General features: G+C 55.1%; 39 protein-coding genes and 1 riboswitch. Of the genes, 17 read left to right on the top strand and 22 right to left on the bottom strand.

What is annotated here, in order from left to right; genetic code table 11:
• Window positions 1-123: 123 nt before the first annotated feature.
• The 4 genes from G461_RS0112840 to G461_RS0112825 all read right to left on the bottom strand — a co-directional run bounded on the left by G461_RS0112840 (window position 124) and on the right by G461_RS0112825 (window position 3,826).
• Window positions 124-1,617: a sensor histidine kinase gene (locus tag G461_RS0112840; protein ID WP_026972151.1), complete on the bottom strand. Its 1,494-nt coding sequence runs from the start codon at window positions 1,615-1,617 to the stop codon at window positions 124-126.
• On the bottom strand, window positions 1,604-2,302 hold the full coding sequence (locus G461_RS0112835; protein WP_026958682.1) for a response regulator transcription factor: 699 nt from the start codon (window positions 2,300-2,302) through the stop codon (window positions 1,604-1,606). The genes G461_RS0112840 and G461_RS0112835 overlap by 14 nt, the downstream gene beginning before the upstream one ends.
• Window positions 2,303-2,431: 129 nt before the next feature.
• Window positions 2,432-3,124: a spondin domain-containing protein gene (locus tag G461_RS0112830; protein ID WP_026972150.1), complete on the bottom strand. Its 693-nt coding sequence runs from the start codon at window positions 3,122-3,124 to the stop codon at window positions 2,432-2,434.
• A gap of 9 nt (window positions 3,125-3,133) precedes the next feature.
• Window positions 3,134-3,826 carry a spondin domain-containing protein gene (locus tag G461_RS0112825; protein WP_026958681.1) on the bottom strand — a complete coding sequence of 231 codons (693 nt, stop codon included), beginning with the start codon at window positions 3,824-3,826 and terminating at the stop codon, window positions 3,134-3,136.
• Window positions 3,827-4,115: 289 nt separating this feature from the next.
• Between G461_RS0112825 and G461_RS24215 the strand changes: the two genes are divergently transcribed.
• Window positions 4,116-7,169, top strand: a complete 3,054-nt coding sequence (locus tag G461_RS24215) for an ExeM/NucH family extracellular endonuclease (protein WP_051333557.1) — start codon at window positions 4,116-4,118, stop codon at window positions 7,167-7,169.
• 47 nt (window positions 7,170-7,216) lie between these two features.
• Here the strand turns inward: G461_RS24215 and G461_RS26535 are convergent, their stop codons facing one another.
• Window positions 7,217-7,747, bottom strand: coding sequence for a type II secretion system protein (locus G461_RS26535; RefSeq protein WP_051333556.1), 531 nt, complete (start codon window positions 7,745-7,747; stop codon window positions 7,217-7,219).
• A 325-nt stretch (window positions 7,748-8,072) separates the two neighbouring features.
• On the opposite strand from G461_RS26535, the gene G461_RS0112810 reads away from it, so the two are divergent.
• The 4 genes from G461_RS0112810 to G461_RS0112795 all read left to right on the top strand — a co-directional run bounded on the left by G461_RS0112810 (window position 8,073) and on the right by G461_RS0112795 (window position 12,495).
• Window positions 8,073-8,999 carry an alpha/beta fold hydrolase gene (locus tag G461_RS0112810; protein ID WP_084429225.1) on the top strand — a complete coding sequence of 309 codons (927 nt, stop codon included), beginning with the start codon at window positions 8,073-8,075 and terminating at the stop codon, window positions 8,997-8,999.
• A gap of 131 nt (window positions 9,000-9,130) precedes the next feature.
• A complete protein-coding gene (locus G461_RS26530) occupies window positions 9,131-9,760 on the top strand; it encodes a sugar O-acetyltransferase (protein ID WP_157360311.1) in 630 nt (209 codons plus the stop codon).
• Window positions 9,761-9,817: 57 nt separating this feature from the next.
• Window positions 9,818-9,984, top strand: a riboswitch (FMN riboswitch).
• A gap of 160 nt (window positions 9,985-10,144) precedes the next feature.
• Window positions 10,145-10,801, top strand: a complete 657-nt coding sequence (gene ribB, locus G461_RS0112800) for a 3,4-dihydroxy-2-butanone-4-phosphate synthase (protein ID WP_026972148.1) — start codon at window positions 10,145-10,147, stop codon at window positions 10,799-10,801.
• A 320-nt stretch (window positions 10,802-11,121) separates the two neighbouring features.
• The gene (locus G461_RS0112795; protein ID WP_026972147.1) at window positions 11,122-12,495 is read left to right on the top strand and encodes a glycosyl hydrolase family 8; all 1,374 of its coding nucleotides are present in this window, start codon (window positions 11,122-11,124) and stop codon (window positions 12,493-12,495) included.
• Window positions 12,496-12,602: 107 nt separating this feature from the next.
• Here the strand turns inward: G461_RS0112795 and G461_RS0112790 are convergent, their stop codons facing one another.
• Window positions 12,603-13,469 (bottom strand): MurR/RpiR family transcriptional regulator, encoded by an 867-nt coding sequence (locus G461_RS0112790; protein ID WP_026972146.1) that lies wholly within the window; start codon window positions 13,467-13,469, stop codon window positions 12,603-12,605.
• 182 nt (window positions 13,470-13,651) lie between these two features.
• On the opposite strand from G461_RS0112790, the gene dcuC reads away from it, so the two are divergent.
• Together dcuC and G461_RS0112780 are read left to right on the top strand one after the other, a co-directional pair.
• Window positions 13,652-15,016 (top strand): C4-dicarboxylate transporter DcuC, encoded by a 1,365-nt coding sequence (dcuC, locus tag G461_RS0112785; RefSeq protein WP_026972145.1) that lies wholly within the window; start codon window positions 13,652-13,654, stop codon window positions 15,014-15,016.
• A 137-nt stretch (window positions 15,017-15,153) separates the two neighbouring features.
• Complete coding sequence (locus G461_RS0112780; RefSeq protein ID WP_026972144.1) at window positions 15,154-16,530, top strand: class-II fumarase/aspartase family protein; 1,377 nt, start codon at window positions 15,154-15,156, stop codon at window positions 16,528-16,530.
• 53 nt (window positions 16,531-16,583) lie between these two features.
• Here the strand turns inward: G461_RS0112780 and G461_RS0112775 are convergent, their stop codons facing one another.
• From G461_RS0112775 to cysS, 4 genes are all read right to left on the bottom strand, one after another.
• A complete protein-coding gene (locus tag G461_RS0112775) occupies window positions 16,584-18,911 on the bottom strand; it encodes a starch-binding protein (RefSeq protein ID WP_026972143.1) in 2,328 nt (775 codons plus the stop codon).
• 344 nt (window positions 18,912-19,255) lie between these two features.
• A complete protein-coding gene (locus G461_RS0112770) occupies window positions 19,256-20,617 on the bottom strand; it encodes a GTPase/DUF3482 domain-containing protein (protein ID WP_026972142.1) in 1,362 nt (453 codons plus the stop codon).
• On the bottom strand, window positions 20,610-21,899 hold the full coding sequence (locus G461_RS0112765) for a DUF2868 domain-containing protein (RefSeq protein WP_026972141.1): 1,290 nt from the start codon (window positions 21,897-21,899) through the stop codon (window positions 20,610-20,612). Before G461_RS0112765 ends, G461_RS0112770 begins: the two co-directional genes overlap by 8 nt.
• A gap of 153 nt (window positions 21,900-22,052) precedes the next feature.
• The gene (gene cysS, locus G461_RS0112760) at window positions 22,053-23,435 is read right to left on the bottom strand and encodes a cysteine--tRNA ligase (protein WP_026972140.1); all 1,383 of its coding nucleotides are present in this window, start codon (window positions 23,433-23,435) and stop codon (window positions 22,053-22,055) included.
• Between the two features lie 141 nt (window positions 23,436-23,576).
• On the opposite strand from cysS, the gene G461_RS0112755 reads away from it, so the two are divergent.
• The 3 genes from G461_RS0112755 to G461_RS0112745 all read left to right on the top strand — a co-directional run bounded on the left by G461_RS0112755 (window position 23,577) and on the right by G461_RS0112745 (window position 25,613).
• The gene (locus G461_RS0112755; RefSeq protein ID WP_026958667.1) at window positions 23,577-24,074 is read left to right on the top strand and encodes a peptidylprolyl isomerase; all 498 of its coding nucleotides are present in this window, start codon (window positions 23,577-23,579) and stop codon (window positions 24,072-24,074) included.
• A gap of 3 nt (window positions 24,075-24,077) precedes the next feature.
• Window positions 24,078-24,821, top strand: a complete 744-nt coding sequence (lpxH, locus tag G461_RS0112750; protein WP_026972139.1) for a UDP-2,3-diacylglucosamine diphosphatase — start codon at window positions 24,078-24,080, stop codon at window positions 24,819-24,821.
• Window positions 24,822-25,016: 195 nt separating this feature from the next.
• Window positions 25,017-25,613, top strand: a complete 597-nt coding sequence (locus G461_RS0112745) for a Yip1 family protein (RefSeq protein ID WP_026958665.1) — start codon at window positions 25,017-25,019, stop codon at window positions 25,611-25,613.
• A gap of 93 nt (window positions 25,614-25,706) precedes the next feature.
• On the opposite strand, the gene G461_RS0112740 is transcribed toward G461_RS0112745, so the two are convergent.
• The 4 genes from G461_RS0112740 to G461_RS0112725 are packed head-to-tail and all read right to left on the bottom strand — an operon-like array spanning window position 25,707 to window position 30,203.
• Window positions 25,707-26,609, bottom strand: a complete 903-nt coding sequence (locus tag G461_RS0112740) for an EamA family transporter (protein WP_026972138.1) — start codon at window positions 26,607-26,609, stop codon at window positions 25,707-25,709.
• A 46-nt stretch (window positions 26,610-26,655) separates the two neighbouring features.
• On the bottom strand, window positions 26,656-27,363 hold the full coding sequence (phnR, locus tag G461_RS0112735; RefSeq protein WP_026972137.1) for a phosphonate utilization transcriptional regulator PhnR: 708 nt from the start codon (window positions 27,361-27,363) through the stop codon (window positions 26,656-26,658).
• A gap of 14 nt (window positions 27,364-27,377) precedes the next feature.
• Window positions 27,378-29,102: a putative 2-aminoethylphosphonate ABC transporter permease subunit gene (locus G461_RS0112730; protein WP_035480262.1), complete on the bottom strand. Its 1,725-nt coding sequence runs from the start codon at window positions 29,100-29,102 to the stop codon at window positions 27,378-27,380.
• A gap of 9 nt (window positions 29,103-29,111) precedes the next feature.
• Window positions 29,112-30,203 (bottom strand): putative 2-aminoethylphosphonate ABC transporter ATP-binding protein, encoded by a 1,092-nt coding sequence (locus G461_RS0112725; protein ID WP_026972135.1) that lies wholly within the window; start codon window positions 30,201-30,203, stop codon window positions 29,112-29,114.
• Between the two features lie 307 nt (window positions 30,204-30,510).
• Here G461_RS0112725 and G461_RS24200 point away from each other — a divergent pair, with 307 nt between their 5' ends.
• Window positions 30,511-30,894: a c-type cytochrome gene (locus G461_RS24200; RefSeq protein WP_157360310.1), complete on the top strand. Its 384-nt coding sequence runs from the start codon at window positions 30,511-30,513 to the stop codon at window positions 30,892-30,894.
• Here the strand turns inward: G461_RS24200 and G461_RS0112715 are convergent.
• The 3 genes from G461_RS0112715 to G461_RS0112705 all read right to left on the bottom strand — a co-directional run bounded on the left by G461_RS0112715 (window position 30,891) and on the right by G461_RS0112705 (window position 34,917).
• Window positions 30,891-32,345: an alpha-amylase family glycosyl hydrolase gene (locus tag G461_RS0112715; RefSeq protein WP_026972134.1), complete on the bottom strand. Its 1,455-nt coding sequence runs from the start codon at window positions 32,343-32,345 to the stop codon at window positions 30,891-30,893. The two genes, G461_RS24200 and G461_RS0112715, sit on opposite strands and share 4 nt — an antisense overlap.
• An 87-nt stretch (window positions 32,346-32,432) precedes the next feature.
• Window positions 32,433-33,791, bottom strand: coding sequence for a (R)-1-hydroxy-2-aminoethylphosphonate ammonia-lyase (gene pbfA / locus G461_RS0112710; protein WP_026972133.1), 1,359 nt, complete (start codon window positions 33,789-33,791; stop codon window positions 32,433-32,435).
• A gap of 118 nt (window positions 33,792-33,909) precedes the next feature.
• Window positions 33,910-34,917 carry a putative 2-aminoethylphosphonate ABC transporter substrate-binding protein gene (locus G461_RS0112705; protein ID WP_035480259.1) on the bottom strand — a complete coding sequence of 336 codons (1,008 nt, stop codon included), beginning with the start codon at window positions 34,915-34,917 and terminating at the stop codon, window positions 33,910-33,912.
• A gap of 236 nt (window positions 34,918-35,153) precedes the next feature.
• Between G461_RS0112705 and phnW the strand changes: the two genes are divergently transcribed.
• Genes phnW through phnX form a run of 3 tightly spaced genes read left to right on the top strand, consistent with a single transcriptional unit; the run spans window position 35,154 to window position 38,481 of the window.
• Window positions 35,154-36,254, top strand: a complete 1,101-nt coding sequence (gene phnW, locus G461_RS0112700; RefSeq protein ID WP_026972131.1) for a 2-aminoethylphosphonate--pyruvate transaminase — start codon at window positions 35,154-35,156, stop codon at window positions 36,252-36,254.
• A gap of 2 nt (window positions 36,255-36,256) precedes the next feature.
• Window positions 36,257-37,666 carry an aspartate aminotransferase family protein gene (locus G461_RS0112695; RefSeq protein WP_051333555.1) on the top strand — a complete coding sequence of 470 codons (1,410 nt, stop codon included), beginning with the start codon at window positions 36,257-36,259 and terminating at the stop codon, window positions 37,664-37,666.
• The gene (phnX, locus tag G461_RS0112690; RefSeq protein WP_026972129.1) at window positions 37,663-38,481 is read left to right on the top strand and encodes a phosphonoacetaldehyde hydrolase; all 819 of its coding nucleotides are present in this window, start codon (window positions 37,663-37,665) and stop codon (window positions 38,479-38,481) included. The genes G461_RS0112695 and phnX overlap by 4 nt, the downstream gene beginning before the upstream one ends.
• Before the next feature lie 101 nt (window positions 38,482-38,582).
• Here phnX and G461_RS26115 read toward each other — a convergent pair whose 3' ends face one another.
• Window positions 38,583-39,329 (bottom strand): helix-turn-helix transcriptional regulator, encoded by a 747-nt coding sequence (locus G461_RS26115; protein ID WP_026972128.1) that lies wholly within the window; start codon window positions 39,327-39,329, stop codon window positions 38,583-38,585.
• 371 nt (window positions 39,330-39,700) lie between these two features.
• On the opposite strand from G461_RS26115, the gene G461_RS0112680 reads away from it, so the two are divergent.
• Window positions 39,701-42,211 carry a hypothetical protein gene (locus tag G461_RS0112680; protein ID WP_157360309.1) on the top strand — a complete coding sequence of 837 codons (2,511 nt, stop codon included), beginning with the start codon at window positions 39,701-39,703 and terminating at the stop codon, window positions 42,209-42,211.
• Window positions 42,212-42,298: 87 nt separating this feature from the next.
• Here the strand turns inward: G461_RS0112680 and G461_RS0112675 are convergent, their stop codons facing one another.
• Window positions 42,299-43,597 carry a serine hydrolase domain-containing protein gene (locus G461_RS0112675; RefSeq protein ID WP_026972126.1) on the bottom strand — a complete coding sequence of 433 codons (1,299 nt, stop codon included), beginning with the start codon at window positions 43,595-43,597 and terminating at the stop codon, window positions 42,299-42,301.
• Between the two features lie 73 nt (window positions 43,598-43,670).
• Between G461_RS0112675 and G461_RS0112670 the strand changes: the two genes are divergently transcribed.
• Complete coding sequence (locus tag G461_RS0112670; protein ID WP_169727256.1) at window positions 43,671-44,597, top strand: LysR family transcriptional regulator; 927 nt, start codon at window positions 43,671-43,673, stop codon at window positions 44,595-44,597.
• A 1-nt stretch (window position 44,598) separates the two neighbouring features.
• On the opposite strand, the gene G461_RS0112665 is transcribed toward G461_RS0112670, so the two are convergent.
• The 3 genes from G461_RS0112665 to G461_RS0112655 are packed head-to-tail and all read right to left on the bottom strand — an operon-like array spanning window position 44,599 to window position 46,696.
• Window positions 44,599-45,060 carry an acyltransferase gene (locus G461_RS0112665; protein WP_026972124.1) on the bottom strand — a complete coding sequence of 154 codons (462 nt, stop codon included), beginning with the start codon at window positions 45,058-45,060 and terminating at the stop codon, window positions 44,599-44,601.
• A gap of 13 nt (window positions 45,061-45,073) precedes the next feature.
• Window positions 45,074-45,997, bottom strand: coding sequence for an arginase family protein (locus G461_RS0112660; RefSeq protein WP_026972123.1), 924 nt, complete (start codon window positions 45,995-45,997; stop codon window positions 45,074-45,076).
• Between the two features lie 21 nt (window positions 45,998-46,018).
• Window positions 46,019-46,696, bottom strand: coding sequence for a protein kinase family protein (locus G461_RS0112655; RefSeq protein ID WP_051333554.1), 678 nt, complete (start codon window positions 46,694-46,696; stop codon window positions 46,019-46,021).
• A gap of 135 nt (window positions 46,697-46,831) precedes the next feature.
• Between G461_RS0112655 and G461_RS0112650 the strand changes: the two genes are divergently transcribed.
• Complete coding sequence (locus G461_RS0112650; RefSeq protein WP_026972121.1) at window positions 46,832-47,233, top strand: NUDIX hydrolase; 402 nt, start codon at window positions 46,832-46,834, stop codon at window positions 47,231-47,233.
• Window positions 47,234-47,539 lie beyond the last annotated feature (306 nt).

The following is a 47,539-nucleotide window of genomic DNA, read 5'->3' as shown; positions in this document are numbered from 1 at the left end:
CTTGGCGGTGCCCATAGTGCGACCTGATAGTAGGGTTTAACGATCAGATCGCAGATGAGCGAATAGGTTCAATTCTATTTAGGCAACAACGCCGCTGTTAGTCATAAACAGGAGGATGCGATTCTACGCAGCTTTCAGCTGAAACACGAACGCACTCCCCTCACCTAAGCGGGAGTGCACGGTGATTTCGCTATGATGCAGCTCTATCACCCGCTTAACGATGGCTAAGCCTAATCCGCCGTGGCTGCGCTGATCGCTGACTTGATTAGCCGCGCGATAATGTGGGTCGAAGATATGCGGCAGATCGCTGGCAGGAATCCCGCTGCCTTGATCCCTTACGCACACCTGTACCTTGTCGCTGTCTGTGCCGCCTGTCACCTCCAGCGTAATCACGCCGCCTTTAAAGCTATGGCGAATGGCGTTCTCTAGCAGGTTAGTAAACACTCGCTCCAAGCGCTGTATATCAGCGTTTACTAGGCGTTGCTGCGGCTCGGCCTTCACCGCCAAGCTCACGCCTGCTTCTTCGGCTTGTAGGGCGAGCTTTTGCACCACATCGAAGGCCAGCTCAGCAACGTTCATCGGCTCTAAATTCAAACTGGTATCGGCTGAGTCGAGATGGGCCAGCTCAAACAACTGTTCCACCAATCGGCTGGTGCGTTCGGCATTGGCCTGCGCTGTGCTGATAAGCTGGCAAGATTGCTGCTCGTCGAGCTGTTGGTGTTTGAGCTGCCAAGTCTCTAAGTAACCTTGCAAGGCGGCTAGTGGGGTTCTTAGGTCATGGGAGACGTAAGAGACTAGCTCGCGGCGCAGTTGGTCGGTGTCTTTCACCTTTTGATACTGCTCCTGCAAGCTGGCGGCCAGTTGATGAAAGGCATCGCCTAGCCCTTGGATCTCATCGCCCGATTCAGGTCGCCAGCGATTCTCGGGTAGCTCTGCCTGCTCTAGCCCCTGGCGTTGGAACTGCTGCATCTCGTCATAGAGCTTGCGCAGGGGCCGGGTGAGAAAGGCAAACACCAGACTTACCAGCAGCAAGCTAAAGCCCAGAATGCCGAGTAGTGCCAGCGAGCTTAATTTGAGGATATGGCTGCCTTGCAAAAGCTGGGCAACGTCATCGTAGATCTCGCCGCCGATAATCACATACAGATAAGCCACCAACTGTTGTTGGCTGTTGCGGATTTCGGCCACCGAGAAGATCTTTTGCTTGGTCAAGGATCGCGGGTCATCGCCCACTATCGGCATCGCCTGATCGCCACTTAGGAAGGTTTGGATTGGGGCTAGGTCTACCTGCTGGCGTTTTATCTTGTCGGCCTTGGCCGAGTAGGTCACCAGATCCCCCTGCGGGCTGAGGATGTAAAACTCAAAGCTGGGACCGAGGATCATCATGGTATGAAAGGCATGGGTAATAGCGGCGTGATTGAGTTCGCCATCGCGGTAGAGGTCGCTCTCTTTTACTAGATAGGCCGCCAAGTCCAGATGCAGCTTCTGCTCCACTTCGTTTTGGTAGTCCATCGAGACCTTGTGACCCAAGCCGAGCAGCAGCCCCCCCACCAGCGTGAAGCAGCCCAATACCGCCAGCACCAGCTTGCTATAAAACGGACGAAACTTAGTGAAGCTCATTAAACTTGTACCCCACGCCCCATACGGTCAGCACCCATTGCGGGTTTGACGGGTCATGCTCAAGCTTGGTGCGCAAACGATTGATATGGGAGTTCACAGTGTGCTCATAGCCGCTATGGCTGTAGCCCCAAACCTGATCGAGCAGTGCCGCCCGGCTAAACACCTGCCCCGGCTTGGATGCCAGATGAAACAGCAGGTCAAACTCAGTGGAGGTGAGCTCGACCGGGTCACTCTCCAAATGCACCTGACGCCGCTCCGGGTCAATCTGCAAGGCACCGAACTGCAAGCTAGGGCTGGCAGCCTCAGGTTGCTTAAGCATCTGAACCCGACGCAGCATCGCCTTTACCCTCGCCTGCAGCTCACGCACGCTAAAAGGCTTAGTCAGGTAGTCATCCGCACCCATCTCTAAACCGACGATGCGATCGGCCTCGGAGTCGCGTGCAGTGAGCATTAAGATAGGTGTGATAGAGCGTTCGGCGCGCAGTTGGCGACACACATCTAGCCCATCCATCAGCGGCAAGGTGAGATCGAGAATGATCAAATCAAAGCTGCTACCACAAGCCAGTTGAAACCCGCGCTGGCCATCGCGGCAGCTTTCAACCTGATACATCTGATCCTGCAGATTCATGGTAATCAGTTGATTGATATCGGCATCATCTTCTATCACCAGTATCCGTTGACTCATCATCCCTCCTAGATGGCTTAACGAAAGCTATACGTCCCCAATTAAACTGAACAGCGGGCACTGATACTGCTGGCCCGTTTTTTTGCTCAGTACAAGCTTCTCAATACAACCTGCTCAATAAAACATAGCTTAGTTGATACGCGTTACGACCACTGAGCCCGCTCGGTTGTTGATTCGATGTTGCGGCAACAGCACCGAGTCCGCATCATCGGCTTGGGATACCACGCCCGGGTGGCGGCTGACCGCATCGGCCACATCGTCGCGCGCGGCGTTGTAGCCCTCGCCTCCATCAGCAGGACCGGGGATACTGCCAGCCGCTTCCGAATTAAATTCGGTGCCCGCATCATAGATGGGTAGGTTTAGCTGCATGCTCTCGCCCACCTCCAGGCCGCTCACATCGATTTGCATCACGCCAGTAAAGGCGTCGTTGGTGTTCACCAGCATGGTGGCTACCGATAACAGCAAGCCCGACTTCAGCTCCGCTTGCAGGCTGAGTTCATTGCTGTTGCCCGGCATCAGCACCATTTCCGTACTGGCAACGGCGTATTGATCGGCCAGCGCTGTCATCAGTTGGCTGTTATCGCCCCCCTCCGCCATCACCTCTAGCGCCACAGAGGCTGGCTGACCAAGTTGCCAGAGCATCGCGCTATCGTTATGTAGCGCGGCGAGTACCGGAGAAAACGGCTGGGCAGCTGTATTGTTATGCACGGTTAGCATGTACTCGGCGGTGGTGACAACAGGGTCATCATCGTCGCCACAGGCGGCTAGCCCGAGCACCGCCGCACCGAGCACGGCGGCTTTGATTGCTGTGAGTTTATTCATCGTCGCCCCCTACTTAACCACAACCACAACTTTGGCGACCGGATTCAGCCAACGGTGTACCCGGCTGTTCACATCACTGATGCCGCCATCGGGGTCAGTATCGCCAACGTTACCGGGGTGAATGTGCACTCGGTCGTTCACTTCCGTTGCAATCACACCGGTAGCATTCTCGCCTCCCATACCACTTGGGTTAGCAGGAATACCCGGTACGCCACTGGCGCCGCCGCCGTTGATGATCTCATCGTTGGCCTCGGTACCGGCATCGTAGCCGTTGAGGTACAAGGTATAAGTGCCCGGGGTTTCTGGAATGCTCCACGAGTCCAGCCCAACAAAGCCATCGTTGGTAGGTAGTAACATTGCAACGATGGTCAGTTGCGTGTTCTCTCCGGTATCCCAATCACTGATCATGGTGCTGCCGTTGGCCATCAACAGGCCTTCAGCCGGATTTGCCACGCTGTAGGCGCCAATGCTATCGGCCAAGGTATTCAGCCCGCTGATATCGCCGCCTTCGGCCATCGCTTGCAACTCGGGAGATGCCGATTCGCCCAGACGGAACAGGTAGCTGTCACTGCTATGCGCAGTCACCAGCAAAGGGGTAAAGGTAATCGCCTGCGTCAGGTTACTAACGGTTACGTCGATGGTGGCTGCGTGAGTAAATCCGGCCACAGCGATCAGCGGTAGTGCGGCGAGTGTGCGTTTCATGGTTCTCTCCTTGAAGGGTGATGGTTTAATCACTCTCAAGGCTAGGTAGCGGATATCCCGACAGGTTCACGAAGTTATCACGTTTTTATCACGACCCGATTTGCTGTTGGGGTATACCAGCTAGCAGCCACATTGTCGGCCCCGCTATCTGGTCATCAAAGCTTCACTCTTTTGTCTTAAAAATCCTTGTTTTCTGTCACTTAGCGCATCCACACTGGATTGCCTCGGCAGTCTATTCACTGCCGTTTTTGCGTTTGCAACACCGCTACTTTCAACAAGGACGTTAACTATGATACTGATCCCCTGGCTATTGGCAGCAAGCGCTGCAAGTAGCCCACTTCACGCCGATGTACTATTTAGCGAGTACGTCGAAGGCAGCAGCTTTAACAAAGCGCTGGAGATTGCCAACTATGGCGACAGCAGCGTAGACCTAAGCGGCTACGAGGTAAGACTGTTCTCCAATGGCGCCAGCAGCGCCACCAATACCCAAGAGCTGAGCGGATCGCTGGCCGCCGGTGAAACCTTGGTACTGGTCAATAATCAAGGCGTGATCGGCAATCACGACAACGCGGTTATCCCCGCCGGTATTGGCAGTGCCTCCAGTGTGGTGAACTTTAACGGCGACGATGCCGTCGGCTTATTTTTCAATGGTGTTTTGGTCGACCGAATCGGTCAGATCGGCGTGCGTCAGGTCTGGACCGGCGGCGGTGGCAGCACCAAAGATATGACGCTGCGCCGCATCACCGGCAGCGATGCAGACAACGACAACGAGTCGGAATTCAACCTGGTAGCGCGCTGGTTTAACTTCGCTCAAAACACCGTCGATGGCCTCGGCTGTATCGGTGTGGATGCCTGCTCTGGCGATGGCTCTGGCGGTGATGGCTCTGGTGATGGCTCTGGTGATGGAAGCGGCGAACCCACCGACCCAGAGCTAGTACTCGGCCTGTGTGGCGAAGACAGCACCCCCATCCACGCGCTACGCGGCCAGCAAGGTGGTAGCTTGTCAAACGCGCAAGCCATGCTAGGCCAGCGCGTTGTAGTCGAAGCGGTTGTGGTTGGCGACTTCCAAGGGGTGGGCGACAACTATCAGCTATCGGGCTTCTTCTTACAGCATGCCGATGCCAACCAAGATAGTGACGATGCTACCTCTGAGGGCGTGTTCGTCTACCACTTCCGCGATGCAGTCAACCTAGGCGAACGCGTGCGTGTATTGGCAACCTTCGACAGCTACAGCGGCGGCTATCAACTGACCAGCGTAGAAGGGCTAAGCGTGTGTGGCGAAGAGCCACTACCGAGCGCCACGCCGATCACTCTGCCGTTAGCGGATACCGATCTGGGGCATTTGGAAGGTATGCGCGTCAGCCTGCCACAAACCCTGCACGCCACCCCACGCTACAACTTCAACCGCTACGGTGAGACGGTGCTGTCCTTGGGTAAACGCTATAAGTCTACCCAGCTTTATCCTGCGGGCACCCCGGAGGCCATCGCAGTGGCTGAGGCCAATATCCTCAACCGCTTGTTGCTAGACGATGGGGTAAGTGCCCAGAACCCACCAGAGATCAGCTACTTCCCTCAGCTATCTGCCGAGCTAAGCCTGCGTGCGGGCAGCGAGGTCAGCGGTGTTGAAGGCGTACTCAACTATGCCTTTGGCGACTACCGTGTCCAGTCCACCTCGCAGCCGAGCTTTATCGACGCCAACCCGCGCAGCACCGAGCCCCAGCTCGTTTATGAAGAGAACGGTCAAGGCACCCTGAAAGTAGCCAGCTTCAACGTGCTCAACTTCTTTACCGGCCTAGATTTGGGCGAAGACCTCTACCGCGGCGCCAATACCGCCGAAGAGTTTGAACGCCAGCGCGCCAAGCTGGTTGCCGCCTTGGTCGCCATGGACGCAGACATCGTCGGCCTGATGGAGATCCAAAACAACGGCTTTAGTGACGACAGCGCCATTGCCAACCTGGTTGATGCGGTGAACGCAGAACTGAGCGAGCAGCAACACTACGCGTTTGTCGCGCCAGCGGCAGGCCGAGTAGGCAACGATGCCATCGCCGTGGGCCTTATCTACCGCCCGGCAGTGGTAGAAACCGCCGGCGAAGCTGAGCTGCTGGAGGCCTACCCCTTCGATGCCGCTACCGCTAAGCACCGGGTACCGCTTATCCAGCGTTTTGAACTGCTAGCCAGCGGCGAGCAGCTTAGCGTTGCCGTTAACCACTTCAAATCGAAAGGCTCCAGCTGTGATGCACTGGGCGACCCGGATATGAACGACGGCCAAGGCAACTGTAACGGCCAGCGAGTGCTAGCAGCGCAAACCCTGAGCGGCTACTTCGATGAGCAAACTCAGGTGCTGCTGATGGGCGATTTCAACGCCTACGCCAAAGAAGACCCGATGTTGGCCTTTGAAGCTGCGGGCTTCACCAACGTGGTACCGCTGTTCGAGCAAGGCAACTACTCCTACTACTTCGACGAAGAAGCTGGCAGCCTCGATCACGCCTTAGCCGACTCAGCCTTGCTAAGCCGGGTAGTAGCCGCCACCGACTGGCATATCAATGCCGACGAGCCACGTGGCCTGGACTACAACACTGAGTACAAGACCGAGCAACAAATCGTCGACTACTACGGCCCGAGCGCCTATCGCGCCTCAGACCACGACCCAGTAGTACTGGCACTGGATATGCGCAGCGCAGGCCGCATCGAGGTAGCGCCCTCGCTGACCATTATCGAAGGCGAAACCGCAGAGCTGGTGTTCCAGCGCAGCGGCGGCGACTTTGGTGAAGTGGTGATCAGCTACCAAATCGTGGCCGACACTGCCGATGAGAGCGATCTGCCACTGCTGTCAGGCGAGCTGGTTTGGAGCGATGGAGACCAAAGCCCTTATACCCTGAGCATTGGCGCTTACAGCGACTCGCTTATCGAAGATCAAGAGCGTGCCGTGCTTGAGCTGAGTGTGGTATCAGGGAGTGCGAAACACGCTGAGCAGGAAGTCGAGCTGCTGATTGAAGACAACACCCCACTGGCGGTGAACTTCCCAGCCACAGAGTTTGTGTTCGACGAAGGTGCTCGCCGCATCCAGATCCCGGTCGAGCTCAATGGCCCAGCCAGCGAGCGCACTCGGGTGTGGGCTCTGATCCTGCCCGGCTCCGCCTCCTGGCGTGACTACCGCGCCGCGCCCATCCAACTACTAAGCTGGCGCGAAGGCGAATCGGGTACCCGTTATCTGAATGCGCGCATCCGCGATGATCGCCGGATAGAAGGTGAGGAAAGCTTCCATGTCTACCTGCTATGGTCGCGCGGCGCCGAGCTGGGCGCGCAAAGCTATGCCGAAGTGATTATTAGCGATAACGACTAGTCCCAAGCTATCACTATTACGCGCCGCTCAAGCCATTAGCGGCGCGTTCAGTTACACCCTTCCCCCAACCATTGCCCACAGGTTGTCACACTGCCATCAAGCGAGTTGTAGTAGATCCCTAAATCGGCCTGACCGCGCCCCGACTCATCGCCACCGGCTCGGTAGATATAGGTGCAGGCGCTGCGACCGGCCCGTCGATAACTCTGGTAATCGGCGCTCGCGTTGTTAATTGCACTGGGCGAATCGTTCATCAGGTAGTTCCACAGCAGGTAACAACCTGCGCCGCCACGGCCGATATTGTCATTACCGCTACCCTTATCGGTACCAATGGGCCAGCCGAAGCTATTCATATCTAGGGTGCCATCGAGGTCTTGGATCCGACCAGGCGCGCCTTCGATTTGCCACTTTAAATGCGCGCTGTCGAGCGCCGCTTCGAAGGCCTCGGCGGTGGCTTGATTGGCATTGATTTGGGCGTCGCGGGAGAACGAAAGAAAACGTGGCAGGGCAAACACGGCAATAACCCCAAGTATCACCACCACCACGGTCAGCTCGACCATGGTAAAGCCCTTACTAGGCATGTATCGCTCAGAGTGAGTGCGAACATTGCGAGCATGGGGTCTGGAGCTCATGTGCCACATTTAAGCTTGCCTGCTCAGATACCACAAAGGTTAAGTTTAGTAATAACTTAGGTGCAGAAGCAATTACTCATATTACTATCAATGCAAACTCTAGATCGTATTGCGTGCCAAAATGCGTTGTTTACCACAAGCCGCGATTGCCTGAGAGCGAACAGCGCATTACCAGATACTTTCTAAACTACACTTGAACAAAAATCGATTTCTCTTCGGTCTATAGCGGCATAGTGAATGTGGCCAACCGATCTCAGACGAAGTGACCTACTCCATGACTCTTGCACACACCCTTAAGTACGCCTTTCTTGTTACGTTACCGATGATGCTGCTAGGGCTCAGTGCCTGCCAGCCCCTCCCCGACTCACTGCAGCAGCAACGTGAGTTTGTCACCAGCCATTTGATGGATAACCCGGCCTACCAGCATCATCACCTGCACCATGGCCAGTTTGATCTGCATTACGTGACCAGAGGTACACCCAATCTCGGGGTGGTGGTATGGGTGCATGGCACCCCCGGCAGTTGGACCGATGCGGCTTATCTGATTGCCGATGAGTCACTCACCGCCGACTTTCTGTTTGTTAGCCTCGATCGCCCCGGCTGGGGCAACTCCCAGTATCAAGACCAGCCGCGCCCGGTCCCCAGCATGTTTGAGCAAGTCGAGCTGATTAGCCCGCTGCTGGCCCAGCTAAAACGTGAACACCCTGAGCTGCCGCTGATTCTGGTCGGTCACTCTTGGGGCGCCTCGCTTGCGCCGATGCTCTATGAAGCGCTTCCCGATGATATTGACGCGCTGATGCTATTGGCCGGGGTGCACAGCCAAAGTCTGGGTGCGCCACGCTGGTACAATCGCTTGGCCAGTTGGCAACTGAGCCGCTGGGTAATGAGCTACAGCAACATTGGGCGCGAGCTTAGCCACTCCAACCTGGAGATGTACGCCCTACAGCCTGGGCTAGCGGATAGCCCAGCGCGGCTAGCGCAAATCGATGTTCCTACCATTGTGATCCAAGGCGACACCGACAGCTTAGTGGACCCGCGCCAAGGGGAGTACGTGTATCAATATTTGCCCGAGGATAAGCGCCACTTCCTCTACCTACACAACCAAGGGCACCTGCTACAGATGGAGCGAGCCCCGCTTCTTATCCGCTGTATCGAGGCCTTGCAGCGCCAGCAGTTCTCGCTGTGTGAAGAACAGCAGTAGCAGCTCTGAAACTTAACGCAGCGAGCGCCAAAGAACCCTGCGACTTTCACATTCACAAACCCACTAACTGGCTGAGTGTTAACGATTTTGCTAGCGTGGAGACCTATTTACCCCAATAAGGCAACAGCAGTATGACCCCAGCCGAATTAGCCGCCCAAGCCGCACTGAAGAAGATGGTGTGCAGTGGTGAGATGTATAACGATTACAGTGAGGCCTGCCACTTGGCGCGGGTGGCAGCCGCGAAAAAGGTCAATGCCTATCACAGCGCGGCCAGCGAGCAAGAGAAGCAACAGGTGATGAACGAGCTGTTTGCCAAGGTAGGCAAAAACGTGGCGATCTCCTCGGGCTTTCGCTGCGAGTTTGGCTTTAATATCAGCCTCGGTGATAACGTGTTTATCAACTGGGACTGCATCATGCTCGATTGCAACGAGATCAGCATCGGCAGCAATGTGTTGTTCGGCCCACGGGTCGGCCTGTTTGGAGCAAACCATGCCATCGACGCCGCCGAGCGCAATATGGGCGGCTGCTATGCCCTACCGATCCGCATTGGCGACAACGTGTGGGTCGGTGGCAATGTGTCGATTAACCCCGGGGTGAGCATCGGCGATAACACCATCATCGGCGCTGGCAGTGTGGTCACCAAGGATATTCCCGCCAACGTAATTGCTGCAGGTGTGCCCTGTAAGGTGATCCGCCCTATTACCGAGGCCGACAAAACCGGTTACTTCGCCGACACCAAGCCACTTGGCACCTGGGAATAGTCTGCTGATGCTTCTGTTACCCCGCAAAAAGCGTTAATATAACCAAGCTTTTCAAAGCATTATTCTCAGGGCGGGGTGAAATTCCCCACCGGCGGTAAATTAAGCGCTGCCCCCGCAGCCGTTTATGAAGCCCGCGAGCGCCTGAGTCGCATAGCGATTCAGGGTCAGCAGATCTGGTGAGACTCCAGAGCCGACGGTCATAGTCCGGATGGGAGAGAGTGAACCAGCGAGCCCTCTCGCTGTTATCTATCGATTGATACCGCACCGATTGATGCGGCTTTGTCGTAGGGGTTTAACCCTGTCAAAGCATCGCTGAGCGCGTGCGTGTTGTTGATCGCTCTTACTTATGCCCTGATTCTGGTAACGATTATGTTGGAGTACACCATGAATCAGACTTCTCTATTAGCCGAATTCGGCCAACCTCTTGAACGTGTAGAGCTGGCGCTAGCCGCCTTAAAACAAGGCCAAGGCGTACTATTGCTCGACGATGAAGACCGCGAAAATGAAGGCGACATTATCTACGCCGCCGAGACCTTAACCGACCAGCAGATGGCACTAATGATCCGCGAGTGCAGTGGCATCGTGTGCCTGTGCCTGACCGAGCAACAAGCCAGCCAACTGGCACTGCCACCGATGGTGATCGATAACACCAGCGCCAACCAAACCGCCTTTACCGTGTCCATCGAAGCCAAGCATGGCGTGACCACTGGCGTATCTGCCGCTGATCGGGTTACCACCATCAAGACTGCGATTGCTAAAGATGCCAAGCCCAGCGACCTGGCTCGCCCCGGCCACGTATTCCCGCTGCGCGCGCGCTCCGGCGGCGTGTTAAGCCGTCGCGGCCACACCGAAGGCACCGTCGATCTGGTGCAAATGGCCGGTTTGTCCCCTGCAGGCGTACTTTGCGAGCTGACCAATGAAGACGGCACGATGGCAAAAACCCCCGAGATCGTCGCCTTTGCCAAGCAACACAAGATGCCGGTGCTGACCATCGAAGATATCGTTGCCTACCGCCAGCACCATCAATTGAAACTGGCTTAAGCCAGTCGTTAGCGCGGGTTCGCTAACACAAACTTGGGCCTGCTTTTGCTTACCTTAGTGCAGCAGGCTCAAGTGGCTTTTACTGACACCGAAAGGCGTTTTCTGCCACGCCAGCGCGATCACAGATTCGGCGCCCCGCTGAAAACCTCCGCATACAGTTTCCTGAGAACTTTCCAATCACTTAGCATTTACGTTTTTTCGTAAATTAAAACTCGCTTTTGTTAATTAGCAAAACACTAACCAACTGTCTTTGCTTAGCTTGCAGCTGAAGTTTTCAGCCGCATAAAGATTAAAAACATAATTTAAGCAAAGGAATGATAATGAATAATCTCACCCATCAGGGCATGCCCAGCCCTCTCAAGGTTGGCGCAGCACTGCTGCTTGGCCTAAGCCTGAGCGTTAACGCCGCCCCTACCCGTCAGAGCGCTCAGCAATCGGGCTATTGGGGCGGCATGCTAATGCCGAGCGCTCAAGCCATCAGCAACAGCGAACTGCAAAGCATCTATTCGCGATTTGTCGACAACTACATCGTCGATGCCGGTACCAATATGGCCCGGGTGAAATGGGGCTCCGGCGGCGCACTGCGCGATGAGAACGGTCAGGTATCGAAAGACGCCTACGCCACCGCTTCCGAGGGCATGGGCTACGGCATGCTGATTACCGCCTATGGCAACGATAAAACCCGCTTTGATAAGCTGTTCCGCTTCTATCAACAGGTGATGGCACAGAACAATAGTGCGCTGATGCCGTGGCTGGTGTGGAGCAACGGCTACCCGGTTACCAACGACATCTGCTATGGCATCGTCGGTCAAAGTCAAGTGTGCTTTGGCGCGGGCGGCGGAGGCCCGGCCACCGATGGCGACATCGATATCGCAATGGCGCTGTTTGTGGCAGCCGACAAGTGGCCCAACTCCAGCCTCGACTACCGCTCAGAGGCCATTCATATCGTCAACGAGCTGCACGACAACTGGCTATCTTGGTGCCCCAACAATGGCGGTACTTGGGTGGTTAAGCCCTATCAAAGCAGCAGCTTTAACCCCTGCAGCGATGAGTTTGACCCATCCTATTCGATCCCGGCATTCTTCCGCTACTTTGCTGAAGCCGCCGCCCAGAGCAACGAGATCCGCAATGAGAACCAGCGCTGGGATTCGGCCGCTCGCGACCTCTACCAAGATATTCTGGATAAGCAAAAAGCCGGCCCCAATAGCGACAAAACCTTTGTGCCGGACTGGATGAAACTCGATGGCTCGGCGGTAACCGGCCGCTCCACTAACTATGGCTCCGATGCATCGCGCATTCCTTGGCGAGTGACCATGGATTACGCCTGGTATGGCAGTGAGTCGGCCCGCGACTGGACCCGCCGCCTGATCAACGATCTGGTGAACAACTCGAACAATGGCGAGCTAAGCGGCATCCTCGCGGATATCGACCGAGCTAGCGGGAACAGCAGCGGTTACAACGGGCGCAGCTTCTCCGGCGGCTTTACCGTGGCCAGCATGTTGTACAACTGGTACCCAGACAATGTTGAAAACTACACCAAACACTGGATAGATGAGACCCTCAACGGCAGCTTGCCATGGAACATTGGCGCCAATGGCTATGAGAACGCCAACAACGACTACTACGGTATGGCGCTATCGGCACTCTATGCGCTAACGCTCACCGGCAATACCTATAAACCTGCATTGCCGTAGCCACTGTAAATCAAGGTAACTCAACGACTTCTGGGTAGTGGGTAGTCGCGAAGAGCGCATAGCAGAAGTCGTTGTATTCCACTGACAAGCTGGCATATCGCCATCGACTACGAGTGAAAGGTATCAAAGTCAGTCAGGATCTGCTCCAGGGACTCAAAACGCTCCGGCACACCAATCCGCTGAGTGAGTGCGTTCACTAAGGCCTCCACCAAGGCAAAACCGGTGATACGGCTTTGAAACACCCCGCTGCTGGTACTTTTTACCACCATCTGCACGTCGCTAAACGGCAAGTAAGGGTTGACGCTGTTGTTGGTGAGTACAATGACCTTGCCGCCGCGTTGATGGAACCACTCCACCAAGCGCACCGCTAAATCGGAGTAGCGATAGTAAGAGATCACAAACAGCACGTCGCCTTCACGCATGTCCAGCAGGTGGTGGGGCAGCAAGGACACATCCGGGGTTAGGTGATAGGTGTTCTTGCGGATATAGCGCGACAGCATCATGAAGTAGGTCACCAAGCCATTCGATGAAGCCGGGCCGAAGGCGTACAAGTTGCGCTGCTTGTCAGCCATTAGCTCGATGGCTTGGGCAAAGGCTTGTTCATCGAACACCTCGGAAAACAGTCTAAAGCTCTCCGCCAGCTCTTTGATAAAGCCCCGTCCACTAATCGCCTCTGATGTTGCCTCAGACAGGCGCGAGGCAATTCGCGCCGGGGTGATCAGCTGGGTTTCTTGAATATGCAGCACCACCGCCTGTTTAAAGCGGCTGTAGCCCTGAAAACCAATGTTTTGCAAAAACCGCCCCACCGAGGTTTTACTCGACTCACTGCGCTTAGCTAGCTCCTCAATCCCTAGGTAAGGGATCTGCTCAAAATGGCTCACCATAAAGTCGGCCACCCGCTGCTCAGCGTTGGGCAGTGGCGCGGCATTTTCAACGAGTTTAGCGAGGGTCTCTGGGGTTAGGGCTTGGCTCATGATGCAAAGTACCGATGTTGGTGGTGTCTGAGTGTGACGGAATGACAATTTGTGTATGTGCGTTGATTAAGTCTAGCGAAATATGATCTAAACCAAACTGTTAGCCGGGAAAAGCACTTTCCCATTCAAAATAACACCAAAGTAGTATTTTATGCCGCCGTAATTTGTTTACGGAGCTATATATGTTCTCTTTGATTGCAATTCCGATAGTTATCGCTACCGGCTACTTCATTGTGAAAAAGTATAACACCCAAGCGGCACTGTTCACCGCGGGTATCCTGATGCTAGCGCTGGGTGCGCTTAACGGCAACAGCGACTTCATCCCCGGCAACGCCTCTTCCAGTGGCGCGGTGGTGTTTGACTTTTTTGTGGTGATTAGTGCCCTCTCCTCTTCGACTCTGGCTAGCCTCGGCCTAATCATTATGTCGGTGGGCGGTTTCTCCAAATACATGAACCATATCGGCGCAGCCAACGCCATGGTGAATGTAGTGACCAAACCACTGTCGGTATTCAAAAACCCTTATGTGGTACTGGCGCTGACTTACATTATCGGTCAGCTGATCAACATCTTCATCCCAAGTGCTGTTGGCCTGGCGATGCTGCTGTTGGTTGCACTGTACCCGGTACTGGTGCGCATTGGTTGCACCCCTGCGGCAACCGCTGCGGTACTGGCGACCACCGCTTGTTTGGACTTGGGCCCGGGCTCGGGTAACTCAAACCGCGCAGCCGAGGTTATCGGTATCGATGCGGCCAACTACTTCCTGGCCAACCAGATGGTTGTGGCACCGGTGGTGATGATTGTTATCGCGGTACTGCACTACTTCTGTCAGCAATACTTCGATAAGCGCGATGCCGCCAACGGCGTTGAAGCTCAAGCACTGACCATCGACGAGCAAGCGCAAACTGATGCGCCGAAGTGGTTCGCTATCTTGCCTGTACTGCCATTGGCACTGCTGCTGGTATTCAGCGAGTTCCTGATTAGCTCAGTGAAGATCGACGTTATCTCTGCGATGTTCTTTAGCTTGGCAGTAGCCATGCTGGCCAACCTGGTACACAGCAAAGACCTCAAAGGCGTGGCCGACTCACTCAAGGTATTCCTGTCAGGTATGGGCACCACCTTCTCAGGCGTCGTGGCGCTGATCATTGCAGCCAACGTGTTTGTAGAAGGCCTAAAAGCGATGGGCTTTATCGACCTGCTGCTGGGCGCTGGCGCCAACCTAGGCCTGGGTTATGTCGGTATGCTGGTGGTAATGGTGACGATTATCGGCCTCACTGCGCTGCTGTCTGGCTCGGGTAACGCAGCCTTCTTCAGCTTCTCACCACTGGCTCCTGAAGTAGCCACCAGCGTGGGCGCATCAACCGCTTCACTGGCACTGCCAATGCAACTGGCTGCAGGTATCTTCCGCTCAGCCTCTCCAGTGGCAGGCGTGGTGATTGCCTGTGCAGGCGCGGCCAACGTATCTCCAGTGGCGGTGGTTCAGCGTACCTTGATTCCGATGATTGGCGGTATTGTGGCGCTGATTGCGATGAGTGCATTGTTCCTGTAGGTAAAGTGTTCCTATAAATGCAGTGTTCTTAGGAACGCAGCAGACTAGGCGTATTGCCTCACTACTCACATAATCGTTAAGGGCTGCTTTGCAGCCCTTTTTGTTAGCCTTTTAGCCCATTCACTAAAGGAGACGAGATGACTTCAGAGAATGTTTCGGTGTTTGACTCGACACTGTACTCGCCGCTATTCACCCAAGCACAGATGAAAACGATCTGGTCTGAGCAACACTTGCTGGCATGCTGGCTCCGCTTTGAAAGCGAAATCGCCGCCGTGCAGGCCGAGCTTGGGATTATCCCGCCCGAGGCAGCCACAGCTATCGCAGCAGCAGCTAAGCCCGAGGCCATCGACTGGCAGCGTCTGGCCGAGGACACCCGCCGGGTTGGGCTGGCGATTAAACCGATGGTGGATCAAATCAGCGAGGCGGCCGATCCCTTGGTGAAGCGCTACCTGCATTGGGGCTGTACCACCCAAGACCTGCTCGATACTGGGCAAGCGATGCGCTTGAAAGACGCCCTGACGCTGCTACGCAAACAGATGCTTGGCCTGATTGAGCGTTTGGCCGAGCTCAGCGATCAGCACCGCGACAGCGTGATGGTGGCGCGCACCAACTCGCAAGATGCCCTTCCCACCACCTGGGGCCTGCAGCTGGCCTCATACCTGAGTGAGATGTGCCGCAACTTACAGCGCCTTGACCAACTGACTCCGCGGGCCATCACCGGAATGTACGGCGGTGCGGTGGGTAATCTCTCTTCTATCGGCGAGCAAGGGCTGGCGCTGCGCAACCGCTTGATGGATAAGCTGGGGCTGAGTCAGCCGGTGGGGCTGTGGAATGCCAGTATGGATAACATTGTCGAGGCGATTCAGAGCTTTGCCATTGTTCATGGCACGCTGTGTCGGATTGCCAACGATATAGAGCTGATGGGCCGCGCTGCGCTTGCCGAAGCCCAAGAGGGCGAAGGCGGCGGCGGTTCTAGTACCATGCCCCACAAGTCCAACCCTCGCGCCAGCAACATGCTGCAAACCTTGTCGCGCATGGGCTGGATGTATGCCTCGTCGGCTCCCAACCTGATGGACCAGCAAGATGTGCGGGCCGCCTCGATGCGCATGCTCAACTGGTCGCTAGTGCCCGAGTCCTGCCTGGCACTGTCCACCGCATTGGAGCGCGCCCAAGGGCTGCTCGACAACTTGGTGGTCAATCGTCGAAACATGCGTCGCAACTTCGCTGCATCACGCAATCTGATCATGTCAGAAGCGGTGATGATGGCGGTGGCAGACAAACTAGGTCGTAGCCAAGGCTATGCGCTGGTTAAAGGGATTATCGATAAGGCAGCCAGCAGCGATATGCAGCTCGAACAGATGCTACTCGCCAGCCCCGAGCTCACCGCCCTGTTCAGAATCGAGGAGATCCGCGCGCTGTGTGAGCCCGCCAACTATCTGGGCTGCAACGATGCACTGATCGACGAGAGCTTGGAGTTCGCCAAGCAGCTTCTAGAGTCTGTTTCGCAGGCATAAAAAGGCCCGGCCTAAGCCGGGCAAAGATGGATGGAAGAGACAGATGGAATAGATTACTGGCGGGTTACGCCAATCGCTTTGCTTGCACTGTCAAAGGTGATGCGATAGGTCGCAAAATCACCCACTTGGTAGTCAGCTGCTGGGTAGGAATCACTCCAGCTGCCGTCATCGATCTTAAAGCGGGCTGGGCTCTCTTCGCCGTTGAAGCTTTGCACGGTGAAGTACACGCCTGAAGCCGCATCGTACTCCAACAAGGTAGTGCCCCAACCATTAGCGGTGCCGCGGAAGTACCAGCTCTCATCACCACCGCTGCCGCCGTTGCCACCATTGCCGCCACCGCTGATACAGTTGGTCAGCGCTACCCAACTGCCCAGCTTGTTGCACAGTGCTGCACCAGTCGTGCTGAGGTCAGCGGTTTGATTAGCACCCGCATCGGAGAAGATCACATTGAGCTTGGACAATGCGGTACCAAAGTCATGGCAGTAGTGACCATCTTGCTGGGTCATCGCTACACCAGGCCATTGAGCGTTAGCAACCGCGGTTTCTGCTTCCACCGCCCAGTAGTAAAGGGTTGGGCTGTTGAAGTTCGCTTGGTTGTCGTAACACACCTTGCTATCGCCAGTGGTGCCGCCATCGCCGTTAACCTCGAAGCCGCAATCGTGCAGGGTCTTCCAGCTACCGCCTTGATAACAGCCAGCGCCCGGGGCGCTCAGATCATCGGTCTGGCCATTACCGTTGTTGCTAAAGATAACGTTAATGCTGGTTAACTCGACACCAAGATCGTGGCAGTAGAAGCCACCATTTTGCTTCATTGCAACGCCCGGCCAAGTAGCATTGGCCAATGCACCGCTTGGCTGCGCCGCCCAGTAGTAAAGGGTTTGCAGCCCGGCACTACCATCAATACAGATTGAGTTCGCAGATACCGGAGAATCTGGCTCACTGCCGCCTCCGCCACCACCACAATCATTGCCACAGCCTGCACCCACTTTAGCGCCGACGTGGATCGCCGCTGCGCTATCACCGGCAACGCTGAAGTTGGCATAGCCACCGCTCACGGTAATCGTGGCAGGGCCGGTTGCACCTTCGCCCAGTACACAGGCACCGGTCGACTCATTAAAGTCAGCTTCGATGATGTTACAGTACTCGCCATCGGGCATTCCGGTGTTGAGGCTTTGGTTCAAATCGCTGCCCCAACGCTTGTTGATTACCACGAACCCTTTACCACCACGTCCAAAGGCGATTTGGTCGTTGCCGTTTTGCCACCAGTCCGACACATGCCAGGCATCGGCAGTATGGTTACGGAACGCCACCATGTTGCCAATCCCGCGCCAGCGGTGCTCACACACCCAGCTGCCGCCATCAAAGCCACAGGCATTGCCGGTGTGGATGCCCGAACTTGGCGGCCCCATGTCGAAGTCACCGTTAAAGTAATAGCCCGACATCACCTTCGGATAGCCATAGGGATAGGCCAGCATGAATACGTTGGCCAGGAAGTAGCCATTGCCCTGCACACCATGCCAGATAGGGCCGTTAGGGTTATGGCGCTCTTCGTCGTGGTTGGTAACAAACGGTACCGCGCTGGAGCTGGCCAGCTCCATTGAGGTGCCGATGTCTTTGAGCTGGGCAATATTGCTTTCACGGAAGGCGGGACCAAGCCAACGCGCATAGCCAAACTCGGTCACATCGCCGATATAGGTGTACTCGGTGGGACGAACCGGCTCACCACCGGCGCCAATCACCTCTTGGAAGATGTAAGGATTACCGTTGAGCTTGCCCTTAATAGCGGCGATGTCGCCTGCAGGGATATGCTTGGCGGCATCAATTCGGAAGCCCGCCACGCCCATGCTGATGGCATCGTTCATGTAATCAGCAATCTTCTGGCGCACGTAATCCGACTCGGTTTTTAGATCGTTCAGGCCAGAGAGGTCGCAGTTTTGGATCTGCCAACGGTCGCCATAGTTGATGTCGCTGGTACAGTTGTGGAAGTCGTTGGAGCCATAGGGCACCTCTGGGAAGTTGCGATCCCAGGCCGCCATATGGTTGATCACCGCATCGACATAGATATCGACGCCAGCCGCCTTACAGCGCTGCACCATGTTTTGGAACTGACCGCGGTTACCACTGCGGCTATCAAAGGAGTAGCCCACAGGCTGATAGCGGGTCCACCACTGGCCACCGTCGATGTGTTTGTTAGGGGGAGAAACCTGTACTGCAGCAAAGCCTTTTGGCCCAAGGTAGGTTTCACATTCGGTTGCCACGTCTTCCCAGCTCCACTCGAACAAGTGGACAAAGGCGGTACGCGGTACTGCACTGACACTGGAGGCATAGCCCAGCGCCAAGCCGGCCAGCAAGCTGGCGGCGGTTTTAGTTACTGTTGTCATTGTACTTTCCCGTATTTTTTATGTGTCTCTTCGGACTTACGGGCTGTGACCGGAGCTATAGTTTGCGTCTATGCGCGGGCTCCTGGTTTGGGGTCGCTCTGTATTAGCCAAACAGAGCAGATCACACCGATTACGGTCGCAGTTATTATGATTAAGCATCCCTGATAATCGGCAGGTACAATCCAGATTGGCAAACAATCAATCCTTGATCTACAGCCACGGCCATCATCCAATGAGGGGGAAGCAAACAACAAGCAATGTATTGTTAACCTGCTCAATAGATCACATTGTTAACACGCTATGTTTGAGCGATATCACAAACTGCCGTGCTTTGTAGCACGGAGTTAGCGATAAACAAGAAGAGTTTTTAGTATTTGCAGTGTTTTCTGCTGATTGCCCGGCACTTTTCGCCCTTGTAGCCAAAGACTTATCTGTAGCTTCTCCTTTTGTCCCAAGGCCTCCAGACGTGCTCGGGTCTGCTGTTGCGCCTGCGCAAGCTGCTCCAGATCGGGAATATCCCGACGGGCATGGTTGCGCCCCAACAGGCTGTCGATGAGATAAAGCTGACGAGCCAGCAACACCCAGCTGAATGCCAGATTCTTAACCGGACCAATGGTCAGCTGCTGCCGTTTGCTGTTGCTCGACACCTTGGCCAACTTGTCGCCCCACAGCCAAACACTGCCAGCCGAGGCCACCGATCCCACCACCGCGCCAAGCATAAAGGTGCCCGCGCTAAGACCCAAATCCACCATAGCGCCAGCCGCACCACCGGAGCCCGCCGCCAGCCAGGTAAGCTGCTTGCGTGGCAGCCCCCACAGTTGCCACTGCTTGGGGTCGAACAGTTCGCTGCTATCAAGCAGCATCTGCTCCTCGGGTTGCTGGTAGTGATAGTGGGACAGACTGGCTTGCAGCCGCTCACGCAGCGCGCGCTCGTGCTGCAGCAAGGCCTGCTTATAGTCGGTGAACAGTTTTTGCTTGGCTGCCTCATCCTGTTGCCCCACGGGACTGCTCAAGCGGAAGTTCAGCAGCTCCTCTAGACCAGATTGCAGCTGATTAAGCGCCGCTTCCACCTTGTCTTCACGTTGCTGCTGAAGCGCATCAATCGCGTGGGCCAATGGCTGTTGCCAGCTCTGTTTTAGGGTGGCGAAGTTACGCAATAGCGCCAACTGCTGCTCGAAACTGGCTAGCAAGGGGTCAAAGTCCACCACCAAGCTGAAGTACTGATCGAGGGCGCTACGCCATTGCTCGGCATAGCGATTACCGTTGATCGGATTGATAATGGCCAGCCGCGGTCGCCCGGTCCAGCGCAGGATCTCCATCTCCGCCTCGTAGTGGCTACGATAGGGCTTGGCGCCGTCCACCACGTAAATAAGTGCGGCGTCCTCATCCATTACCGGTGCCAGCAAGGCCCGCTCGTCTGGGAAGTCATCGCCGTTTTGGGCCAGCCAGCTAGTTATCGCCTCAGCGCGGCGAGCTGCGTCATCGGCTTGTTCGCGCAAGATGGCCAGCAGTGCTTCTGCCCGCTGAAATCCGGGGGTATCGACCAACTCATAGCAGAGTGTGCCAGAGGCTTGCATCGCGTAATGAGTGGCTTTTACCGTGGTGCCAGAGAGCGCCGAAATGCCGATTTGATCGTTTTGCGCCAGCGTTGCCACCAGGCTGGACTTTCCTTTATTGGGGTGACCGACCACTACAAACTTAGGCATGCTTCCCCTCCAACAGATACAACGCGCTTAGCTTCGCTTGGCCCTCAGCAAACAGCTGCCAGCTGTGAATATCGGCATCGCTGAGCGCCCCATCCAGCGGCAGTAACACCAAGCTAAGCTGTTCAACCACGGAGCTGGCCAAGCTATCCGCCAGTGCACCCAGGGGCGGCTCCCAGCCGGGGACCAGCAACATCGTCTCATCGCCACGGGCTTGACTGAGCGGCCGCCGCTCACCGTCATTCGGGCTAAGTACACTCAGCTCGTGCGGCTCCAGCCCCCAGTAAAGCAGCGGGCTTGGCAGCTCAGTCAGCACTTGGATGCTGTCGCTAGCCGCGCTTGAGTCAAGCGCAACATGGGCATCTTCCACCGCACTGCTGGTGTCGACTTGTTGGGCACGCCAGTGGGCCAGTAAAGCCGCAATCTGCGGATCGGCGGCAGGTAGCCCGTCTAACAACTTGGCGCAGCGCCAGTTGCCCACAGCAAACAACACCGCTCGCGGCAGCAGGCAGTAAAACAGAACAAAGGCCAACACAAACGGCCACCAGCGGCCATACAGGCTGGCGTTCACTAGTTGGTTAGCACCGCTCATACGGAAAAACTGGGTATCCGCCACCAGTTGCGGGTCAACACCAGCAGCAGGCCACCAAGCGCTCCATGGCGCAGACAGGCTTACCAGTAGCGCACTAAGCCCCTGTGCGCCCACCTCAATAGTGGTGGCCCAGACAAAGGCCAGATCTTGTACCAGCACCATCACCAACAAACACAGCGCAGCACCGATGGCAAAACACAGGCCAGTCCAATGGGAGAGGTAGAATAGCACCCAGCGCCTAACTTGCGAGGGCAAGCCCTCCACCGGCAGTTTGCGTAGCATCAGCTTCACCCAGGCGATGCCCTGCCCGCGTAAGCTCAGCAAGGAGAGCGCCATCATCAGCCACTGCAGTGGTCCAAACACCAGTAACAGATAAAGAAGGTTGATAGGCTGTTGGCCCGAGTAGGAAAGCAGACCAAACATGGTGGTAATGCCGAGCAGAGCGCCCAGCAGGCTAAACCAATGCAAAGAGACACTGTTTAGCAGTGGAGCGCCGCTTAGCAAAGAACTGTTCGCTTGAGCGCGCCAGCTGCGTAATACCTGCCAATCGCTCAGCCCTTGGCGCTCGGCGGCAGAAAGCGGATGGTCTGGAAAGCGGTTGTGCTGTTGCTCAGAACCATTGCGCTGTTGCTCAGGGCTGGTCAAAGCGCGTTTACATTGAACAAACTCGATGATGCCTTGGATAACCCGCAAATCTTCCCCTTACTAGACCACCACAACAATAATGAGCCCGAAGCCCGAAGCCCGAAGCCCGAAGCCCGAAGCTAACAGCTTAATTCATCTAGATAAACAAAAGCCACAACCGAGGTTGTGGCTTTTTCGATTACTTACAATAGCAGCGAGTGCCTAGGCTTTGCGCCAAGTGGTCCCCTGTGGGCCATCTTCCAGCACCACGTTCAGCGCGTTCAGAGCATCACGCGCGGCATCGGCCGCTGCCCAGTCTTTAGCTGCGCGAGCTTCGTTGCGGGCTTTAATCAGCGCTTCGATCTCGGCCGCTTCATCGCCACCTTGGTCGCCTTGCAAAAAGCTGGCAGGCTCTTGCTGACAGATACCCAGTACTGCAGTTAGCTCCAACAGTAGCTGTGCATACTCGCCAGCCTTGGCCGCATCTTCGCTCTTCAGGCGGTTAATCTCTTTGGCCAGCTCGAAGAATACCGGGAAGGCTTCTGGCGTGTTGAAGTCATCGTCCATCGCCTGCTTGAACTGCTCGCGGTAAGGCGCGGCCAGCTCATCGGATACCGGCTGAGGCGCTACATCACGCAAGGAAGTGTACAGGCGCTCCAAGGATGCACGGCTCTGCTTGAGATTGTCTTCTGAGTAGTTCAGCTGGCTACGGTAGTGGCCCGACAGCAGGAAGTAGCGCACGGTTTCCGCGTCGTACACTTCCAAGACATCGCGGATGGTGAAGAAGTTGTTCAAGGACTTGGACATCTTCTCTTTGTTCACCTGCACCATACCGGAGTGCATCCAGTAGTTCACGTAGTTGGTGTCGTGGGCACAGCAGCTCTGCGCCACTTCGTTCTCGTGGTGCGGGAAGGCCAGATCCGAGCCACCGCCGTGGATGTCGAACACATCGCCCAAGTGCTTCATGTTCATCGCTGAACACTCGATGTGCCAACCCGGGCGACCTTTGCCCCATGGGCTGTCCCACTCTGGCTCACCCGGCTTAGCTTGCTTCCACAACACAAAGTCCAGTGGATCGCGCTTGTCTTGCTCGACTTCGACACGGGCACCGGCTTGCAGCATCTCGAGGTTTTGCTGGCTCAGCTTGCCGTATTCGTCGTACTTGCTTACTTCAAATAACACGTCGCCGTTGTCTGCTTGGTAAGCGTAGCCCTTGTCCACCAGCTTCTGGATGATCTCGATGATTTCATCCATATGGGTGGTCACGGTAGGCTCGATGTCGGGGCGAATCATATTCAGCGCATCGAAATCTTGGTGCATCGCCTTGGTGAAGCGCTCGGTGAGTGCATCGCAGCTCTCGTTGTTTTCGGCAGCGCGTTTGATGATCTTGTCGTCAACATCGGTGATGTTGCGCACATAGGTCAAGTCGTAGCCAGACCAACGCAGGTAGCGGGCTACGGTATCAAATGAGACGAAGGTGCGGGCATGGCCGATGTGACAGTAATCGTAGATGGTGACACCACAGACATACATTCCCACCTTTCCTTCAACTAAAGGTTTAAACACTTCTTTCTTACGGGTGAGAGTGTTGTAGATTTGCAACATCGACAAGCTTCCTGATTACTGATTAGTACTGATATAAAGGCCCGTATTCTAGCACCGTGTATCGGAATAAACAGCTGATTTCCTCGGTGGATGCGTTTAGAATCGGGGCTCAACGACAAACAGACTGTTTAAGGAAACACGATGGTTACTCTACACACCAACATGGGCGACATCACCCTAAGCCTGGACGCTGAAAAAGCGCCAGAAACCGCGGCTAACTTTTTGACCTACGCGCGCGATGGTTTCTACAACGGCACCATCTTCCACCGCGTAATCGATGGCTTTATGGTTCAGGGCGGCGGCATGGCCTCTGGTATGGAAGAGAAAGAGACCCGCGCTCCGATTAAAAACGAAGCCAACAATGGCCTGTCTAACGAGACTGGCACCATCGCTATGGCGCGTACCATGGACCCGCATTCAGCGTCTGCCCAGTTCTTCATCAACGTGAACAACAACACCTTCCTGGATTTCAAAGCAGAAACCACCGAAGGCTGGGGCTACTGTGTATTCGGTAAAGTGACCGAAGGCATGGACGTTGTGAACAAGATCAAAGGCGTCGCCACCGGCAACTTTGGTTACGTTCACCAAGACGTACCACTGGAAGAGATCGTGATCGAATCAGTGACCGTTGCCGACTAAGCCGTGCACAGTTACTTTATTTCCGATCTCCATCTGAGTGAGGAACGCCCCGACATCGTCGGGGCATTTCTGGAATTTCTCAGCAAGGACGCCCCCGGCGCAGACGCCCTCTACATCCTCGGCGATCTGTTCGAATACTGGATTGGCGATGATGACACCTCCGCCCTCACCCGCGATGTGGCCGACAAGCTCAAAGCACTGAGCCAGCAAGGTGTAGATTGCTATTACATCCATGGCAACCGCGACTTTATGTTGGGCAAGCGCTACGCCAAGGCCTGTGGCATGGTGCTGCTCGAAGAAGAGCACCTGCTTAACTTATACGGCAAAAAGGTGCTGATCCTACACGGTGACACCCTCTGTACCGACGATGTGCAGTACCAAGAGTATCGCCGTAAAACCCAAAGCCCCTGGCTACGTCGGCTGTTTTTACTTATGCCGCTGTTTGTGCGCGAGAAGATCGCCGAGCGCATTCGCAGTAACAGCAAACGCTCCAAGAAGGGAAAAACCTTCGAAATCATGGATGTGAATGCCGACGAGGTGGAACAGCGCTTCTTCCGCATGAAGCTCGACTACATGATCCACGGCCACACCCATCGCCCGGCGTTCCACCCACGCGACAACGGTAAGCACGGCCAGCGCATCGTTCTGGGCGACTGGTACAGCCAAAGCAGCGTGCTTAAAGTCACCCCTGAGGCCATCGTGTTAACTGCTAATGGCGAGCAACTGGAGCTTGATCAAGCTCAATAAACTGTGTTGTGGCAGCGCCGCCGATTAGGCCCTGCCATTCACTTAATCGTTTGTTTATTAAGCGATTAACCGCCTCAGACAACAACCACGTGCCATAAAAAGTTCCGCTCTACAGGCTTGACTCCCCCGCATTCCTCGTTCATTACTAGATAAACGATGTTACACAGTTGTTAACTTTTGATTGAGGGATCAGCAATGCTTTTTAGTCATGTTTGGGGACTCGCTTCACATACAAAAGAAGAATGGAAGGACATCGATCAGCACCACGAGGGCATCGGTGCCAGTCTGTTACACCTGTTGCTGGTGGCACTTATTCCCGCCATCTGCAGCTACTTTTCTACCGTTCACATCGGCTGGCATGTCGGTGATAACCGCTTCTACTTAACCGCAGGCAGCGCACTGTATATGTCGGTTGCGATGTACGGCGCACTCACCATCGGCGTAATGAGTCTGGCCTATGCGGCGCTGTGGATGGCTAAAACCTTTAATGCCGATACCACCTATCAGCAAACTCTGGAGCTGTCCGCCTATGTGGCGACGCCGCTGTTTATGGTGGGCTTTGCCACTTTGTATCCGGAACCATGGTTTGTGATGTTGGCCGGTCTGGTGGGTGTGGCTTATGCGGTCTACCTGCTCTACACCGGAGTGCCGATTATTATGCACATCCCTGAGGAGCGCGGCTTTATCTATGCCAGCAGCTTGGTCACCGTGGGCTTGGTGATGCTGGTGTGCATTATGATTTCCACCGTGATCTTGTGGTCAACGGGCACAGGGCCAGTCTTCACCAATTAACGCTTTTCTCGCAACACATCCTAGTAATGTAAGTGCAATTCGCGCCAATCCTTGATTGGCGCTTTTTTGTGCCCAAACTCAAGCAACAGGTAATTAGCTGAGTGCCAGCACCAAGCCACCGATGATCAGCAGCACGCCGACACCACGGGTGTGATACCAGCGCTCGTTCAGCACCCAAACGCCTAGCACCAATCCAAACACAATACTGATCTGGCGCAGCGCCACCACATAGCTGACGTTCTCTACCATGGTCATGGCGTATAGCACGATGCCATAGGTGGCGGCCATCATCCATCCGGTCAATGCTGCGGCTCGGCGACAGCGCCAGGCAGCGACAAAACCGTTATCAGTACCCAAACATACCAACATTATCGCCAGCGGCAGAGCCATCGCCCCAAACTGGATGCCCACGTAGAACAGCGCATGCTGCCAATCAGCAAAGTGGCTGGCAGGCAGCCCACCGAGCACATCCAGCGCCAGCTTATCGGCCACTGAGTAGCCGACCGTCCCCAACGCGGCAACAATCGCCCAAAGCATGCCACCGTTCAGGTAGGCGGAGAGCCGGATCTGGCTAAAACGCTGCAGCGGTACCAGTACGCAGCCAACAGTAATCAGCCCAAAGCCCAACCACGCAACGCTGCCTAGATGCTGCCCCAGCAGTGCAGTAACCATGCCCACCAGCAGCACCGGCATGGCGCGCGCCACCGGATAGACCAAGCCAATGTCAGCCTGCTTGTAGGCCATGCCTAAACCGGCAATATAGATAGCCTGTGACAGGCCACTTACGCCGAGTAAGGCCCAAAAGGTCATCGGCACGGCAGTGATATCCAGCACCAATAGATACCACGCGATAAAGGGGCTCAATAAGGCAAAGCCGGCGAGAGCGGCTAACAGGGCGTAAGCGATCACCCCACCTTGATTGGATTTACCCAGCAGGTTCCATCCGGCATGCAATAACGCGGAGAACACCACTAAGGCAGCGGCAAAAAAAGACATAGCGGTACCACATGGGCCCGACTGGACCCATCAGAGAAAGAAAACCTTAAGCGCTTAACTCAGCAATGGAGTCGATGGTGATGGCATCGTGACGCCAGTATTCGATATCGCAATCGATCAGCTCGCCGGTCTGGCTGTAGTTGATACGCTCCACCACCATCGCCGGCGTGCCCGCGGTGGCCCGTAGCGCCTGTGCGATCTCGCCTTGTAAGGAGCTGGTGGTGATGCGATAGCGAATACGCTGGTATTCCACGCCATAGTGCTCGCGATAGATATCGGTCAGCGAGTTTCGTGAGCAATCGCGCTTTAGCAGATCCGGGAATAGCTCAGCGCGGATAAAGTTGGTCACGTACAGCACCGGCCGCTCTTCGAGGTAACGCACCCGGTCAACCCGGTATATGTCAGAGAACGGCGGTAGCTCGAGCTTCTTGGCTGCATGCTTGCTCGCCAATACCTGCTTGGCGGCTAGCAGCTCGGTGCGCGGCTGGCGCTGCTGCGCCAAGGCCATATTGGTGAAGTTGAGCGTTTGGGTTGGGTCGTAAGACATCGGCTCGGGTGATACAAACCAACCGCGACGGTCTTCCCGATAAACCCGCCCTTCGGCTTCGAGCATCGACAAGGCCTCACGCAGGGTGACCCGAGTGGTATCGAAGGCCTCCGCCAACTTACGTTCAGCGGGCAGTTTTTGGCGAGCGGTGAGCATGCCGTCTTCGATCTGCTCGACAATGGCATCTTTGATTTTTAGATATTGCAACTTGCTTTCCTGTGTTAACGCTTACGCCAGCCTTGGGTTTTGCCTTCCAGCAACTTCGCTATCAGCATATGCAGCAACTTCGCCGCAGCCGCCGAGAGCATAATCATCACCGCCATCGCGGCGGCAGCACCGGTTTGACCGGCATCGTCCATGTTCAACACCGACACTGAAGCAGGAATAGTATCGGTTGCATACAAAAACACAACTGCTGAGGTGGTTGTCAGTGCATTGACAAACATGTAGGCGGCAATGTCCAAAATCGCCGGCAGGCACACCGGTACCGTCACCTTGAAAAACAGCTTGTACTGGGGCAGCTTCACCGACGCGGCAGTGGCCTCAATTTCTGCTGGTAGCTGCTTCAGCGCCGCCAGCGCGGTCATATGCCCCACGGTGTAGTAGTGCACCACCGTATTGACCACCAAGAACGCCATAGTGCCATACATCACATTGAGCGGATTTGCCGGGTCGTTAAAGAAGAAGATATAGCCCAAGCCCAGCACCATCCCCGGCACCGCCATCGGCACCACCGAGAACATCTGCAGCGCCTGACGCATCGGCGCGTAAGAGCGGCCTTTTTCAATCGCATAGGCACCGATAAAGATGATGATGGTGCCAAACAGCGCGGTCCAGCCACCTAAGCGTAGCGAGTTAAAATACGGCGACCAGCCGTAGGTGCTCATCTCAGCGAAGTTGTAGTTATTCAGGGTTAGCGTCTTGTTCCACGGCCAGAAGGTGACCAAGGAGCCATACACCGCCATGCCCAGCACCACTAATACCGCTAGCGAGATGACGCCACAGTAGAGCAAGCACAGACCATCGCGCAGCTTGTTGGGTTCTGGCTGATAGGCCACCGAGCGGGTATCGAACAGGCTCTTCTGCTTTTTCTGCACCCAGCGGTCGGCCACAAAGGCTAGCAAAGCAGGCACCAACAGCAAAATACTGGTGACCGCGCCCATGGAGAAGTTTTGCTGCCCCACCACTTGCTTGAAGATATCGGTGGCCAGCACGTTGTAGCTGCCGCCAATCACCTTGGGCACACCAAAATCGCAGACCACTAGCGTGAACACCACAATCAGCGTGCTGATCAGGCCGTATTTGGCCGCTGGCAGCGTGACAATCATAAAGGTTTTAAAGGGTGAGGTTTTCAGCGCCTTGGCCGCTTCGTACAGGCGTGCATCCGAGGTGCGCAGCGAGGTGTTCAAGATCATCAGCGCATGGGGAAAGGTCCAAAACACCAAGCCCATGGCGATGCCCACCAGGCCGTAGACCGAGTTGCCGCCAAGTAGCTCACGGGCCACCCCTTGGTTACCGAACAAGAAGATCAGGCTAATCGCCGGTAGCAGCGAGGGCGCCAGAATCGGCGCGGTACCCAGTACCTGAAACAGGCCTTTTAGCGGCATGCACGAGCGGGTCAGCGCATAGGCGTAGGTAAACGCTAAGGTGGTGACAATCGCAGTCACTAGCAGCCCCAGCGTCAGGGTGTTGGTTAGCGACTGCCACAGCGCGGGAGAGGCGAAGTAGTTGGCAAAGTTTTCCAGGCCAACAAACTCGCCACTGCGGTTCTGCAGGCTTTTACTGAACATCGCCCACAGCGGCAGCGCCACAAACATCGCCATAAAGCCACACAGCAGCACCAGCAAACCGCCGAGCAACAGGTTGTCGCGACTCAAGCGTTCACGTCGGCGCAGTAGCTGTTCGAGCCAAGAGCCGCCGGTATTGGACATGGTTAAGGTGGTCATTGTGCTCTCCTAACTGGCTAGCGCCGACGGATAGGCCAGCATGCCGCAGCTGCTGATATCGATATGGCGAATATCACCATCTTGCAACGCCAGCTTGGTGTGCGCCTCAATGCCGATATCGGCGATCACCAGCTCAGCCTCGCTATCGTTTAGCAGCTCGCACTCGACCCGATAGAAAGCTCCCATAAACTCCTGGCAGCAGACCTTCACTGGCAGGCTTTGCTCTGACGCGTCCACAAAACGCACGCGCTCAGGACGTACCGCCAGTGATAGCAGCTCACCGACTTCAGGTTGATGGTTACTCAGCTCCGGCGAATCGAAGATAGACTCAGCAACTCTTAGTTGGCGCTCTGCCACCACCGAGCTCTCGATAAAGTTCATCTTGCCGACAAACTCGGCCACAAAACGGCTGGCCGGCTGCTGGTAGATCTCCTGCGGGGTCCCCACCTGCTCAATCACCCCGTGGTTCATCACCACGATACGGTCAGCCATGGTGAGCGCTTCGTCTTGGTCGTGAGTCACCATAATGGTGGTGATGCCCAGCTTGCGTTGTAGCTGACAGATCTCGTCGCGCAAATGGGTGCGCACCTTGGCATCCAGCGCCGAAAGCGGCTCATCCAATAGCAACAAGCCCGGCGACAAGGCCAAAGCACGCGCCAAAGCCACTCGCTGCTGCTGACCGCCAGAGAGCTGATTAGGGAACTTATGTCCCGAGCCCGGCAAGCCAATCAGCGCCAGCCACTCCTCGACCTTGCCCAAGGCATCTTGGGTGGACATGCCCTGATTTTTCAGCCCCAGCGCGATGTTCTCTTGCACTGTCAGGTTGGGGAATAGGGCGTAAGACTGGAACACAATCCCGAAGTCACGCTTCTCCGGCGGCAGGAAGGTGGTATCCGCGCCGTTTTGGGTGATCTTGCCGCTACTTGGCAGGTCCAAACCCGCTATCGCCCGCAGCAAGGTGGTTTTGCCGCAACCCGATGGCCCAAGAAAGCACACAAACTCGCCTTTCTCGATATGGAGTGAAATCTCTTTGAGTGCGGTGAACTGGCCAAACTGCTTGGCCAGACGGTCAATCACCAGATAATGTTCAGAAGTGCTCATAACTGCGAAACAGCCCTAAATATTGGTATAGTCCAAAGAGTAGAGGGCAACTATTGCAATAAGATGACGACGTGTAGATCTCATCGCAACCTTAAAGCAGCCAACGATAGTGCAGGCAGGCAATCGGTGGGCGTTTAGCGCTTCAGTGGATAAGCCCAACAGCGCGCGATCGTCAAATGATCCTTTTTCCGCAGGCGCGAAATGTTAACAGCGCCATGAAAACGCCTTGAGCTTAGGAAGAACAGCCGCCACTGGTCTACGCTCAAAGCCAGACGTAAAGGCAGCATAGCGCTCTCTGGAGGTCTGTTTGAACAGTGGGATAGAGTCTTTTGCAACCGTGCTAATGACCATCGTTGCGATTCTGGTCATTGTGTTTATCTCAATCAACTTGGTCGATGCCAAAGGCGGCAATCCCACCCTTGGCAAAGATTTGTACCTTGAATACTGCATGCGCTGCCACGGCAAATATGCGCAAGGCAAGGGACCGGTGGCCACCGAGCAACTCAGCCCCCCGGCCAACCTGGTGCAAACCCTACGCAACCCACTGACCAACGATACCTACCTGATCCACCAAGTGGTGCTCAGCGGCAAGCCTGAACAAGGGATGCCGGCATTTAAAACGATCCTCAGCCCGCAAGATGCGGAGAATATCTTTGCCTATATACGAGCCTTGAGTAAGCGCGGTGGCTAGCGAACCGACTCCCCTTCCACAATCACATAGCCCCAAGGCCCTAACGTGAACTTCTCAAACTTATCAGAGGCAAAGCTAGCGCCCTGTTGCATTAACACGCGCGGCTTAGAAGCCTCTAGTAGCTCGCTGACATCAAGTTCGCTAGTGCTCGATTGCGCACTGTAGTTGACCACCACCAGCAGTGGCTGGTGCCCTTCACCACTCCAGCGAAAGCCAATTAACGGCGCGGCCAACTTGGCGTCGAGCAAGCACCACTGACCGCGATGAACCACTTCGCGCCCGAGCACCACCAACAGATCGCGATAAAATCCCGCAAGTTCAGGGTTAGTCTGCTCCTGCGGGCCGCGATTGAGGTGCGGCGGAATATGGGTACGCCAGCCTTCAAGCTGGCCATGCTGGAAAAAGCGCAGGCCGGGGCTTAGGTAGCTCAGCAAGGCGGCAGCCTGATGCTGCTTATCGCCAAACACCTTGGCGGCGCGCTGCTCATCGTGGTTTTCCAAAAAGCGCGCCAAACGATGTTGGTAGTCAGGTTCGGCCCGCAGGTGGCCGGTGATATGTTCGGCGTCGCCGGCAATCAAGCGATCCAGCAGCTCCTTGTCGTAGGCGAAATCAAAGCCTTGTTGCTGCATCGCCCACTCCCGCCCCCAGTACACTTCCGCCATAAAGGAAAACGCGGGATGGGCCTGTTTGACCCGGGCAATCGCCTCTGGCCAGAACGGCGCACAAGCGCGACCCCAGGTCTGCTCAAAGATATGCGGCTCGAGCAGCATCGCCATATCGCAGCGCAGCCCGTCGCATAGCTCGCTGATCCGCAATAGCTCTTGCTGCATCGCCCGGTGACACTCTGGGTTGGCGTAATCAAGCTGGGCGGTATCGGGCCAGCCGGGAAAGTAAGGGTCGCGGCCATGGGCGACAATGCGTACAGGCTCGCCTAGCGCAACCTCTGCTAGCGAAAAATAGTTATCAGGCTGGCTCTCAAGCAGCGCCGGATCGCCTTGGATAAAGTAGTCCGGATGCGACTCCAGCCATGGGTGGTCCGGTGCCATATGGTTGGGGACAAAATCCAGCATCACCCGCAGCCCCGCGGCATGGGCTCGCTTGCGAAGCCGCAGCAGCGCGGCATTGCCACCGAGTTCGCCATGCACCTGATAGTCATACACCGCAAAACAGGAGCCGGGGATATCGTCATCACTTAGATCGGGCAGCGTATGGCGAAACTCCTCCTGCCAACTGGGGTGTTGGCGCGAGATCTGCTGGCCAAGCGGCCCGGTCTGCCACACGCCCAGCAGCCACAGCCACTGAAAGCCTTGCTCGCTAAGTGCTTGTAACAAGGCATCATCAATATCATCGAGGGTAGCGGCTCGGCCAAGCTGTTCGCCGAGCTTACGCAGCTCGACCCGCGTATTGTATTGATAGAGTAAGGGGAAAGGAGAGAGGCTGGTCAGGCTCATAGGAAATAACCATGCAGTTTGCTAATCGCTTGATTATAAACTGCTATGCCTCTCTGGCAACGCGTCTGGTAATGCGATACCGCGCCGTTACGCCAGCGCTGCCACGATGGCCGCCTCAATGGTGTCGGCGATAAACTTGGCGTCCTCCATGGTGATCACCAGCGATGGGCGCAGGGTAATAATGCTGCTTTCAATCAACTTAAACGCCAGACCGTTCTCGAAGCACTGGTACATGATCCGCTCTGCTTCTTCGACCCCACGCTGGCCACAGCCATCAGCGCTCAGGATCTCAAGGCCGATATGCAGGCCGATGCCATCAACACTGCCCACGATGGGGTTGCTCGTTTGCATCTGCTTGAAGCGTTCCATCAAGTACTCACCCAACTTGGCGGAGTTTTCCACCAGTTGATGCATCTCGAGATACTCAATCATCGCTAGACCTGCCGCGCCACACAGCCCATTTTTCTCGTGGGTGTAATGGCCTACCGACTGGGTCTCCAACACATTGTATTTCTCGTTAACCACCACGCCAGCAAACGGCATCAGCCCGCCACCCAGTGACTTGCCCAGTACCAAGATGTCGGGAGTCACATAGTGCTCGCAGGCAAACACCTTACCGGTGCGACCGAAGCCCTCGATGATCTCATCGAAGATCAACAGCGCCCCGTGCTCTTCACACAGCAACTTGACCTGCTGCCAGAAGTAGCGCGTCGGCATCACCGGCGTGGCACTGATCGGCTCACCCACCACACAGGCGATATCGCCCTCCTTTTCAAACAAGGTGCGCATCTGGCGGAGGATCTCATCGTCAACTTGTCGCTGCTCGGTGAAGCCCCAAGGGTTGTTCTGGTAGTTGGGGAAGTCCACATGCAGCGCGCCCGGTACCATCGGACCAAGGCGTTTTTTGAACAGGCGCTCGCCGCCCAGGCTGGCCGATTGGAAGCCGTTGCCGTGGTAGGAGTCCCAAAACGAGATGGTCTTCCATTTGTTGGTGTAAGACTTAGCAATCGATACCGCCAGCTCAATAGCCTCGGAGCCACCCGGGCAGAACGATACCCGATCCAGCCCTACAGGGGTCACCGCAATCAACTTTTCCGCCAAGCCAACGATGTTGGAGTTGGTGTAGCGGCGCGAGGTGAAGGTGTTCTTGCTGCGCAGCGCTTCCACCACTTTTTCACACACGTAGTCATTGTTAAAGCCAGCGGCATGTACTCCGTTGCCGTGGCAATCGAGGTAGCGCTTGCCCGCCATATCGACAATGTAAGCGCCTTCGGAATGACTAAGTGCATGCAGCACCGGTGTGCTCAGACTCTGGTGTAAAAACAGCTGCTGGTCTTTCTCTACCAGTTCGCGGGAGCACGGGTCTAGGTGTTGCTGTTGAAACTGAGAGCGCTGCTCGGACAGGTTAACATCGCCCTGTTCGCGGCTGATTTGTTGATCGTTCATAGGTTCGGCTCGGATTAAGTATGTATCGAGGAGCAATAAAAAACGGCCGAAGCAATGACACACCAAGCTTCAGCCGTTCAGGTAGCTAGATAGCGAAGCTATCTAGAGCAATCGCGAATTAAGACTTAGGCTCTGATTTCGCATCGAAGCGGTCAGACCAATCTTTCAGTACCACCGCACGCTCATCACCCATACGCGCGAAGTCCATCTCTGCCATTTTCGCTTCCACATCTGGGAAGTTGGCAACTTCTGCTTTCACATCAACGTGGCCAACCACTGGGTACATCTCAACGTACAGCTCGTTCGCCGCTTTTGAGATGGACCAGTCAACCACACGCTGCGCAGCTTCAGATGGCTTAACCAGACCAACGGCTTCTGATTCCCAGCCAATGCCTTCAGGGGTAATCACTTTAATCGGAGCGCCTTGGGTCTTCAGCTTTGCGCCACGGCTAGCCATGGAGATACCGATTGCCACTTCGCCCATCGCAGCTTGTACACAAGGCTTAGAGCCAGAGTGGGTGTAGTGAGCGATGTTGTCATCCAGGCGAGCCATGTAGTCCCAACCTTGCTCGTCGCCCATGTTTTGCAGCCACGCAGATACCTGCATGTAGCCAGTGCCTGAAGAGGCAGGGTTTGGCATGGCGATGTGGCCTTGGTACTCAGGCTTGGTCAGGTCTTCCCAAGACTCTGGTTTAGACAAGTTATGCTGCTGCGCAACCACTTCGTTAAAGCAGATTGCGTTGAAGAACGCGTCATTGCCGTACCATGCTTGCTGCTGTTGTGGGTCGTTCAGGCTAGCACGTAGCTGATCCAGACCTTGCGGAGTGTAAGGCTGAAGAATGCCTTCGTTTTTCAGTAGCGCCATGGAAGAGCCAGCCAGGCCCCAAACCACTTCGGCTTGTGGGTTTGCTTTTTCTGCCAACAACTTAGCGGTCATGATGCCGGTTGAGTCGCGTACCCACTTAATGGTAATCCCTGGGTTTTCAGCTTCAAAAGCATTCTTGTATTTAGCCAGGATGTCAGTTTCAAACGCAGTGTAAACCGTCACCTCTTGAGCAGCCACAGCGGCATTACTCATCAAAGCGACTGCGGCAGCCAGAGTTCCTAAAGCAAAACGGTTTTTCATGATTATCTCCAAATTCATGATTTTTGGTCTGTACCAGTTTGGTGGTTTTTAAGGTAGGCGGGATATATGACGTTTGCATGAACGAAAAATGTCAGTTTTTCTAAATCGTGCTCGTCTGTGATGGATGAGCAAAACCACCCGTGAATCTTTTATGACACTGGTTGGAGAGCTATTTACCGCGCCATAGCGGGTTGTTAGAGTTTGCAGCAACTCTGGTATAGTCCAAATTGATTAATATGAAAAACGATTACCTACTGCTCACGCCCGGCCCGCTCTCTACCTCGGAATCGGTGCGGGTCGCCATGCTAAAAGACTGGTGCACCTGGGACGATGACTACAACAAAGACATCGTCGAAGTTATCCGCGGAAAATTGGTGGCACTGGCAACCAGTCAGCCCGGCTATACCAGTGTGCTGATGCAAGGCAGCGGCACCGCCTCGGTGGAAGCTACCATCGGCAGCGCCATTGACCCGCAGGGCAAACTATTGGTGGTCAACAATGGCGCTTATGGCGCACGTATCGCCCAGATTGCCAGCTACCTGAACATTGCTTGTGAAGTGGTGGCACCGGGCGAAACCGCTCAGCCATCGCTGGACGCCATTGCCCAACACCTTAAACAGGATGACAGCATCACCCATGTGGCAACGGTGCATTGCGAGACCACCACCGGCATACTCAACCCCATCGAGGCCATCTGTAAGCTGGCCAAGGACCATGGCAAGACCATGATCGTCGATGCCATGTCGAGCTTCGGCGGTATCCCAATGGACGTGGGCGAGCTGGGTATCGATTTTTTGATTAGCTCGGCCAACAAGTGTATTCAGGGCGTACCGGGCTTTGGCTTTGTGATTGCAAAGCAAAGCGAGCTGGAGAAATGCAAGGGGCAGGCGCGTTCGCTCAGCCTCGACCTGTATGACCAATGGCATTGCATGGAAGTGAATCACGGCAAGTGGCGCTTTACCTCACCCACGCATACCGTACGCGCCTTCTACCAAGCGCTGCTTGAGCTGGAAGATGAAGGGGGCGTTACTGCCCGCCACAAACGCTACAAAGAGAACCAAAAGGTCTTGGTGCAGGGCATGCGCTCGCTGGGCTTCACCCCGCTGTTGGATGAGTCGCTGCACTCGCCGATTATCACCTCGTTCCACTCGCCCGAACACAGCGATTACGACTTCAAACGCTTCTATCTAAACCTTAAGCAGCGCGGCTTTGTGATCTACCCGGGTAAGGTGTCCAACGCCGATTGCTTTCGCATCGGCAACATTGGCGAAGTCTATCCGGCCGATATCGAACGGCTGATTGCCGCCGTACAGCAAAGCATGTACTGGGAGGCCTAAGCGTGGACAGCAACAAGCTAAACAACACTGAAGCCAAAAGTGAACAACACCTGCGCAGCGAAGGCGATGTAAACACCACCGCCGCCCGCCAGCAGTGGAACAGCAATATCCAGCACCCCAAGACCCAAGCCCTGCTGGAGCGCGATGCCAACATCTTCTTACATCAAGCGATGTCGACGCCTTGCCTGGATAGCCTGCAGGCCGCCGAAGGGATCTACATCGTCGATAGCGCCGGCAAGCGCTACATGGACTTTCACGGCAACAACGTGCACCAGCTTGGCTATGGCCACCCTCAGGTCGTCAAGCGAGTGAGTGAGCAGATGGCCAGCCTGCCGTTTTCGCCGCGCCGCTTTACCAACGAGGTCGCTATCGATTGCGCCGAGAAACTGAGCGAGATCTGCGGTGGTGAGCTAAACCGGGTACTGTTTGCCCCCGGCGGCACCTCGGTGGTGGGCATGGCGCTTAAGTTGGCCCGCTTTATCACCAACAACTACAAGGTCGTCTCATTGTGGGACTCCTTCCACGGCGCTTCGCTCGATGCCATCTCGGTGGGCGGCGAAGCCTGCTTCCGCGAAGGCATGGGGCCGCTGATGGCCGGGGTCGAGCGCATTCCACCAGCGGTGAGCTACCGTGGCGCCCTGCCCTCGCCCGATGGCAGCGACGAGCACTACGCCGACTATCTTGAGTATGTGATTGAGAAAGAAGGCGGTATCGGCGCCTTTATCGCCGAGAGCGTGCGCAACACCGACGTGCAGGTGCCAAGCAAGGCTTACTGGAAACGCATCCGCGAGATCTGCGACAAGCACAACGTGCTGCTGATTATCGACGACATCCCCAACGGCATGGGCCGCAGCGGCGAATGGTTTACCTACCAAGCCTACGATATCGAGCCCGACATCCTGTGCATCGGCAAGGGCCTGGGTGGCGGCTTAGTGCCGATTGCCGCCATGGTCACCAAAGACAAGTACAACAGCGCGGCACAAGTCTCGCTGGGCCACTACACCCACGAGAAAAGCCCACTGGGCTGCGCCGCAGCACTCGGCACCATCGAGGCGATTGAGCAAGAAAACCTGCTGGCGAAAACCCGCGAAGACAGCCGCTATGTGGCCGAGCGCCTGCACGCCATGCAGGCCCGCTACCCGCTTATCGGCGATGTGCGCGGCATCGGCCTGTTGTGGGGCATCGAGCTAGTCACCGACCAAGACACCAAACAGCGCGCCTTGGATGAAGCCGAAGCGGTGCTCTACCAATGCCTGAACGACGGGCTGAGCTTTAAGGTGTCGCAGGGCAACGTGATTCAACTCAGCCCGCCGCTGATTACTTCCCGCCAGCAGCTTTGCGAAGCGCTGGATATCTTTGAGCGCGCCATCGCTCAGGTCAGTCACGATTACAACTACGAGGTAAAAGCATGACTACGTCTTCTTCTGTACAAGCGGTTATCTTCGATTGGGCCGGCACCATTGTCGATTTCGGCTCCTTCGCCCCCACCAGCATCTTTGTTGAAGCGTTTAAGCAAGGCTTCGACTTCGACATAAACCTTGAAGAAGCCCGCGCCCCGATGGGCCTAGGCAAATGGGACCATATTCAAGCGGTCGGTAAGCTACCCTCGGTGGATGCGCGCTGGCAGGCCCAGTTTGGCCGCGCCATGAACGAGAGTGATATCGACGCCATCTACGCCGCCTTTATGCCGCTGCAAAAGGCCAAGGTGGCCGATCACGCCGCGCCAATCCTTAACGCTATCGAGGTGGTGGATGGGCTGAAAGCCAAGGGGATTAAGATTGGCTCGTGTTCAGGTTACCCACGCGAGGTGATGGACGTGCTGATCCCCGCCGCCCGCGACTACGGCTACCAGCCAGATTGTGTAGTGGCCACCGACGACCTGCCCCAAGGCGGCCGCCCGGCAGCCCATATGGCACTGAAAAACCTACTGGAGCTACAAGTGAGCGACGTGCGCCGCTGCATCAAGGTGGATGATGCCGCACCGGGCATTACCGAAGGCCACAACGCCGGCATGTGGACTGTCGCCTTGCTGCTCTCCGGCAACGAAGCGGGCCTCACCTTCGAGCAGTACCAAAACGCCGCGCCAGCCGCACTCGATGTAGCCCGCGCCACTGCTCGCGAAAAGCTCTCTGCCAGCAAGCCGCACTATATGATTGACACCATCGCCGACTTCCCAGAGGTGGTCGCCGATATCGAGCGCCGTATCGCCGCAGGCGAGCGCCCTTAGGCGCGATTAGTACACTGTGAATTGGGTCGCGAGGGATTGCGAATCACGTAAGTAAGAAAAAACCCGCGCAAGCGGGTTTTCTTTACTCGACACATAAATAGTTAGCTATCGCCGTAGTAGTGGAGGCTCCCGTTAAAGTACCGCGCAATCAGCTGGTTTTGACTGTGGCTCGATGTCTTTGACAAAATTTGCTTGATCTGCGAACGCACAGTCTCTTTCGACACCCGGCGATACTTCGCAATTTCACTTCCATCCATCCCCTCAACCAATAGCTCAAGGACTACCCGTTCTGTTGGGGTAAGCATAATGTGAGAATAGGGCGCTCTGTCTGAGCCTTGTATTCGATGTAACACCGTCGCCATCTCCCTGCTTACCAGCTTTTGCTCCGCCCAACAGGTAAACAAATGCCATAAATCATTGAAACGAGACCAATTTGATAAAGTAGGCTTCCTCACCATATGAGTGCTGAATACAGCTGTTGAGCCGCCTCTGAGTTTAGCGAGGCCACTCACTGAGTGATTTAACCGGATGACAGGACGAATCAGCTCGTTAAATTCATCCCCCTGAACGCTATCCGCAGATACAATTTCTTGAAGGTAACTCAGAGATCCAAATAGCCGATTGTTGAGGTAAGCCTGTAAATAAACATCATGTTGAATATTGCTTAGATAGCGCTGCAAGTTATCCGCGCTGATGTTAAATGAAAAATCATAGAGTGGGTTGCGCGCTTTATCGACTATTGCCAGATAGGCTTTTTCTACCCCTAGCTGATTCGCCTCGAAGCAAAATAGGTACTCAAATTCTGAATTGTCTATGATCTGGGAAGAACCAAGCACTCGCTTATACATTTCCCCTCCAATACAGTGCGCTATCAATCAAGAACATGATCTCTATCAAGCCTTCAGCCCCCCCTATCCCCCACTTGGGTGATGCCTAAGTCATCACTGATTTTCATAATTCACGGGTGTGTTTCAACTAAACAGTCTGGCCACACTCGGAGCCTAGAAAGCTCATTGTGTTGATGAACTAACAGGACGGCGTAGGGCTCTTGTTTACGAGGACTTGAGCATAAAAAGCCTCTGATAAACGATGTTTCATGCACTCCTTTGCCTGAGCCCACGTTATCAGATGCGTTCGCCTTTTTACACTCTGACGATCGATGTCACGTGTAGTTAGAAACCAAGTTTTTAACTCGCAGTAGCAAACAAGGAAGAACATCATGCGACTCAAGCTAATATCCGGTACAGCATTGCTAACCCTTCTTCTCGCAGGTTGTGGAGGCTCTGATGGAGACTCACCGACCACAGAAGTCACACCCAGTGCAGATCTTACCCCCCTATCTGGAACCGTCGTAGACGGCTACATCTACAATGCGCTCGTTTGGTTGGACTTAAATGGCGATCAACTCGTCAGTGAAGGAGAGCCTCAGACACGTTCGGAACTTGATGGCTCCTACTTATTTGAGCTAGAAGACAGTGTACTGCAGGGGCTACCGGGCGTGAGCGTAATCGCTCAGCTAGACAGCACCAGCTATGATGTGGGCTTGGTCCCACCAAGCTCAATGGACGAGTTCAACGCCGCCGTGAAAGAGGGTAGCTTGGTAGCAATCACTGACAACTCCAATGTGACGGTTAAGCTTACAACCCCTCCCTTCACCTCAGAAGAGCTAAGCAAACTGACTGATGAAGAGGGCTTATCAGGCAAAGCCATTACCCCTTTCACTCACCAGATCTACCAAGCTCTGGCAGAGAGCCTGAGCAGCTTGAGCGATTCCGATATTGACGCAGAGCAGCTACAAGCAGCCATCGATAATCTCGTGGCTAACGAGCAAGCCTCTCAGCTGTCCGAGTATACCCAGCAACTTGAGCAGGCGGGGCTCACAGGGCTCTCAGAGGAAGCGTTAACTCTGATGCTACAAGGCGATTTCATTGCATTGAGCGACGATAGCAGCGCAATGGAAGAGCTCTCAGAAATGGCTCAGATCATGGTGAAAACGATGGTTGAGCAGAATGAACATGCAGATGAGCTCGCCCAAGAACCAGAAAACGCAGGCTGGACGGTCAGCTTTCAAAGTGAACAAGGCACCAAGCACTACATCCCCTACAACATGAATGATGCGGTTACTGTCTCCTATAAAGTGGAGATTACAACCCGTGTCAACGAAGCGCTTGACACCAAAGAGTGGACTAACCAGTACTGGGAATACCTGGATGTTCAAGGCGAGCAACAGCTATTCGCAGAGGGTAAAGAAGTCACTACCCTCACGCTAAGTAGCGGCAACTTCGAGGTGCTGGGTGACCACCGCTCCGATAAGGGCATCAACGGTGTATTTCACGCAGTACACATCTATGAAACAGGCTCGGTAATTACCGAAAATGGAGTGACCACCGAGGACTACTACTTGGTGTTCGATGAGGGAAACCCGGTTGACTCAGGCGGGGCACCAAACTACAACTTCCCAGAACGGGTACTGGACTATGAAAGCGCCGAAGAGTTAGCGGCTGCCTATAAGAGTGGTGACTACAGCGCTATCGAGGCGCTCCAGCACCACATCGAAACTACCCGCTACACCGAGGATTACAAGCTATTCTCTCTCACCTTCAACGAGTTCTTGGAGTTTGACGAGAATACCGATTTTCTAACCGAACGAGCCGACTACCGTGAATATCGCGATGACTATAGCTACTACGATGGCCGCAGCATCTACGAGGTACGCAAGGACTGGGAGGCTGACGGTTCCATCAACGAAGTTCTGCACAGTGAGACGACGCTGGAAGACCTTACCATAGAAAGTAACTCCAACCCCGTGTGGGGGGCTAACCCTGAGTACGATCCATGGTATCAATACTTCAACTACTGGGAAGAGTACAGCCAAACTGAAGGCGCTACCGATAGTGCTGGCAACCCCATATTCTCTCACAGTGCCAAGCGCTACTTGCTAGACCCTGCAACCAACACCAAGTATGTAGATAGCAATGGCGAGTCACCGGTATTCAGCCAGTTTGCTGAAACCATCACAACCCTAGATGCAGAAACCCGCACCTATACCAGCTGGGATCACTTCCGAGTCGAAGATGCTCTGTTGGACGACTTTAACCCAACCTTCGACAATAGTGGCCAAAAATACGCATCAAGCAACTACCAGCGGGAGTTTGTCGAATCTTGGGGCCGTAACATTGACGACTTACCGGGCTTAGTGGGTCCTTTGATGGACCAAGCGTTAAGTGAAAATGCGATTGCAGCTATTGTTTACTCGAGCTCCTTAGACAGCTACAACGCACGTTTCTTTAGCGAAAGTGATTGTGAGATTGAGCTAACCGGCAGTGAAGCAACCAACGCCGCGTTCACCTCGGCTCTCGCGCAATGCGGCGAAGACCTGGGCTTTAGCGACCAAGAAATCCGTGGCGCTCGGATAGCTCGCAGTCGCCAGCAAGGTGAAGTCCTACGAGTTTGGATCTTAGAAGAGGATGGTGCACTGGTTCGCGCAAACATCGGCCCGGAAGACACACAGATATCCAACAAACAAGGGTGGTTTATCAGTGACTCAGGCTACCTGGAGTTACAAGGCGATGAAGACTCCATTCGCCGTCTCGCACCTTATTACAAAGCTGAAAAGGCGATGGGTGTGATTGTGATGGACTACAACCCTATCACAGGCGAGGTATCAGAGATTTGGAGTGAGGGGTACACAGATATCTCAGATTGGGACATCCCAGAGCTGAGCAACTAGCCTCACCGTAGTGAACGTCTATTTGTAGCAGTAGCAAGTCGAAGCCACCCAATAATAAGGGTGGCTTTTCTGCATATACAGTTTCAACTAGTTGATACTGTCGGCAATCGCCTCGAAGGCAGCCATGCGAGGGCGGTTGGTTGGACGTGCAGCGTTAGAGGCACTTTCGGCCGATGAGAACGTGGCAATCACCAAGTCTTTTTCTTGGTTGATGTAAAGCACTTGGCCGAACACCCCACGGTAGGTAGCGATGCCTTTTTCGCTGTCGTGCACCCATAGGAAGTTCTTGTAGCCTTCCAGCCACTCGTCGTACACAGCGGTGTCAGCTTGCTTGTAGATACTCCGCTGGGTGTGCAAACGCTCTTCATCGCTTAGCGTAAAGGTGTCTTGTACCCAAGCCTTATCGAATACTTGCTGGCCGTTGTACTCGCCGTCATTGACCATGGCTAAACCCACTCGGGCGAAGTCACGCAAGGTAGTGTTAAAACCACCGGTGGCAATGGCGGTGAAGGTGTTATCGGCCATAAAGAAGGCGTCATGCTCGGTGCCTAGCTTGCTCCAGATGTTATCGGCAACAAAGGTTTGCAGCGGCTGGCCCGATACGCGGCTGATGATCCAACCAATCACATCGACGTTAGGCGAGTGGTACTCATAAGTATGTGACGGCTCAAGATCGGGGTTTTGCTTAAACATTGGCGCAAACTCCAGCAAGCCGCGTGGCGTGCTGTCTTGAGTTGGGTCGATGGCCATCAAGTCGTAAGCAGGAATAAAGCCCAGACGGCGGAAATACTCAGTACTGAAATCACCCGGAGGCATGTTCACATAGTCTTCCGAGTAATCCAGCGCGCTCACCATGTTTAGCACTTCGCGCACTGTACGCTCCCCGAAGTGGGTATCTTTAAGCTCAGGGATGTAGGTTTGTACCTGCGCGTCTACGTCCACTTTACCTTGAGCGACCAACAAGCCCATTGCCTGTCCGGTCAGCGACTTGGTGCTTGAGGCCCACAGGTGATGATCGCGCTCGGTAAAGCCGTTGAAGTAGGCTTCATGCAACACCTTCCCGTCCTGAATCACAATGTAGCCATCGGTGTTATCGCCGATCATCGCTTGGTCTACGGTGAAGGTCTCACCTTTGTATTCAAACTCAATATTGGCGATGCTGGCATCTAAGGCCTCTGGGATCTGAGTGATTTCACCACTGCGCGGCACCATCACGCTTGGGTGCAGACCTACGTTGCGGAAGGCCCATTGGTTGTAGGGGTGAACGGTCCAGTTGGATTTGGTGACCTGCGCCTCAGGTTTGGCAGGAATGGTGTCCATCACAGCAGATGCACCGGTAGAGAACAGAGTTAGGGCAATAACGCCGGCAATTGTGCTTGTTTTCATCGCTTATGTCTCACGTCTTGATAGCGAGGCTTGAGTTTAAGCCGCATTTACCCATCCATTCACATGCATTATGATGGGGATACACGTTCATAATCCCGTATTTGCTGCGATGATTACCCTTGAGCAACTCACCTGCTTCAAAGCTGTGTTTGAACAGAACAGCTACAGCGCCGCCGCCCGCCAGCTACGCAAAGACCGCACCACCGTGCGCGAGCATATCCTGGCGCTGGAAGATGAGCTCGACTCGGCGCTGTTTACCATCGAAGGGAAAAAGGCGGTAGCCACCGCGCTCGCCCACCACCTTTACCCGCGCGCCAAGCTGATGCATAAACAGGCCTTTGAGTTTGTCGAATCGGCCCTCTCCGCCCATAGCAACCGGCTCAATCAGCTCACCATCTACTACGACACCCAGATCCCGCGGCCCTTACTGACCGCGATAGAGCAGCATTTCGCCAACCAATACCCACATCTGCGACTGCACTACCTGCACCGTAATCGCAGCGACACCAGCGATGCCCTGGAAAAAGGCGAAGCACACATCGCCTTTGTGATTGCCCGCGGTGCCGCCCTATCGGCAGAGCATGTCGGGCAGTTAAACTTGGGCAGTAGCGGGTTTCAGGTATATGCCCACCCGGACTCCGCGCTAGCACAAGCCGAGCGGGTAACGCTGGACCAGCTCACCAGTGAGTTGCAGTGGGTGGTAGAGAACAGCTTGGAATCGAACCTAGGGGAGTTGCGCGTTGCTGGAGAGCAACAGGTAATCAGCAATATCGACTTGCTGGTAGAGATGCTAGCGGTACGCGGCTGGAGCCTACTCAATAGCCGCGATGTTCAGCCCTATGTGGCGCAAGGCAAGTTAAAGCAAGTAAATATGAGCCAGATGCTGCAATCCTACCCCAGCAGCGTGGTGATGCTCTATCCGCTGGCGTTGGAGCAAAACCCGGTCATGCAAAGCCTGTTTGGCGCACTGCCTCAGATAGCAGCGCACTGCCTTAACTAACTTAGAGTGCACGCAGCAGCTTGGCGGGATTCCCTGCGTAAATACCCGGCTGGGTAATATCTTTGGTGACCACGCTGCCCGCGCCGATGACCGCATCATCGCAAATACTGACTGCCAAGATGGTGGCGTTAGAGCCAACGGTGACTCTATCACCCAGTACTATCCGCCCCCAGTTATCTGAGTTCGGGTCAGGCTTGCCACTTTTAAACATATCGTTGGCGAACATCACACCATGACCGATAAAGCAGTCTTCTCCAATGGAAACATACTCGCAAACAAAGGTGTGTGACTGCACTTTGGTTCGGGCGCCAATTCGGGTGTGTTTTTGCACCTCGACAAAGGGGCCGACAAATACCTGTTCAGCCAACTCACAGCCATAGACATTGCTTGGCTGGACTATCGTGACGCCTTCGCCACATTGCACATCAACGATGCCTACTTGCAGGGTTTTGGGGGTTGCCATTGTTGCTCTCTTATTATTTCGCTTTCACTGCCAAAGGCCCAAAACCCATGGCAGTATCAATCAGCTTCACCTTTAACTCGTGCGATACGCCATTCACATCGCGCTCCGGCAGATACTCAACAAACTCAGCGCCGATAAACTTCTCGCTGGCGGTAAGCTTGCTCACCATATACAGCGCTTCACGGGCACTTAGCCCGCCGATATCGGGAGTAGCGCATGCGCGGAATATCGCCCCGTCCAAGGCATCATAATCAAAAGAGAGGTAGATGTGGTCGAAGTCTTGTTCCAGCCTTTGCAGCAAGCCTTGAGTGGCAGCAGCAATGCCTTGTTCTTCTATCTGCGACATCGTCAACCAGCTGATCGCGTGTTCGGATATAGTCGCCAGCTCATTGGGGCCAATATCGCGTACCCCAACATAAAATAGCTGCTCAGGGCGAAGCGCCAGCTCAGGGTCGATTTGCCACTTGGGCCAGCGGTTCATCAGCATCGTCAGTGGCTTACCGTGTAGGTTCCCCTCCGGGTCATCGTTACAATCGGCATGGGCATCCACCCAGACAAGCGCTACCTTCTCACCTCGCTCCACCTGAAAATGCTGCAATACTGCCTGCAAGCTCGCTACGGCAATCGCGTGGTCACCACCAATCGTGATGGGTCGCCGCCCTTGTGAGAAGGAGTCGAGCAGCGCCGCTTTGAGCTGGGCGCTGTAGGCATCTAACGCCGCCAACTTATCGCCTGCGGCTAGGTACTCGCTCACCTCGGCGCTGGGCGCAACATCGCCACAATCGCGAATATCGGCTCCCCAGCGTTGCCTGCGGATAGCCAGCCATTCGTCTAGGCCACCGTCGCCACGGCGTAGCGCTTGAGCGGGATTGTCCTCACTACAAACAGATCCAAACTGGTTTAACGGCGCACCAATCACATCAAAGCCAACAACCACACATTACTCCTTTACCGGTCACTACTCATACTTGCTAGCCCAAGCAGCTACCTGCACCTCAAACGGCGCTTTAATCGGCTCGCCGCTATCTATGGCGATATTAATCGCATCGACCTGACCGTTTTGCTTAAAGCGCTTCATGCCTTCGCTGTTAGCCCAGTAGTAAAGCCCCCAGTTGCGCAAATCCCAGTGGCTATCGTAGGGGTTGTGCTCGTAATCAACGTAAAACAAGCGCCCCTGCAGCCAAACGAAGTTATCGGGGAAGTAATCGATGTTTAGTCCCGCCGACTGAAGGCTGTTGGCCATGGCAAAGACTTGGGCAACGCAGGCCTCGTCCAACGCTTGGGCAATCACCAGCTCGGTCACTGTTGGGCCATCAAGGAAGGTTTTGATTAAATAGCCATGTTCGCGGTCGTGGATTAATAACTCAGGGACCGCAATCCCTAACTGCTGCAAGCGCTGGTAGGCGGCAACTTCTAAATCCACTTTGTTGTTGTCGCCAAAGTCGTAGTAAGGGCAAGGCTCGTGATGCATCAGCTTGACCACAACCTGCCCCTCCGGCCCTTCGGCCAGATAAGAGTAGGCCGACTTACCTCTGCCCAGTAACTCGGTAAGGGTAAACACACCAATGCGACTGTTTAGCTGACAGCCTTCAGCATTGGCCGGCGAGATTTCGCCGTCGCGGTGGTTAATTAGCATTGTGTCCCTCCCCGGTTTCGATTGTAATTGTCACTCTTCAACCACCGTATCAATTGCGAGTCTCTTTAATACTGTTTTAGGTCAAGTGCTTATAAAGCAGCGGAATAAGAGGCTACACCGAACAAGGTAACAACCATGAGCAAACTCATCGACAAACTAGCGTGGCTGCGCATCGAGAATCACAAGGCATTGTGCGTGCGCTCCAAAGGCAAGCAGCTGTTCTACATCCCCGGCGGTAAGCGAGACCCCGGCGAGAGTGACCAGCAGGCGTTGTGCCGAGAGATCCAAGAAGAACTCAGCGTAGCATTGGAGCCAGCGTCATTGTCGCTGTTTGGCACCTTTATCGACCAAGCCGACGGCAAAGACGATGGTACCCAAGTACAGATCACCTGTTATCAAGCGGATTACCAAGGCGAGCTGGCGGTGGATTCAGAGATCGAAGAGCTAGCGTGGTTGGGCTATGGCGATCTGCCGCGCTGCTCGTTGGTGGTGAAGCAGCTGTTCGAGCATTTGTATAGAGAGGGATTGATTCGCTAGCGGACCAACGACAGAGCCGCTGCGGCGCTAATCTTCGCAGCACAAATGATGAACATGCCATGCCTCGGAGAATACTTGCTCAATGAGGCATACTGTCACTAGGGTTTCGCAAAGAGTTGCTCGTTCCGACTTTGCGAAGCCAAGAGATCGAGCAAACCTAAAGCAAGCTTTCTATAAAGTAGACAACTGACAGTGTCCATCTAGATCTTAAGGGCGTTGTTGCCTAAATAGAATTGAACCTATTCGCTCATCTGCGATCTGATCGTTAAACCCTACTATCAGGTCGCACTATGGGCACCGCCAAGG

The sequence above is a fragment of the Aliagarivorans marinus DSM 23064 genome, from assembly GCF_000429485.1.
Classification (GTDB): domain Bacteria; phylum Pseudomonadota; class Gammaproteobacteria; order Enterobacterales; family Celerinatantimonadaceae; genus Aliagarivorans; species Aliagarivorans marinus.
This window is presented reverse-complemented; position numbering and strand designations above follow the sequence as displayed.

What these genes read in the sequence shown, in the direction of transcription:
- G461_RS0112840 (WP_026972151.1), bottom strand. Translation starts at nt 1,617, where the DNA reads ATGAGCTTCACTAAGTTTCGTCCGTTTTATAGCAAGCTGGTGCTGGCG.
- G461_RS0112835 (WP_026958682.1), bottom strand. Translation starts at nt 2,302, where the DNA reads ATGAGTCAACGGATACTGGTGATAGAAGATGATGCCGATATCAATCAA.
- G461_RS0112830 (WP_026972150.1), bottom strand. Translation starts at nt 3,124, where the DNA reads ATGAATAAACTCACAGCAATCAAAGCCGCCGTGCTCGGTGCGGCGGTG.
- G461_RS0112825 (WP_026958681.1), bottom strand. Translation starts at nt 3,826, where the DNA reads ATGAAACGCACACTCGCCGCACTACCGCTGATCGCTGTGGCCGGATTT.
- G461_RS24215 (WP_051333557.1), top strand. Translation starts at nt 4,116, where the DNA reads ATGATACTGATCCCCTGGCTATTGGCAGCAAGCGCTGCAAGTAGCCCA.
- G461_RS26535 (WP_051333556.1), bottom strand. Translation starts at nt 7,747, where the DNA reads ATGCCTAGTAAGGGCTTTACCATGGTCGAGCTGACCGTGGTGGTGGTG.
- G461_RS0112810 (WP_084429225.1), top strand. Translation starts at nt 8,073, where the DNA reads ATGACTCTTGCACACACCCTTAAGTACGCCTTTCTTGTTACGTTACCG.
- G461_RS26530 (WP_157360311.1), top strand. Translation starts at nt 9,131, where the DNA reads ATGACCCCAGCCGAATTAGCCGCCCAAGCCGCACTGAAGAAGATGGTG.
- ribB (WP_026972148.1), top strand. Translation starts at nt 10,145, where the DNA reads ATGAATCAGACTTCTCTATTAGCCGAATTCGGCCAACCTCTTGAACGT.
- G461_RS0112795 (WP_026972147.1), top strand. Translation starts at nt 11,122, where the DNA reads ATGAATAATCTCACCCATCAGGGCATGCCCAGCCCTCTCAAGGTTGGC.
- G461_RS0112790 (WP_026972146.1), bottom strand. Translation starts at nt 13,469, where the DNA reads ATGAGCCAAGCCCTAACCCCAGAGACCCTCGCTAAACTCGTTGAAAAT.
- dcuC (WP_026972145.1), top strand. Translation starts at nt 13,652, where the DNA reads ATGTTCTCTTTGATTGCAATTCCGATAGTTATCGCTACCGGCTACTTC.
- G461_RS0112780 (WP_026972144.1), top strand. Translation starts at nt 15,154, where the DNA reads ATGACTTCAGAGAATGTTTCGGTGTTTGACTCGACACTGTACTCGCCG.
- G461_RS0112775 (WP_026972143.1), bottom strand. Translation starts at nt 18,911, where the DNA reads ATGACAACAGTAACTAAAACCGCCGCCAGCTTGCTGGCCGGCTTGGCG.
- G461_RS0112770 (WP_026972142.1), bottom strand. Translation starts at nt 20,617, where the DNA reads ATGCCTAAGTTTGTAGTGGTCGGTCACCCCAATAAAGGAAAGTCCAGC.
- cysS (WP_026972140.1), bottom strand. Translation starts at nt 23,435, where the DNA reads ATGTTGCAAATCTACAACACTCTCACCCGTAAGAAAGAAGTGTTTAAA.
- G461_RS0112755 (WP_026958667.1), top strand. Translation starts at nt 23,577, where the DNA reads ATGGTTACTCTACACACCAACATGGGCGACATCACCCTAAGCCTGGAC.
- G461_RS0112745 (WP_026958665.1), top strand. Translation starts at nt 25,017, where the DNA reads ATGCTTTTTAGTCATGTTTGGGGACTCGCTTCACATACAAAAGAAGAA.
- G461_RS0112740 (WP_026972138.1), bottom strand. Translation starts at nt 26,609, where the DNA reads ATGTCTTTTTTTGCCGCTGCCTTAGTGGTGTTCTCCGCGTTATTGCAT.
- G461_RS0112730 (WP_035480262.1), bottom strand. Translation starts at nt 29,102, where the DNA reads ATGACCACCTTAACCATGTCCAATACCGGCGGCTCTTGGCTCGAACAG.
- G461_RS0112725 (WP_026972135.1), bottom strand. Translation starts at nt 30,203, where the DNA reads ATGAGCACTTCTGAACATTATCTGGTGATTGACCGTCTGGCCAAGCAG.
- G461_RS0112715 (WP_026972134.1), bottom strand. Translation starts at nt 32,345, where the DNA reads ATGAGCCTGACCAGCCTCTCTCCTTTCCCCTTACTCTATCAATACAAT.
- pbfA (WP_026972133.1), bottom strand. Translation starts at nt 33,791, where the DNA reads ATGAACGATCAACAAATCAGCCGCGAACAGGGCGATGTTAACCTGTCC.
- G461_RS0112705 (WP_035480259.1), bottom strand. Translation starts at nt 34,917, where the DNA reads ATGAAAAACCGTTTTGCTTTAGGAACTCTGGCTGCCGCAGTCGCTTTG.
- phnW (WP_026972131.1), top strand. Translation starts at nt 35,154, where the DNA reads ATGAAAAACGATTACCTACTGCTCACGCCCGGCCCGCTCTCTACCTCG.
- phnX (WP_026972129.1), top strand. Translation starts at nt 37,663, where the DNA reads ATGACTACGTCTTCTTCTGTACAAGCGGTTATCTTCGATTGGGCCGGC.
- G461_RS26115 (WP_026972128.1), bottom strand. Translation starts at nt 39,329, where the DNA reads ATGTATAAGCGAGTGCTTGGTTCTTCCCAGATCATAGACAATTCAGAA.
- G461_RS0112680 (WP_157360309.1), top strand. Translation starts at nt 39,701, where the DNA reads ATGCGACTCAAGCTAATATCCGGTACAGCATTGCTAACCCTTCTTCTC.
- G461_RS0112675 (WP_026972126.1), bottom strand. Translation starts at nt 43,597, where the DNA reads ATGAAAACAAGCACAATTGCCGGCGTTATTGCCCTAACTCTGTTCTCT.
- G461_RS0112670 (WP_169727256.1), top strand. Translation starts at nt 43,671, where the DNA reads ATGGGGATACACGTTCATAATCCCGTATTTGCTGCGATGATTACCCTT.
- G461_RS0112665 (WP_026972124.1), bottom strand. Translation starts at nt 45,060, where the DNA reads ATGGCAACCCCCAAAACCCTGCAAGTAGGCATCGTTGATGTGCAATGT.
- G461_RS0112655 (WP_051333554.1), bottom strand. Translation starts at nt 46,696, where the DNA reads ATGCTAATTAACCACCGCGACGGCGAAATCTCGCCGGCCAATGCTGAA.
- G461_RS0112650 (WP_026972121.1), top strand. Translation starts at nt 46,832, where the DNA reads ATGAGCAAACTCATCGACAAACTAGCGTGGCTGCGCATCGAGAATCAC.